The sequence below is a fragment of the Pseudomonas sp. SZ40 genome, from assembly GCF_052958135.1.
Window position 1 is genome coordinate 1 of the sequence record NZ_JBQWIF010000039.1, and the last position, 48,583, is coordinate 48,583.

The window sequence follows — 48,583 nt, forward strand, 5'->3', positions numbered from 1 at the left end:
GACACCGAGTTCGGCCTGGGCGCCGGCGTGTGGACGCGCGACATCAACCGCGCCTACCGCATGGGCCGTGGCATCAAGGCCGGCCGCGTATGGACCAACTGCTACCACCTGTACCCGGCGCACGCTGCCTTTGGCGGCTACAAGAAGTCCGGGGTCGGGCGCGAAACCCACAAGATGATGCTCGACCACTACCAGCAGACCAAGAACCTGCTGATCAGCTACGACATCAATCCGCTGGGCTTCTTTTGATCTGATCTGATCTGATCTGATCTGATCTGATCGTCCAGCGTCCAGCGTCCAGCGTCCAGCGTCCAGCGTCCAGCGCTGGACGCAACCACGAGCAATCGTAACGCGGCTTCGGCCGCGTTTTTGCGTCAGTTGCCGGCGCCGCGCTGCAAGCCGCTTTGCAGGGGAATGTCCCAGGGCGGAATCGGTCCGAAGCGGTTCTTCAGAAACTCCAGCAGCAGCCGGCTGCGAGAGTCGGTATCGCGCTCCAGTCGCAAGGCATAGATGCCGCTCGGTTCCGGGGGCGGCAGGCCGTTCTCGCAAAATAGCGCGACCAGTTCGCCGCGGGCCAGGTATTCGCTGACCAGCCAGGTGGGCAGGTGCGCCACGCCAAGACCGGCGAGCAGACTGAATACCAGTGTCTCGGCATTGTTGGCCGTCATGCGCAGGCGCCGGGGCCGGAACATCGCCAGCTTGCCCTGATGCTCGAAACGCCAGGCATAGGCGGGTGCCAGGCCATCCCAGTCCAGGCCGTCGTGCTCCAGCAGCTCGGCAGGTGTGCGCGGCACCCCATGCCGCTCGAGGTAGGCCGGGCTGGCGCAGACCACGCGGACCATCGGTGCCAGCGGTGTGGCAACCAGGCGTGTGTCTGCCAGCGGTCCGATGCGCAACACCAGATCCACTTCGCCCAGGTGAGCGCCGTGCAGGTCGATGAAGCTGTCGATCAACCGCAGTTGCACGTCCAGGCCCGGATAGGCCGTCAGGAACTCGGCAATGGTCGGGGCCAGATGGCGGCGCCCGAATGGCGCAGGGGCGTCGATACGAATCAGGCCTTCGGGGGCGCTGCTCAGCGATACCGCCTCGGCGCGCGCCAGATGCAGCTCGGCGAGAATTCTTCTGGCTCGTTCGGCGAACGCCAGGCCGGCCGGTGTCGCACGCACTGCGTGGGTGCTGCGGCTGAACAGGTTGCAGTCGAGCGAGCGTTCCAGCGCATCGATACGCCGAGAAACCGCCGAGGGCGTGAGGGGATGCAGCCTGGCAGCGGCGGAGAAACTGCCGCTCTCCAGCACGTCGAGGAACAGGCTGAGTTGGTCGGTCAGGGCATCTGGATTCATCGATTTTCCCGCTTTGCGTAATTCGCACAGCCATTGTGCCGGGCTGTGCGTTACCCCGCCAGTCGCCAGCGAGTAGGATGCGCACACCTCGCCCAAGGACTGCCCCATGGATCTGCTCGCATTCGCTCTGAATATCGTACTCGGCCTGCTGCTGGGCACCATTGGCGGTCTGTTCGGCATTGGTGGTGGGTTGATCGCGATTCCTGTGCTCGGGGTGCTGTTCGGGCTGGATCAGCAACTGGCTCAGGGCACCGCGTTGGTGATGGTGGTGCCCAATGTGCTGCTGGCGCTGTGGCGCTACCATCAGCGCAATCGGATCGACCTGCGCCACGCGTTGGCGCTGGCCCTGAGCAGCTTCGTGTGCGCGCTGTTCGGCGCAGGTTGGGCAGTCAATCTGGACCCCGAGTCGATGCGTATCGCGTTCGTCGCGTTTCTGGTGGCCCTGGCGTTCTACAACCTGCTGCGCATGTTCCTGCGTCCGCCAGCCGCCTCGGGCGAGTTGCGCCACCCCTGGCCGTGGTTGGCGTTGCTGGGCAGTGGTTCCGGCCTGCTGGGCGGGTTGTTCGGCGTAGGCGGGGCGGTTATCGCCACGCCGATTCTCACCAGTGTGTTCGGCACCTCCCAGGTGGTGGCGCAGGGCTTGTCGCTGGCACTGGCTGCGCCGAGTACTGGCGTGACTCTGGTGACCTATGCCCTGCATGATCATGTCGACTGGGTTCTGGCCATTCCGCTGGCCATCGGCGGGCTGCTCAGCATCAGTTGGGGCGTGCGTCTGGCTCATGCCTTGCCCGAGCGTCAATTGCGCGTGCTGTTCACCGCGTTCCTGCTGGTCTGCGCGCTGATGCTCGGCATCAAGGTGTGACTTCGACGCGTTGGCGCCGAGCCGAACGAGCAGCGACATCCATCTGCCGGAACGGCAATCGGCACAGGCTTGCGCTACAATGCGCGCCGAATTTGGCTCGCTCGAGAATTGCCCCATGTCCGTTTGTCAGACCCCGATCATCGTCGCCCTGGATTTTCCGACCCGAGAGGCTGCGTTAGCGCTCGCCGATCAGCTCGATCCCAAGCTGTGTCGGGTCAAGGTGGGCAAGGAGCTGTTCACCAGTTGCGCCTCGGATATCGTCGCTACGCTGCGCGAGCGCGGCTTCGAGGTGTTCCTCGATCTGAAATTCCATGACATCCCCAACACCACGGCCATGGCGGTCAAGGCCGCAGCCGAAATGGGCGTGTGGATGGTCAACGTGCATTGCTCCGGTGGTCTGCGCATGATGAGCGCCTGCCGCGAGACGCTGGATGCGTTCAACGGCCCGGTGCCGCTGCTGATCGGCGTGACCGTGCTGACCAGCATGGAGCGCGAGGACCTGGCCGGCATCGGTCTGGACATCGAGCCCCAGGAGCAGGTGCTGCGTCTGGCTGCGCTGGCGCAGAAGGCCGGTATGGATGGCCTGGTCTGTTCGGCTCTCGAGGCACCTGCACTCAAGGCCGCGCAACCTGGGCTGCAGTTGGTCACGCCGGGTATCCGTCCGGCCGGTAGCGCACAGGACGATCAGCGACGCATTCTGACGCCACGTCAGGCGTTGGACGCTGGTTCGGATTATCTGGTGATCGGTCGCCCGATCAGCCAGGCCGCCGATCCGGCTGCCGCGCTGGCCAAGCTGGTCGCCGAACTGGGCTGACCGGCCCATCCATTCCCGTATGGCGGCAGTCGAGCCGCCGCACCCATTGCGCCGCAGGTAAACCGTCATGCATTCCGTGGAACATTCGCCGCTGGGCAAGAGCAGCGAGTACATCGCCACCTATTCGCCCGAACTGCTGTTTCCCATCCCGCGGGCCGCCAAGTGGGCCGAGCTCGGTCTGAGCGCGCAAACCCTGCCATATCGCGGGGTGGATTACTGGAACTGCTTCGAGCTGTCCTGGCTGCTGCCGTCCGGCAAGCCGGTGGTGGCGATCGGTGAGTTCAGCATTGCCGCCGACTCGCCGAACATCATCGAATCGAAGTCCTTCAAGCTCTACCTCAACTCGCTGAATCAGTCGGTATTCGCCAGTGAGGCCGAATTGGTGGGCGTGCTCGAGAAGGATTTGTCCGCCACGGCTGGCAAGCCCGTGGGTGTTCGGGTGCGCAGCCTCGGCGAAGTGGCGCGGGAAGGTCTCGCGGTGCTGCCGGGAACCTGCATCGACGAGCTGGACATCAGCATCAGCGATTACCAGGCGCCCCGTCCCGAACTGTTGGTCTGCGATGCGTCACGTATCGTCGAAGAGAGCCTGCACAGCCACCTGCTCAAGTCCAACTGCCCGGTAACCGGTCAGCCTGATTGGGGCAGCGTGGTGGTCGAGTACCGCGGCGCCGCGCTTGAGCCAGCGAGCCTGCTGGCGTATCTGGTCAGCTTTCGGCAGCATGCGGATTTTCACGAACAGTGCGTGGAGCGTATCTTTCTGGATCTGCAGCGGTTGCTGCAGCCGGAACATCTGACCGTCTATGCCCGCTACGTGCGCCGTGGCGGCCTGGATATCAATCCCTATCGGACGACCCTGGGGCGACTGCCGGACAATCGGCGCCTGGTCAGGCAGTAGGCAATTAATAAAAAACCAGCCGGAGAGGCTGGTTCTTTATTTGCGGCGTTGGCATCAGATACCCATGTTGGCGAGGCTCTGCATGATGTTGCGCAGGCTTCCAGCCAGGGTCGGATGGCTCACTTCGAAGCGCTCCACGGCCAGATTGACGCTGTCGACCAGCGATGCATCGGGCGTGGTTACCGGCTGGGCAGCCAGCTGCAGTTCGATGTCGCGAGCCAGCAGGGCGAGCGACTCGCGATCTTCCTCGTTTACCGGCGGATTCTGCGCCAGTTGCTTGTGCAGCTCTTCCAGTTGCTGCTGCAGATGGTTCGCAGGCATGGAGATTCTCCCTTTCTTGATAGGCAAGACAATTGACCGTGCGCCATGGCGAAAGGTCATTACTTCGTCTTCAGAATCATCCTGCCTGCACCATTGCGACTGATCCTGCGCGGCCCTAGGGTTTCTCGCCCTTGCTGCGGCGGATCTGCAGGTCGTCCAGGCAGGCGGGCAGGTCGGTCAGCTGGTCGATCACCGAATGAGCGCCCAGGCGGTACAACGCCAGGGTCGCATCTGCGCGCAGGCGATCACGCTGCACGGCTTCGAGCGTTTCCCAGTCGCCGAGGGCATGGCCACCCAGGGATCCGCAGGCGGCCAGGCCGACCGTCCACAGGCCCGCATTGAGGCCCGCCTGCAGCAGGCGAGGTTCACCGCTGACCAGTACGCAACCATCCAGGCGATCGATCTGCAGGCTGCTCAACGCCTGCCAGCAGGCATCAGGGGCAGGCCAGCTGCGCTGCGAGCAGGCTGGAGAGGCGACCAGCCATTCGGGTAGCTGGCTCGTCAGTTTCATCGCGAGGGTTTCGGGAAGTTCGTCCAGCCAGGCGCAGGGCACCCGTTGCTCACGCAGGCTGCGCAGGGTTGCCAGAGCGCCAGGGGTCGGTTCGGCACAGCTCTCCAGCTCCCGCGGGCTGGCGGTTTCGAGCGCACGCGCCGGGCCGCCGGCTTCACGAATCAGCGTCAGGTGGCGAGTGCCGGCCGACGACGCGCTGCGCGCGCCGAAATCGACCAGGCAACCGGACAGGCCGAACAGCACGGCGGTGAAGGAGGGTGTCACTGCGGAGAGCGCTGGCTGGGGCATGCGATGTCGTTCCCTGGCTATTATCGCGCTTACCATGACAAGCCAATGTGACGATGGCGTGACGGCGGTGAGCGGTCCGACGCCCGGTGAACGTCAGTGATGTGAAGTGGCTCAGGGTCGGGTAGGGTGGCCGGGCATCGGTGCTCTGCCTATTGCCCGTCCGCGGCTTTATACTACGCCGCTGCTGCCGGAGAGACCGTGCTCATTAGCCTAGGAGAACAGTAATGCGTTTGATTGGATCGGATTGGATCGGGAGCTTCGGGCGAATGCTGGCCTGTGCCGGCCTGATGGTGCTGCCGCTGGCGAGCCAGGCGGCGACGGAAGACCCCTGGGAGTCGTTCAATCGCCCCGTTTTCCGCTTCAACGATACCGTCGATACCTACGCCCTCAAGCCTCTGGCTCAGGGCTATCAGGCCGTGACACCGCAGTTCCTCGAGACCGGTGTGCACAATGTGTTCCGCAACGTGGGCGATGTCGGCAACCTGGCCAACAACCTGCTGCAGGGCAAGGCTCACGACGCCGGCGTGGATACCAGCCGTCTGCTGTTGAACACCACCATCGGCGCGCTCGGCTTCTTCGACGTGGCCAGCCGCATGGGGTTGCAGCGCAGCGATGAAGACTTCGGCCAGACCCTCGGCGTCTGGGGCGTGGGCAGCGGCCCGTATCTGGTGCTGCCGCTGCTCGGGCCGAGCTCGCTGCGCGACGCGCCGAGCAAGATCCCGGACAGCTTCCTGACCCCGTACCCCTACATGGATCACGTGCCGAGCCGCAACGTCACCCGTGGCATCAACGTGGTCGACACCCGTGCCAGCCTGCTGGATGCCGAGCGCATGATCAGTGGCGACAAGTACATCTTCATCCGTAACGCCTACCTGCAGAACCGTGAGTTCCGTGTGCGTGACGGTGAGGTGGAAGACGATTTCTGATTGAGGCCGAGCCAGGGCAGCAAGGCTCGAGGGCAGAAGGTGCAACGACGCGATGGAGGCGGGCTCCATCGCGTTACAGCGTGTTTCAGTTCATCGATATCACGGCCAGACCGAGAATCTGTCGGCCACCTTCCTGGTCGGTCACCCGCACCACTTCCGCTTCGGTTTCCAGCCCTTTCAGTTCGTCGTGCCCGGAAGGGATCAACACGCGCACCTTGTCTCCAACCTGCACGTGGCACTGCGCCTCGAGCTGCATGCCGGTGCTCGACAGATCGCGGCACAGCGCCGGGATTGCCTGACCGCCATGGTGGAGCGTCACCTGGGTTTCCAGGCGCATGCGAATGTAATCGCGCTTTTCCTCGTAATCACGATCACTTTGGCTCATCAAGCTATCCTCATTGTGGTAGGGCTCTGCTGCGGTTCTTATAACCCTCACTGATTTCAGGTGTAAAGTCGCTCGGTGGCGAACGGCGCCTGTTGAATCGTGTTGAGGATGGGAGTACCGTCTGCGCCTTGACGCGAACCGTGTACCCGCGCAGGTTGTTGGCTGCGTTTACGCTAACCATCCCCGGCGCAGTTTGCCTGGACACCCCATGCACAAAACCAGTGCCACGTTGCTGCTGATCGATGACGACGAAGTCGTCCGCGCCAGTATTGCAGCCTACTTGGAAGACAGCGGCTTCAACATCCTGCTCGCCGGCAACGGCTCGCAAGGTCTCGAAGTGTTCGAGCGCGAACGACCGGATCTGGTCATTTGCGACCTGCGCATGCCCCAGGTCGATGGTCTCGAGCTCATCCGTCGGATCAATGCTCTGGAAATCTCCGCGCCGATCATCGTGGTCTCCGGTGCCGGAGTGATGACCGACGTGGTCGAAGCCTTGCGCCTCGGTGCCGCCGATTACCTGATCAAGCCTCTCGAAGATCTCGCCGTGCTCGAGCACTCGGTACGCCGTGCGCTGGACCGCGTGCATCTGCGCCAGGAGAACGAGCGCTACCGGGAAAAGCTGGAAACCGCCAACCGCGAGCTGCAGGCCAGCCTGCACCTGTTGCAGGAAGACCAGAACGCCGGGCGCCAGGTGCAGATGAACATGCTGCCCGTCACGCCCTGGGAAAACGAAGGGCTGTCGTTCGCTCATCAGATCATTCCCTCGCTCTACCTCTCGGGCGATTTCGTCGATTACTTCCGTGTCGACGAGCGGCGTGTGGCGTTCTATCTGGCGGACGTCTCCGGTCACGGCGCGTCTTCGGCATTCGTCACCGTGCTGCTCAAGTTCATGACCACGCGCCTGCTCTACGAGTCGCGGCGCAACGGCATGCTGCCGGAGTTCAAGCCGTCGGACGTGCTCGGCCACATCAACCGTGGCCTGATCAACTGCAAACTGGGCAAGCACGTGACCATGCTGGGCGGGGTGATCGACGAAGAGCACAATCGCCTGACCTACAGCATCGGCGGCCATCTGCCGCTGCCCGTGATGTACAGCGGCGGCGAAGCCCATTATCTGGAAGGCCGCGGTTTGCCCGTCGGCCTGTTCAAGGAAGCCGATTACACCGATCTGGTGATCGACCTTCCGGAATCGTTCAGCCTGACTCTGTTGTCGGACGGCATTCTCGATTTGCTCGACGGCGACACCCTGCAGGAAAAAGAAGCCTTGCTGCCGAAACTGGTGAGCGAAGCAGGTGGAACCCTGGACGGGTTGCGCAGCGTGTTTGGACTGGCCAATCTGGCGGAGATGCCGGATGATATCGCCTTGCTGGTGTTAAGCAGGAACCTTGCATGAATCCTGGGATAAGCCCCGGTAGAATCCAGTTCGCCGAGCAGGACGGAACCTTCGTCCTGAAGTTCATCGGTGAGGTGCGCCTGACCTTGTGTTCGGCGCTGGATTCCACGATCGAAAAGATTTTCACCGCGCTGAATTTTTCCGCCATCGTCATCGACCTGACGGAAACGCGCAGTATCGACAGCACCACCCTGGGGCTGTTGGCCAAACTATCGATTCTGTCGCGGCAGAAGGTCGGTCTGTTGCCGACGGTGGTGACCACCCACGCCGACATCACCCGTCTGTTGCAGTCGATGGGCTTCGATCAGGTGTTCAACATCATCAACCAGCCCTACGAGTGCCCGGACTGTCTGGCCGACCTGCCGTCGCAGGATCAGTCGGAGGACGTAGTGCGCGCTCGCGTGCTGGAGGCGCACCGGATTCTGATGGGCTTGAACGAATCGAACCGCGCGGCTTTCCATGACCTGGTAAGCGCCCTCGAACAGCATCCCTGATCGCTGACTGCTGCCGATAGCGGGGCGCCGATGGAAGTCGGCGCCCCGTTTTCATTTCAGGCTCAGAGGTTGGCTGTCAGCAGCTTTTCCAGTTTTTCCTGATCACGGGCGAACTGGCGGATGCCTTCCGCGAGTTTCTCGGTGGCCATGGCGTCTTCGTTCATTTCCCAGCGGAACTGGCTCTCGCCGATATGCGCTTCGCTCTGCCCGGAAATTTCCGCGCTGAGCTTGCGCTGCAGCGGGCCATTGTCGTCGGCCAGTTGCTGCAGCAGCTCCGGGCTGATGGTCAGGCGGTCGCAGCCAGCCAGCTGTTCGATCTGGCTGATGTTGCGGAAGCTGGCACCCATGACCACGGTCTTGTGGCCATTGGTCTTGTAGTAGTCGTAGATGCGCGCGACGGACTGCACGCCCGGATCTTCGGCGCCGACGTAATCGCGGCCTTCGGCCTTCTTGTACCAGTCGTAGATACGGCCCACGAAAGGCGAGATCAGGAAGGCGCCGGCATCGGCACAGGCGCGCGCCTGCGCGAAGGAGAAGAGCAGAGTGAGGTTGGTCTGCACGCCAGCCTTTTCCAGCTGCTCGGCAGCGCGGATGCCTTCCCAGGTGGAGGCGATCTTGATCAGGATGCGCTCGCGGGTCACGCCGGCTTCTTCATACAGCTCGACCAGGCGTCGGGCACGGGCCAGGGTCGCCTGGGTGTCGAAGGACAGGCGGGCGTCCACCTCGGTGGAGATGCGCCCCGGAATCACCTGGAGAATTTCCCGCCCAACGGTCACGCCGAAGCGGTCGCTGGCCAGATCGACATCGCCCTTGCTGGCACTGACCGCCTGCTTGAGCAGCTCGGCATAACGCGGCAGGGCGGCAGCCTTGAGCAGCAGGGAAGGGTTGGTGGTGGCGTCCACCGGCTTGAGGCGGGCGATGGCGTCGATGTCACCGGTGTCGGCAACCACGGTAGTGAACTGCTTGAGTTGATCCAGCTTGGAGGTCATGGCGGGGCCTTGTCGATTCGGGGTGCCATGACCTTACCTGAGCATCATGTAGTGCTCAACTGGTGGCACAACAGGTCGCTTTCGGCGACCCGCTAGCGGCCCTGCAGAAGCTCGGCAGCCTGGTCGAAAATGGCCAGCGGCTGATCGCTCTTGTGGATGTCCGCAGAAAGCAACTGGCGGAAGCGGCGAGCCCCCGCAAAACCCTGCGCCAGGCCGAGCATATGGCGGGTGACGTGGTGCATCAGGCCGCCGGCAGCCATGTGCCGTTCGATATAGGGGCGCATGACCTGCATGGCTTCCTGCCGGCTGATCGGTGGCCGTTCGCTGCCGAACAGCTGCCCGTCGACCTCGGCCAGCAGGTAAGGGTTGTGGTACGCCTCGCGGCCGAGCATCACGCCATCGAAGGTCTCGAGGTGCTCCTGGCAGGCCTGCAAGGTCTTGATCCCGCCGTTGAGCACCAGTTCCAGGTCGGGAAAGTCCCGTTTCAGCTGCGCAGCGATGTCGTAGCGCAGCGGCGGCACCTCGCGGTTCTCCTTGGGCGACAGACCGGAAAGGATGGCGATCCGTGCGTGCACCGTGAAACTGCGGCAACCGGCGTCACGCACCTGGCCGATGAAGTCGCAGAGCTGCTCGTAGCTGTCACGCCCGTCGATGCCGATACGGTGCTTGACCGTCACGGGAATGCTCACCGCATCGCGCATCGCCTTGACGCAGTCGGCCACCAGCGTCGGATGGGCCATCAGGCAGGCGCCGATCATGTTGTTCTGCACACGGTCACTGGGGCAGCCGACATTGAGGTTCACTTCGTCGTAGCCCGCCTGCTCGGCGAGCCGCGCACAGGCCGCCAGATCGGCCGGATTGCTGCCGCCCAGCTGCAGCGCGAGCGGATGCTCGGTCTCGTCGTACTGCAGAAACCGGCGAGTATCGCCATGCAGCAACGCGCCAGTGGTGACCATTTCGGTATACAGCAGCGCGTGCTGCGACAACTGGCGCAGAAAGTACCGGCAATGGTGATCCGTCCAGTCCATCATCGGCGCCACGGAGAAGCGGCGGGAGAGGCTGGGTAGCGTGGTTTCTGGCTTTGAGGCTGGTTCTAGAGGCATTAGCTCGAGTCTGTATAGTGCTTGAAAAGGCCATTTTTGAGCGTTTTTCAGCCGGCATTGTTAAGCGCCTGCACCAGTGGCACGCAGCGAGTCAACGAAGGCGCTCAGGCCGGTACAGGGGGCGGATCCGGTACGCCGTAACGGGGAGGCAGTTTATCAAGAAAGCCGGTCTTCGGATCGCAAGGCTGCGGTTCGCGCAGGGATGATACGGAGCCAGGCGGTGCTCGGAGTGCCTGGCGCATTCCATCGTGGAGCGCCTGACGAGGTGCCCGTCGAGGCGATGAAGGTCGTCTTTCTGGACCTCAGCTATTGGCCATCCAGCGCGCCAGACCGTGTCGTCCCCTGACGCCAAGCTTGCTGGCAGCGCGTTTCAGGTAGCTTTCTATCGAGCTGTTCTTGACCTCCAGCCGCCGTGCCAGCTCAGGTACCGTTATCCCTGACAGAAGGCCAACGCAGACTTCCCGCTCGCGGGCAGACAGCGGAACGCCCTGCCACTCGAGTTTTTTGCAGAAGGCGTTGTCCACCGAGCCAGCATGATTGTTTTGCTTGGCGGCAGACTGCCGGACTCGCCCAAGGCTTCGCGAGTGATGCTCGAGAAGAAACAGCAAGGTTTCAGAGAAGGTTTTCAGTGCCGACATTTCTGGCAAGGTGAAGGTACGCAAGCTCGACTGGCGGTAGAAACAGATGATGCGCCGCAGGTTACCGTTGCCTGCTACCAGGTTGCATTGGTGAACGGGGCACAGCGGGTGCAGCTTGCTCGAAGGCAGCCGGCGCTGAATGAGCAATGGATCGTTCATGTGCAGAATGCTGGGCAGCAGGCCCTGATCCAGCGCAGCGCAGCGCGCGCGTTCACGCGCTATCCCTGCAGTGCCCAGAATGCTGATCTCTCGAATCGTGGCACTTGGAATATCCAGGGTCCATTCGCTCAGTTCGAGGCCGTGAATCGGCACCAGATCTTGAATCAGTTCAAACAACTGATCAGCGAAGTTCGGATAACCGGTACTCGATACCACCCGGGCCAACTTACGACAAAAGAGTCGGTCGTTATCCTCTTCGAACTCTACTGCACGGTTCATGGCAATCGGTCGACCCTCCAGAAATTAAGCCCTTGAGACCGGGCCCCCCGGTCTCTCCCCAGGATGTTCAGCCTAGGTTCAGTTTTGTAAATCCTTCAGGCAAACAGTTACAAATGATTACTGTTCCATTTGCCCCGGTTTGAGGGGTCATGCACGGCAAAATCGGCAATGTTTAATGGCACTTAAATTTCTGCCAAGAAGGACCTTGAGCCATGCCCGTTCGTGCCGCCGATCCTCTCCCACTGAGCGCTGCCCAACGAGACATCTGGCTCGACCAGATCACTCACGGCGACTCCCCCCTCTACAACATTGGCGGTTACGTGAAGCTGACCGGGCCCATCGAGGCCTCGAAGCTGCATCAGGCACTGGAACGCCTGGTCAGCGCCCACTCGGCTTTACGCACGGTCATGGTCCCCGGGGAGGGAGACGACGGTCTGCCGATGCAGGTCTTCGCCGCGTCGATGCCCGTTACTCTGCCGCTGCACGACCTGAGCCAGTGCCACGAACCCGTCGCGGCGGCAGAGCGCCTGATCGACGAGCAGATGCAACGTCCCTATCGGCTGTATGACGGCCCGCTGTTCACCTTCTGTCTGATTCGCCTGGCTGACCAGGAGCATTGGCTGGTGACCCAGGCCCACCACCTGATACTCGACGGTTGGGGCTTCGGGCAGATGATCAAGGCGCTGGGCGAGCACTACACCGCGCTGTGCGAAGGTGACCGTATCGAGGACGAGGGCCTGTGCTACGGCCGTTTCGTCGAGGACGACTTGCGTTACCGCCAGTCGGGCCGATTCCTGCAGGACCAGGCCTACTGGCTGGACAAGTATCAGGACCTGCCGGAACCCGTGCTGGCCCCGCGCCAACGGGGTCGTGCGGCGAGCGCCGAGACACCCTCGCACACCTGGGTGCAGGCGCTGCCAGCCGCACTGCATGGGCGTATGCAGGCACTTGCGCAGCGCCACCGCGCCTCGGCCTTTCACGTTCTGCTCGCGGCACTGCATGTGTATTTCACCCGCACCGTACAACGCCCTGAGTGGGTGGTGGGCCTTCCATTGCTCAATCGCACCGGGGCACGCAGCAAGGCCACCCTGGGGCATTTCGCGCAGGTCAGTGCGGTGCGCCTGGCCACTCCTGCGCAACAGGATTTCGCCACCTTGATCAGCGAGGTGCGCGATAGGCTCAAGCGCGATTTTCGCCATCAACGTTTCCCTCTGAGCGAACTCCATCGCACCCTTGGCCTGTCCCGCGAAGAGCGCGCGCAGCTGTTCGAGGTATCGGTTTCCTATGAGCAGGAGGATCACGATTACCGCTATGGCAACGCCCGCGCCAGCACCTTGAAGGTCTCCAACGGACACGAAAGCACCCCTCTGGCGGTGCACCTGCGCAGCAACCGGCACAGTGGCGACACCTGGCTGCACCTGGTCTACAACCGTGCCTGGCTGTTGCACGACGACGCCCAGGCCATTGGTGCGCGCCTGCTGCAGGTGCTGGAGCAGGGGCTGGAAAACCCGGCCCTGGCGATTGCCGATTTCGTGCTGCCTACCCCGGCCGAAAGCCAGCGCATGGCCACCTGGAACGACACCGGCATGGCGGCGGTCGACGAGCCGTTGATTCACCGGCGAATCGAGCACCATGCGCGTCAGCGCCCCGATGCCCTGGCAGCGGTACACCTCGACCAGCACCTGACGTATGCGCAGCTCGACCAGCGCGCCAATGCCCTGGCCGCGCACCTGATCGACTGCGGCGCCGGCCCCGAGACCCGTGTGGCGGTGGTCTGCCAACGCGGCCTGGACACCCTGGCGGGGCTGCTGGCGGTGCTCAAGGCGGGTGCCGCCTATGTACCGGTCGACCCCGCGCATCCTCCTGAGCGTCTGGGCTATCTGCTCACCGACAGTGGCCCAACCCTGGTGTTGACCCAAGCCGCACTGGTCGAACGCTTACCGCCCCTGGCGGTGCCGATCGTCGCGCTGGATGCCGTGGCGTTGCAGGCTCCGGGCCGCATCGCTGAGCCGGCCGGCGGGCTGGGTGGCGACAACCTGGCGTATGTCATCTACACCTCCGGATCGACCGGCCAGCCCAAAGGCGTGATGGTGGAGCACCGCATGCTCGCCAACCTGGTCGACTGGCATTGCGCAGCCTTCGATGTTCGACCGGGCACCCAGACCTCCTGCCTGGCGGGGTTCGGTTTCGACGCCATGGCCTGGGAAGTCTGGCCGACCCTGTGTGCTGGCGGCACCCTGCATCTGGCACCGGTGCAGGAGGGCGGCGACGATGTCGAGGCCTTGCTGGACTGGTGGCGTGCCCAGCCGCTGCACGTCAGCTTCTTGCCCACACCCGTGGCGGAATACGCCTTCGGCCATGCGCAGGAACATCCGACGTTGCGCACCCTGCTGATCGGCGGCGATCGCCTGCGCCAGTTCACCCAGGCGCGTCGCTACGAGGTGATCAACAACTACGGCCCTACCGAAACCACCGTGGTCGCCACCTCCGGTGCGGTGCAGGCCGGGGCGTCTCTGCATATTGGCGGACCGATCGGCAACACCCAGGTCCACGTGCTGGATGCGCATCTGCAGCCGGTGCCCGTCGGTGTGGCCGGTGAGCTGTACATCGGCGGGGCAGGGGTCGCCCGTGGTTACCTGAACCGGCCGCAACTGACCGCCGAACGCTTCATCGCCGACCCCTTCAGCACGGCACCCGGCGCGCGTCTGTACCGCAGCGGTGACCAGGTGCGCTGGCGTGCCGATGGCACCCTGGAATACCTGGGCCGTAACGATGACCAGGTCAAGATCCGCGGCATGCGCATCGAACCGGGCGAGATCGAAGCGGCGCTTGCCAGCTGGCCGGGGGTCAAGGATGCGGTGGTGATGGTGCGTGATGAACACCTGGTGGCCTGGTTCACCGAGTCGGCCCGTGTCGATATCGGCCCGTTACGCGAAGCGCTGCGCGGGCTCTTGCCGGGTTACATGGTGCCCCGCGCCTTCATGCGCCTGGAGCAGTGGCCGCTGACCCGGCATGGCAAACTCGATCGCCGGGCATTGCCCGATCCGGATACCGCCAGCCTCGGCGTCAGCGCCTACGAGGTGCCGCAGGGCGGCGTGGAAACCCGTATGGCGGCGATCTGGGCCGACGTACTGGGCACCGAACGGGTGGGCCGACAGGACAATTTCTTCGAGCTGGGCGGGCATTCGCTGCTGGCCATCGAGCTGGTCAAGCGCCTGCGCGGCGCCGGCCTCGACGCGGATGTGCACACCTTGCTCACCCATCCGACGGTGGCCTTGCTGGCCGGCAGCGAGCGGCGCAGTGCGGTGCTCAGCGTACCGGCCAACCGCATCCCCGCGGGCTGCACGCAGATCACGCCGGAGCTGCTGAGCCTGACCCGGTTGAGCCAGGCCGAGATCGACGGGATCGTTGCCGGGGTGCCGGGCGGCGCTGGCAATATCCAGGATATCTACCCGTTGACGCCCTTGCAGGAGGGCATCGTCTACCATCACCTGAGTGCCGGGCAGGGCGATCCCTACCTGCTGCAGTGGCGCCTGACCTTCGACTCGCTGGCCCGTTTGCAGGCCTGGGCGGCGGCGCTCCAGCAGGTCATCGACCGGCATGACATCCTGCGCACCTCGCTGGTCTGGGAGGGCCTGGAGACCCCGCATCAGGTGGTCTGGCGCGAGGCGCCGCTGTCGGTGCAAGCGATCAGCCTCGACCCTGACGAGACCCAGGCGTCCGTCCTCGAACGCCTGCAGAGCCAGTTCGATGCCCGTCACCATCGCCTGGACCTGGCCCAGGCTCCGCTGATTCGTCTGGTGCATGCCCGGCAGCCGGGCAGCGACGAAATCGTCGCCATCATCCTGTTCCACCACCTGGTGCTGGACAACAGCGCGATGGAAACCGTCAGCCGCGAAATGGCCGCCTTGCTGGAGGGGCGCCAGGCCGAGCTGGCGCCGCCCGTGCCTTACCGCGACTACGTGGCTCAGGTGCGCCTGGCCAGTGACGATGCGCGGCACGCCGCGTTCTTCAGCGACATGCTCGGCGCTGTCGACGAGCCGACGCTGCCCTTCGGCCTGCAGGAAGTCGCCGCGGACGGCAGTGCCATCGAAGAGAGCCGACGTGCGCTGGGCGGCCAACTCGCCCAGCGCCTGCGCGAGCAGGCCAGGCGTGCCGGCGTGAGCGCGGCGAGCCTGCTGCACGTGGCCTGGGCGCGGGTGCTGAGCACGCTGGCCAGGCGCGACGACGTGGTGTTCGGCACCGTGCTGCTGGGGCGCATGGGGGCGGAGGGCTCCGACCGGGCGCTGGGCGTGTTCATCAACACCTTACCGCTGCGCGTCGAAACGGCGCTCGATACACGTAGCGCGGTACGGTCCGTGCACGCTCGGCTGTCGGCACTGATCGCCCACGAGCATGCCTCACTGGTGCTTGCTCAGCGTTGCAGCGGCGTGCCGGCCGGTACGCCGCTGTTCAGCGCCTTGCTCAATTACCGTCACAGCGCGGCGGTGAAACCCCGTGAAGGCAAGGGCCTCTGGCAGGGCGTCAGGGTGCTGGGCGGGGACGTGCGCAGCAACTACCCGCTGACGCTGAGCGTGGACGATCTCGGCGAAGGTTTCGACCTGCACGTGCTGGCCCAGCAAGGCCTGGGCGCTCAGCGCATCGTGGGCTGGGTGGAGCACAGCCTGGAGCAGTTGGTCGAGGCCCTGGCATCGGCTCCGGCGATCGGTCTGCAGCAACTGCCCATGCTGAGCGCCGACGAGCGCCGACGGCTGCTGGATGGCTGGCGTACGACCGCGCAGCCTTTTCCACGGCATGCCGCGGTGCAGGCTCTGGTCGAGGCGCAGGCGGTTCAGCGCCCCGACGCACCCGCGCTCATCCAGGCGGGACAGGTGCTCAGCTACGCCGAGCTGAATGCCCAGGCCAACCGCCTGGCCCACCATCTGATCGACCTCGGTATCGCGCCCGAGCAGCGTGTCGCGCTGTGCTTGCAGCGTGGCGTGCAGCGCGTGGTCGCCATGCTGTCGGTGCTCAAGGCCGGTGCCGCTTACGTGCCGGTGGACCCGGCGTATCCGGCTCAACGGATCGCCTATCTGCTCGCCGACAGCGACCCTCGCGTGGTGCTGACCGAGGCGTCGACCGATGCGCTGGCCGCCGACCGGCCGCGACTGAACATCGATTCGCCCGCTTGGCGGCAGGCCCGCGAGAGTAATCCTCGAGTGCCTGGCCTGGACTCGAACAACCTCGCCTACGTGATCTACACCTCCGGCTCCACCGGCCAGCCGAAGGGCGTGATGGTCGAGCACCACACCTTGGAAAATCTGGTGCACTGGCATGCCCAGGCCTTCGCGTTGACCGCAGGCAGCCACACCAGCAGTGTGGCCGGCTTCGGCTTCGATGCCATGGCCTGGGAGGTCTGGCCAGCCCTGTGCAGCGGTGCGGTGCTTCACCTGCCGCCAGCCCGGGTAGGCAATGAAAATGTCGATGAACTGCTCGACTGGTGGCTGGAGCAGCCGCTGCAGGTCAGCTTCCTGCCAACCCCGGTGGCGGAGCAGGCGTTGCGCCGTACGCGTCAGCACCCGACGCTGCGCACCTTGCTGGTCGGAGGTGATCGCCTGCGTCAGTTCGACCGTGAGCCCGGTTTTGCAGTGGTCAACAACTACGGCCCGACCGAGACCACGGTGGTCGCCACTTCCGGCGTGCTGCTGCCGGGCGGGCCGCTGCATATCGGCCGGGCGATCGCCAACACCTGGGTCTACGTGCTGGACGAGCACCGCCAGCCGGTGCCCGAGGGCGTGGCCGGTGAGTTGTACATCGCAGGCGCGGGTGTTGCGCGCGGCTACCTGAACGCCGCGCAGATGACCGAGGCGCGTTTCCTGGCGGACCCGTTCAGTGCCAGCTCCGGCGGGCGTATGTACCGCAGTGGCGATCTGGTGCGCTGGAATCAGGATGGCACGCTGGACTACCTGGGGCGCAACGACGACCAGGTGAAAATCCGTGGCATGCGTATCGAACCGGGTGAAGTCGAGGCCGCACTGGTGAGCTTGGAGGGTGTGCAGGACGCCGTGGTGCTGGTGCGCGAGCAGCGCCTGTTGGCCTGGTTCACCAGCGCTACCGAAGTCGCCGGCGAGACCCTGCGCGAAGCGCTGAAAGCGCGTTTGCCAGCGCACATGGTGCCGTTGCTGTTCACCCGCCTGGATGCCTTGCCGCTGACCGCGCATGGCAAGCTCGACCGTCGGGCGCTGCCCGATCCGGGCCGTGAAGAACTGGTCAGCCGTGCCTACGAGGCACCGCAGAACGAGGTGGAGGAGCGCATCGCCGAACTCTGGGCGCAGGTCCTGGGTGTGGAGAAGGTCGGTCGGCAAGATAACTTCTTCGAACTCGGCGGCCATTCGCTGCTCGCCGTGACTCTGGTCGAACGCCTGCGTAGCGCCGGCCTGCCCGTCGATGTGCGCGTGCTCCTCGGCCAGCCTACCGTCGCCGCGCTGGCGGCCTCGGTCGGCCGTGGCCGCGAGGTACAGGTGCCGGCCAACCGGGTGCCGAAGGGCTGCACGCGCATCACTCCGGAGCTGCTGAGCCTGACCGAGCTCGACCAGGCGACGCTCGATCGCATCGTCGCCGGCGTGCCTGGTGGTACCGCCAATGTGCAGGAAATCTATCCGTTGGCGCCGCTTCAGGAAGGCATTCTCTATCATCACCTGACGGGCGAGCAGGCCGACCCCTATCTGCTGCACCTGCATATGAACGTCGACAGCCGAGAGCGCCTGGAGACGGTCGTCGATGCCTTGCGCAAGGTGATCGCACGTCACGACAGCCTGCGTACCGCCGTGGTCTGGGACGGCCTGACCACGCCTCAGCAGGTGGTCTGGCGTCACGCCGAACTGCGTGTCGAGGAAGTCGCGTCGCGGGTTCCGGGCAGCCTCGCCGCCCCGGCACGCATGGACCTGACTCAGGCGCCGCTGCTGCGTCTGGAATTCTGCCAGCGGCCAGGTGAGGAGGGGCTGTCGGCCACCCTGTTGTTCCACCACATCGTGCTGGATGCCACCGCCCTGGACGTGATGCGCGACGAGATGCTCGCCCACCTGCGCGGTGATCCGATGCCGACGCAGCCGGCCGTGCCTTATCGCAATTACGTGGCACATGCGCGGCTGGGCATGAGCGAGGCGGAACACGAGGCCTACTTCCGTGAGCAGTTGGGCACCATCGAGGAGCCGACGCTGCCGTTCGAACTGCACGACGTACAGCGTGGCGAGCAGCCTCTGGAGGAAGCCTGGCAGCGCCTGCCCGACGTGCTGGTGCGGCGCCTGCGCAGCCAGGCGCGGCAGTTGGGTGTCAGCCTCGCCAGCCTGTTGCACCTCGCCTGGGCCCGTGTTCTGGGCGCGGCCACTGGCAATGGACAGGTGGTGTTCGGTACGGTGCTGCTCGGGCGCCTGCAGGGCGGTGAGGGCGCTGACCGCGGGCTGGGCATGTTCATCAATACCCTGCCGCTACGCGTCGACCTCGACGGCATCGGCGTGCGCGAAGGCGCGCGTGCCACCCATGCGCGTCTCGCCCGGTTGCAGGCCCATGAGCACGCTTCGTTGGCCCAGGCGCAGCGCTGCAGTGCGGTGTCCGCCCAACTGCCGCTGTTCAGTGCGATCCTCAACTACCGTCATGCGGCCGGCCAGGCCCGCCAGGATGCCCAGCACGACGCGTGGCGTGGTCTGGAAATCCTCGACAGCGACAATCACACCAACTACCCGCTGAGCCTGAATGTCGACGACCTCGGCGAGCGCTTGCGCGTGGGCGTCACCGCCCCGCAAACGGTCGGAGCGCGACGGGTCTGTGACCAGCTGCTCGAAGTGCTGCAAGGGCTGGTCAATGCCCTTGAAAGCCAGCCGGAGCTGTCGCTGCACCGCTTGCAGGTTCTGCCTGCCCAGGAACGCAAACGTTTGCTAGTTGATCTCAACGACTCGGTATTGCCGTTCGATCAGCACAAGACGCTGCATACGCTGTTCGAGGAGCAGGCCCGTCGCACGCCGCACGCGATGGCCGTGCTCAGCGAGCAGGAGCAGGTGAGCTATCGGCAGCTCAACGAGCGCGCCAACCGCCTGGCTCACCATCTTGTCGACCTGGGCGTGCAGCCCGATGACCGCGTGGCGGTGTGCGTGGAACGCGGTGTGTCGCTGGTCGTCGGCCTGCTGGCGATCCTCAAGGCCGGTGGCGCCTATGTACCGCTCGACCCGAGCTATCCTCGCGAGCGCTTGCAGTACATGCTCGAAGACAGCGCGCCCGCTGCGCTGCTGGGCCAGGCAGGCACTCGGCATCTGCTCGAATGTCAGGGCGTGCCGCAGGTAGATATCGATGCCCTCGACGCGCTCGGAGAGCGGCTGCACGATCCGCGGATCGAGGCCCTGCAGCCGGGCAACCTGGCCTACGTTATCTACACCTCCGGCTCCACAGGCCGGCCCAAGGGGGTGATGGTCGAGCATCGCAACGTGGTGAACCTGGTGCACTGGAGCGCCCAGCTGTTCCCGCAGGGGGCGGACAGTCGCGTGTTGCACAAGACACCGATCAGCTTCGATGCCTCGGTCTGGGAGCTGTTCTGGCCGTTGTGCAGCGGGGTGCCGTTGCTGCTGGCCCGCCCGGATGGGCAGCGCGATCCGGCCTATCTGGCGCGGATGATCAGCGAGTGGCGCGTCAGTGTGGTGCAGTTCGTACCCGTGCTTTTGCAGCAGTTCCTCGACCTGCCACAAAGCGCAGCCTGCGACAGCCTCACCGATATCTTCTGCGGCGGCGGCGAGCTGACTCCGGCGCTGGCCAGCTTGCTGCGCCAGCGCCTGCCTCGGGTACGCCTGCACAACGTTTACGGCCCGACGGAAACCACCGTTGACAGCAGCGTCTGGACCCTGGCAGCGGAGCAGCCGGTACCCGGCAGCTTCCTGCCGATCGGCCGACCGGTGGCCAATACCCGTCTGTATGTGCTCGATGCCTGGGACCAGCCGGTGCCCCAGGGCGTGGTCGGCCAGTTGCATATCGGCGGCGCGGGGGTTACCCGTGGCTACTGCAACCTGCCACTGGCTCAGGCCGAGCGCTTCATCGCCAGCCCGTTCGTGCCGGGTGAGCGCCTGTACCGCAGTGGTGACCTGGTACGCCAGCACGCCGACGGCAATCTGGAGTTCCTCGGTCGCAACGACGATCAGGTCAAGCTGCATGGCCTGCGCATCGAGCTGGGCGAGATCCAGGCGGCGCTTGCGCAGTGCCCCGGTGTCGAGCACGCCGTGGTCATGGTGCGCGACGATGGTCCGGGCGGGCAGCGGCTGGTGGCCTACTACACGGGCACGCCAACCCGCGCCGAGGTGCTGCGCGAGGCCCTGCGCAGCCATCTGCCGGACTACATGTTGCCGGCCTTCTACCTGCACCTGCAGAGCCTGCCACTGAGCCCCAACGGCAAACTGGACCGCCAGGCCCTGCCGGCCCCCGGCAGTGAGGCCCTGCCGGCACGTATCCACGAAGCACCGCAAGGCGAGATGGAACAACTGCTGGCCGACCTCTGGCGCGAACTGCTGGGCGTGGAGGCAGTGAGCCGCCATGACAACTTCTTTGAGCTCGGTGGTCACTCGCTGCTGGCCATCAGCCTGACCGCACGCTTGCGGCAGGAAGGTATCGAGGCCGACGTCCGCGCCTTGTTCGAACAACCGACACTGGCCGGTTATGCCGCCATCACAGAGAGCATGGAGATTATCCTGTGAGCATCAACGAGCTTCTGGCGACACTCAAGGCACTGGACATCCAGCTGGCCGTCAAGGATGGGCAACTGGCCGTGCAGGGCAATCGCCGCGCGCTCAGCGACAATGGCCTGGTCGATCACCTGCGCTCGCACAAGACAGCGCTGATTGAGCTGCTCGAACAGGGCCTGTACACCCATGGCAGGCGCGGCATGCCGACGCTGCCTGCCAATGGCATCGCTGTCGGCTGCACACGCATCACCCCCGAGATGCTGACCCTGGTGGACCTCGATCAGGCCGCCATCGAGCGCCTAACCGACCTGATCCCTGGCGGCGCCGCCAACGTGCAGGACATCTACCCCCTGGCGCCCTTGCAGGAGGGCATTCTGTACCACCACGTCAGCGCCAGCGGCCGCGATCCCTATGTGATGCGCGTGGATTTCGCCCTGGCCGACCAGCAGCGTCTGGACGCCTTCGTCCAGGCCTTGCAGGCAGTCATCGATCGGCACGACATTCTGCGCAGCTCGGTGCACTGGCAGGGACTGGAACAGCCGGTGCAGGTGGTCTGGCGCAGCGCCCGGCTGAACATCGACAACCGGGCGGACAGCCCCGACGCCGAACAGCCGGGGCTGGATCTGGGCCAGGCGCCGCTGTTGCGTCTGGTCTGCGGCGGCGCCGACGATGGCCGGGTACGCGCCAGCCTGCTGTATCACCACATCGCTCTGGACCACAGCGCGCTGGAGGTGGTGCGTCAGGAAATCCATGCCTGCCTGCTCGGCCAGGGAGCGACGCTGGGCACGCCGGTGCCGTTTCGCAACTACGTGGGGCAAGCGTTGCTGGGCGTCAGCGAGGCCGAGCACGAGGCGTTCTTCCGCGGCATGCTCGGCGACGTAGTGGAGCCGACCCTGGCCTACGACCTGCAAGACCTCAGTGGGGACGGTGAGCATGCCAGCGAGCACAGCATCACCCTGGACCCGGCTTTTTGCCTGCGCCTGCGCGCACAGGCGCGCACCCTCGGGGTGAGTGTCGCCAGCCTGTTCCACCTCGGTTGGGCACACGTCCTTGCAGGGCTGACCGGTCGTCAGCGGGTGGTCTTCGGTACCGTGCTGATGGGGCGGTTGCTGGGTGCCGAGGCCACCGAGCGAGCCTTGGGCATCTTCATCAACACCCTGCCATTGTGCCTGAGCCTGGAGGCCCAGGAGGTGTCCTCGGCGATACGCACCACGCATCAGCGGCTGACCACACTGATGCGTCACGAGCATGCACCGCTGGCCCTGGCGCAACGTTGCAGCGGCGTGGCTGCGCCGACACCGCTGTTCAATGCACTGCTCAACTACCGCCACAGTTCGCCCGAGCACGGCAGTGGCGAACTGTGGCAAGGCATCGAAGTGCTGCAGGCCAGAGAGCGCAGCAACTACCCCGTGGTCATGAGCGTCGACGACCTGGGCGAGGCGTTTGCATTTACCGCGCAGACGGCAGCGGGTGTCGACCCGCTGCGAACTTGCCGCTACCTGCAGCGGGCCATGGAGCAGATGCTCGATGCGCTGGAGCAGGCGCCAGCCGCTTGTTTCGAGCGGGTCGATATCCTGCCGGACGACGAGCGCATCCAGCTGCTGCAGCACTTCGCCGGCTCGCGCAGCCCCTATGAAAGCCTGCACACGGTGCACTGGCGCATCGAACGCCAGGCGCTTGAACGGCCAGGCGCCGTCGCCGCCGCGGTTGGCGAGCAGGTGCTGAGCTATGCCGAGTTGAACGCTCAGGCCAACGGCCTGGCTCACCGCCTGATCGCGCTCGGCGTGCGCCCGGACGACCGCGTGGCAGTGGTCGCCCGTCGCGGCCTGGACACCCTGGTGGGGCTGCTGGCGGTGCTCAAGGCCGGTGCCGGCTACGTGCCGGTTGACCCGGCGCACCCGGACGAACGCATCGGCTACCTGCTGAGCGACAGCACCCCCGTGGTGGTGCTCAGCCAGCAGGATCTGCTCAAGCGCCTGCCGGGGCTGAGCGTTCCGGTGCTGCTGCTCGACCAGCCGAGCTGGAGCGCCCGCGAGGACAACCCGCAGGTGCCGGGCCTGAGTGCCTGTCACCTGGCCTACGTGATCTACACCTCCGGTTCCACCGGCCAGCCGAAAGGCGTGATGGTCGAGCACCAGAGCCTCAGCAACCTGGTGGACTGGCATTGCCAGGCCTTCGACCTGAAGGCTGGCAGCCACACCGCCAGCGTCGCCGGTTTCGGCTTCGACGCCATGGCCTGGGAAGTCTGGCCAGCGTTCTGCGCCGGGGCGACACTGCACCTGCCGCCAGCGCATATCGGCAACGAACAGCTCGACGCCTTGCTCGACTGGTGGCAGGCGCAGCCGCTGCAGGTGGCCTTCCTGCCCACGCCGGTGGCGGAGTACGCGTTCAGTCGCGAGTTGCGTCACCCGACGCTGCGCACCCTGCTGATCGGCGGTGACCGGCTGCGCCAGTTCCCCCGTGATCCCGGTTTTGCGGTGGTCAACAACTACGGGCCCACCGAGGCCACGGTGGTGGCCAGCTCCGGGCGCCTGTGGCCCGAAGGCCGCCTGGACATCGGCAAACCGATCGCCAACACGCGCCTGTACCTGCTCGACGAGCACCGGCAACTGGTGCCCAGTGGGGTGGCGGGCGAGCTGTACATCGGCGGCGAAGGGGTGGCGCGGGGTTACCTGAACCGCGCGGAGCTTACCGCCGAACGCTTCCTCGATGACCCCTTCGTCTCCCAGCCTGGCGCGCGCATGTACCGCAGCGGTGACCTGGCGCGCTGGAATGCCGACGGCACGCTGGATTACCTGGGGCGCAACGACGATCAGGTGAAGATCCGCGGCATGCGTATCGAGCTGGGCGAGATCGAGAGCCAGCTGGGGCAGGTGGCGGGAGTCGAAGAGGCCCTGGTGCTGGCCCGCGAAGAGGCGCCCGGCCAGCCACGTCTGGTGGCGTATTTCACGGGGTCGCAGACGCTGTCGGCCAGCGGTCTGCGCAGTGCCTTGCTGGCGCGGCTGCCAGGCTACATGGTGCCCGGTGCCTTCGTGCGGCTGGAGGCCTGGCCGCTGACGGCCAATGGCAAGGTCGATCGCCGGGCGCTGCCGGCACCGGATCGCGAGGCGTTGCCGGAGCGCACTTTCGAAGCACCCCAGGGCGAACTGGAAATCACCCTGGCGGCGATCTGGTGCGAGTTGCTGCAGGTCGAGCGGGTAGGGCGGCATGACCATTTCTTCGAACTGGGTGGCCATTCGTTGCTGGCCATGCGCATGGTGGCCCAGGTGGCCCAGCGACTGCAGCGGGTTCTGACCCTGGCCGACCTGTTCGCCGACAGCAGCCTGGCCGCGGTCGCTCAGTGCCTGGAGGGGGCGACCCCCGACCATCTGCCGGCCATCGAGACCGGGGCCCGCAGCGGGCTGCTGCCGTTGTCCGCCGCGCAGCAACGCATCTGGTTCATGGCGCAGATGACGGATGCCAGCAGCGCTTACAACATTCCGCTGGGCCTTGCTCTCAACGGCCCGCTGGACAGCCGCGCGCTGCGCCTCGCTCTGGAGCGTATCGTCGCGCGTCACGAGGCACTGCGCAGTCTGTTCGTCGAGCACGACGGCGAAGCCCGGGTTCAGGTAGCACCCGACAGCGTGCGGCCGGATATCTGCTGGCAGGACATGCGTGATCAGGACATGCAGGCCATACGTGAGGTGATCCGCGACGAAGCCGGGCAACCCTTCGACCTGCAGCATGATCTGCCGATTCGCGGGCGCTTGTTGTGCCTGGAAGAAGACCGCCACATCCTGCTGCTGACCCTGCATCACATCGTCGCCGACGGTTGGTCGCTGGGCGTGCTGACCGCTGAGCTGAGTGCCCTGTACCAGGCGTTCAGCCAGGGCGAGGCCGATCCGCTGCCGGCGCTCGCGCTGCAGTACGGCGATTACGCCCTGTGGCAACGCCAGTGGCTGGACGCACAGAGTCTGAGTGCGCAGGCCGGGTACTGGCAGCGTACCCTCGAGGGTGCGCCCATGCTGTTGACCCTGCCGACCGACCGGCCGCGGCCGGAACGCCAGGATTATCGCGGGGCCACCGTGCCCCTGCAGCTCGATCCCCAGCTGTGCGCCGACCTGCGTGCCTGCAGCCAGCGCCAGGGCGTGACCCCCTTCATGCTGTTCATGGCCGCCTGGGCGGTACTGCTGGCGCGGTTGTCCGGCCAGGGCGAGGTGGTGATCGGTATGCCGGTGGCCAACCGTCGCCGTGCCGAGATCGAAGGGCTGATCGGCCTGTTCGTCAATACCCTGGCCGTGCGCGTGGACACCACCGGTGAGCCGGATGTGGCCACGCTGCTGGGCCGGGTGAAAAACCGCATCATCGAGGCCCAGGCCAATCAGGACCTGCCTTTCGAACAGGTCGTGGAGCACCTGCGGCCCGTGCGCAGCCTGGCCCACAGCCCGCTGTTCCAGGCTTCGCTGGCCTGGGACGGGAGCCATGGCGCGCCGCTGCGCCTGGGTGACCTGCAACTCGAAGCGCTGGGTGAGCAACCGACCTTCGCCAAGTTCGATCTGACCCTGAGCGTCAGCGAAAGCGCCGAGGGCTTCACCTGCATGCTCGACTACGCCACGGCACTGTTCGACCCGGCGACCGTCGAGCGTTACGCCGGTTATCTCAAGCAGGTGCTGCGCGGCATGGCCGACGACGCCCGCGCGCTGCCCGAACGCATCGAGATGCTCGGCGCGCAGGAGCGCCAGCGCCTGCTGTTCGAGCTCGATGCCAGCGAGACCGCCGCGCAGGGGGCAGAGCGCCTGCCGACGCTGTTCGAGGCGCAGGTCGCACGCACCCCGGAGGCCATCGCGCTGGACGTCGATGCCCGGCAACTGAGCTACCGGCAGCTCAATGAACAAGCCAACCGCCTGGCCCATTACCTGATCGAGCAAGGGGTGAGTGCCGACAGCCGCGTGGCGATCTGCGTGGAGCGCGGCGCGCAACTGGTCGTCGGCTTGCTGGCCATTCTCAAGGCCGGTGGCGCTTACGTGCCGCTGGACCCTGGCTATCCGCACGAACGTCTGGCCTACATGCTCGAGGACAGCGATGCCCTGGCGCTGCTGGTCGATGGCACCACCCGTGAACGCTTTGCCGGCGGTACGAAGCCGTTGATCGACCTGGATGCCTGCATCTGGGCGGAACACTCCCTCGCCGACCCGCAGCTGGACACGGCCGGGGCCAGCGACCTGGCCTACGTCATCTACACCTCGGGCTCGACCGGCACGCCCAAGGGCGTGATGGTCGAGCAGCGCAACCTGTGCAACCTGGTGCAGTGGAGTTCGCGGCTATTTCCACCCGTCCCGTCGGGCGCGCTGCTGCACAAGACCCCGGTCAGCTTCGACGCGTCGGTCTGGGAGCTGTTCTGGCCGCTGTGCGCCGGGTTGCGCCTGGTGCTGGCGCGGCCCGGTGGGCAGCGCGATGCCGATTACCTGGTGGAGGTTATTCGCCAGCGGCAGGTCAGCGTCGTGCAGTTCGTACCCGCCTTGTTGCAGCAGTTCCTGGCTGCAGCCGACTGCCACACCTGTACCTCGTTGACCGATATCGTCTGCGGGGGCGGCGAACTGACCGCCGCGCTGGCCGCCCAGGTCCGTCAACGCCTGCCCATGGCGCGCCTGCACAACGTCTACGGACCCACGGAAACCACGGTGGACTGCAGCGTCTGGACCCTGCACCCCGGGCAGCCGGTGCCCGACGAAACGCTGCCGATCGGGCGGCCGATCAGTAACACCCGGCTCTACGTGCTGGACGCCTGGGACCAGCCGGTCCCGCAGGGCGTGGTCGGCCAGTTGCACATCGGCGGTGCCGGCGTGGCGCGTGGCTACCTGAACCTGCCTGCCGTACAGGCCGAACGCTTCATCGCCAGCCCGTTCGTGGCGGGTGACCGCCTTTATCGCAGTGGCGACCTGGTGCGCCAGGGCGCGGACGGCAACCTGCTGTTCGTCGGTCGCAGCGATTTCCAGGTCAAGCTGCATGGTCTGCGCATCGAACTTGGCGAGATCGAGGCCCGCTTGCTCGAACACCCGGCCGTACGCGAAGCGGCGGTGCTGCTGCGTGGCGACCGTCTGGTGGCCTGGTTCAGCTGCGAAGCGGGACCGCGGCCGGGCATCGATGCCTTGCGCAACCATATGCTGGGCGGCCTGCCGGATTACATGGTGCCCGCCGCCTATGTCGCGCTGGACAGCTTGCCGCTGACGCCCAACGGCAAGCTCGACCGCGCGGCCTTGCCAGTACCGGACGACAGCGCCGTGCTCGCGCGCACCTACGAGGCGCCGCAAGGGGACATCGAAACCTGGCTGGCGCGCGTGTGGGCCGAGTTGCTCAACGTGCCGCGTGTCGGGCGGCAGGACAATTTCTTCGAACTGGGCGGGCACTCGCTGCTGGCCGTCAGCCTGGTGGCGCACATGCGCCGCGCCGGGCTCTGCGTCGATGTGGGTGCACTGTTCGCCCAACCGACCCTTGCGGTGCTGGCGCGCAGCGTGGTGCGCCAGGATCGCCAACCGGTACCGGCCAACCGGATCGCGGCGGGTTGTACGCAGATCACCCCCGACCTGCTGTCACTGGTCAGCCTCGCCCCGTCGGACATCGAGCGCATCGTCGCCCGCGTAGCGGGTGGCGCGGCCAATGTCCAGGATATCTACCCGCTGGGGCCGCTGCAGGCCGGCATTCTCTATCACCATCAGTTGGCGGCCGGCGATGCCGATCCCTATCTGCTGGAAGCGCGCTTCGCCTTCGTCGGTGGCGAGCGCCTGGACGCTTTCTGCCAGGCGTTGCAGCGGGTCATCGACCGTCATGACATCCTGCGAAGCGCCTTGCACTGGGAGGCCCTGCAGACCCCTGTGCAAGTGGTCTGGCGCCATGCCAGTCTGCCGATCAGCGAGGTTCCTCTGACCTCACTGGACGACTGCGCAACCCTCGACCTGACCCAGGCACCGCTGCTCCATCTGGCCCACGCCCGGGACCGGGCCAATGGCAAGATCGTCGCCGTGCTGCGTTTTCATCACGCGATCATGGATCACATCGGCCTCGAGGTGCTGGGCCAGGAAGTGCAGGCCATGCTGCTCGGCGAACAGGCGCAGCTCGCCGAGCCGGTTCCCTATCGCAACTACATCGCTCAGGTACTGCAAGGGCCCGACGAGCAGGCCCACGAGGCGTTCTTCCGTGAGCAGTTGGGCGACATCGACGAACCCAGCCTGCCTTATGGCATGACCCCGTCGCGCAGCGTTCAGGCCCCTGGCATGGCGGCCTTGCCGCTCGACCCTGAGCTGGCTCTGCGCCTGCGCGGGCAGGCACGCCAGTTGAACGTCAGTGTCGCGAGCCTGATGCACCTGGCCTGGGCCGAGGTGCTCGGGCAGCTCTCCGGGCGTGAGCAGGTGGTGTTCGGCACCGTGCTGCTTGGCCGAATGCTCGGCGGCGAGGGCGCCGAGCGGGCCATGGGCGTGTTCATCAATACCCTGCCGCTGCGTATCGACCTGGGCAAGTCGAATGCCCACGACGCGGTGCTTGATACCCACCAGCGCCTGAGCGCGCTGCTGGCCCATGAGCAGGCGCAACTGGCGCTGGCCCAGCGCTGCAGTGCGCTGCCTGCGGGCACGCCATTGTTCAGCACGCTGCTGAACTTCCGCCACAGCAGCGCGGCGCAGAGCGACGCGAGCGCGCGGGAAGCGTGGCAGGGCATCGAGGTTCTGCAGGCCGAAGAGCACAGCAACTATCCGTTGACCATGAGCGTCGATGACCATGGCGATGGCTTCACCCTGACCGCTCGAACTCAGGGTGGGCTGGATGCGCAGCGCATCTGCGCGTATCTGCAGCAGTCTCTGGGCGAGCTGGCGAGGACGCTGGAGCAGCATCCGCAGCATGTCCTGGCAGGGGCGATCATTCCGCCGGGCGAGCGTGAGCGCCTGCTGGCGACCTTCAACGACACCTGCCTCGACTACCCGCGCGACCAGCCGGTGCACCAGCTGTTCGAGCAGCGCAGCGCCCTGCATCCGCAAGCCGTGGCGGTGGTGGATGGCAGCCACTCGCTCACCTATGCGCAGTTGAACGCACGTGCCAATGCGCTGGCGCATCATCTGCACGGGCAGGGCATCAGGCCCGGCGACCACGTTGGCATACTGCTGCCGCGCTCCGCCGACCTGGTGATCGCTCAGTTGGCCATCGGCAAGTGCGCGGCGACCTATGTGCCGCTGGACGTCAATGCGCCCGCCGAGCGGCACAGCTACATGCTCGATGATTGCGCCGCCGTGTGCCTGCTGACGCAACGCGCGCTGCCGGTCGCGGCGACGGTCAGGCGTATCGACCTGGACGAGCTGACCCTCGATCCCACCGCGGTACACAACCTCGACCTGCCCCGGGCGGCGGATTCGCCGGCCTATGTGATGTACACCTCGGGTTCCACCGGGCTGCCCAAGGGCGTACGGGTAGGGCACCGGGGCATCGTGCGTCTGGTGGTGAACAATGGCTACGCCGAGTTCGGTGATCGCGACTGCTTCGCCCTGGCGTCCAACCCGGCGTTCGATGCCGCGACCCTGGAGGTATGGGGCGCGCTGCTCAACGGTGGGCAAGTGTTCGTCATCGACCATGCGACCCTGGTCGATCCTCAGCGCTTCGCCACGGCGCTGCGCCAGGGCGGGGTCAGCGTGCTGTTCCTCACCACCGCACTGTTCAACCAGTACGCGCAGCTGCTGCCGCAGGCTCTGGCCGAGCTGCGCGTGTTGTTGTCCGGGGGCGAGCGGGCCAGCCCGGCGACCTTCCGCACTTTGCTGGCCCATGCGCCGAACACCCGTCTGTTCAACGCCTATGGCCCGACCGAAACCACCACCTTCGCGACTGTCCACGAAGTGCGGGCGGTCGACGCAGGCATGGAAGCCCTGCCGATCGGCCGACCGATCGGCAACACGCGCCTCTACGTACTGGACGCGCGGCAGCGCCTGGCGCCACTGGGGGTGGTCGGTGAGCTGTATATCGGTGGCGATGGCGTGGCCATGGGCTACCTGAACCGCGCGAGTCTCACCGAAGAGAAGTTCGTCGCCGACCCGTTCAGCGACCAGCCAGGGGCGATGATGTATCGAACCGGCGACCTGGGGCGCTGGCTGGAGGACGGCCAGCTGGAGTGCCTGGGGCGCAACGACGATCAGGTGAAAATCCGCGGTTTCCGCATCGAGCTGGGCGAGATCGCCAATGCCCTGCAGCGCTTGCCCGGGGTACGCGATGCCGTGGTTCTGGCCCGTGAGGATGAACCGGGGCAGGTGCGTCTGGTGGCGTACTTCACCGCCGGCGGTGCGGGCGAGATCGAGACCGCGCAGCAGATGCGTGCGCAGTTGCAGACCCAGCTGCCGGACTACATGGTGCCGTCTGCATGCGTGGAGCTGAAGACGCTGCCGCTGACCGCCAATGGCAAGCTCGATCAACGGGCGCTGCCCAAGCCCGATCACGCGACCCTGTTCGGGCTCGTCTACGAGGCACCGCAAGGGGACATGGAGCATGCCCTGGCAGCGATCTGGGCCGAGGTGCTGCAGGTCGAGCGAGTCGGGCGCCACGACCACTTCTTCGAACTGGGTGGGCACTCGCTGCTGGCGATGCGCATGGTTTCCCAGGTGCGTCAGCAACTGGGCCTGGAGCTGCCGCTGGGCGAGCTGTTCGCCCTGGGCGAACTGGCGGCGGTGGCGGCTGCGCTGTCGAACCAGCAGGTGCTCGAGGTCGAGGTCATCCGTGCGCTGCCACGGGGCCAGCGAGCTGCGCTGTCGTTCGCGCAGCAGCGCCTGTGGTTCCTGACCCAGATGGAAGGCGGCAACCAGGCCTATAACATTCCCATGGCTCTGGAGCTGCGTGGGCCACTCGACGTGACGGCGCTGCAGCGCAGCCTGGAGCGGATCGTCGAGCGGCATGAAACCCTGCGCAGTCGTTTCGTGCCCAGCGATCAGGGCGCCGAAGTGGTTTTCGTGGCCAGTGCGGCGCAACTGCCGCAGGAAGACCTGCGTGACAGGCCGCATGCGCTGCACGGACGGCTCGCAGTGCTGGCCGTCGAACCCTTCGACCTGAGTCATGAGCCTGCGCTGCGTTCGCGCCTGCTGTGTCTGGGCGAGGACCACCACGTGCTGTCGCTGACCCTGCACCATATCGTTGCCGACGGTTGGTCGATGGGCGTTCTGACCCGTGAGCTGCTGGCCCTGTACCCGGCGATGCAGCGTGGCGAGGCCGACCCGCTGTCACCAGTGGCGATCCAGTACGCCGATTTCGCAGCCTGGCAACAGAGCTGGCTGAGCGGCGAACGCCTGCAGCGCCAGGCCGCCTACTGGCGCCAGGCACTGGATGGCGCGCCCACGCTGCTGAGCCTGCCCACCGACCGGCCCCGCCCGGCGCAGCAGGATTTCGCAGGTGCAAGCCTGGCGCTGCGCTTGGACGCCGCGCTGACCGCCAACCTGCGTGCCCTGGCGCAGCGTCAGGGTGTCACGCTGTACATGACCCTGATGGCGGCCTGGGCCGCCTTGCTGGCGCGCTTGTCGGGCCAGGCCGATGTGGTGGTCGGCAGCCCGATCGCCGGGCGCAGCCGGGTCGAGCTCGAGCCGCTGATCGGCCTGTTCGTCAACACCCTGGCGATTCGCCTCGACCTGTCTGCGGCGCCCACCGGCGAAGCCCTGCTGGCCCAGGTGCGCAGCCGTGTGCTGGAAGCGCAGGATCATCAGGACCTGCCGTTCGAACAGGTGGTCGAGAGCGTGGCACCGGCACGCAGCTTGGCGCATTCGCCGTTGTTCCAGACCACCCTCAACTGGCTGGCCGGGGAAAGCACGCTGCCAGCGCTGGATGGCCTGACGCTGTCGGTGGTGGAGCAGAGCAGCCAGGTGGCCAAGTTCGACCTGTCCCTGAACCTGGGCGAGTACGGCGATGTGCTGGTCGGCACCCTGGACTACGCCACCGCGCTGTTCGACGAGGCCAGTGTTCGCCGTTACGGCCGGTATTTCGAGGCCTTGTTGCAGGCGTTGGTCAGCGACGAGCAATGCGTTATCGACGCGGTGCCGCTGGTGAGCGGGGACGAGCGTGAAACCTTGCTCGACACCTTCAATGCCAGCGCCATGGCGTTCGCGCCGGCGCAGACCCTGCATGGGCGGATCGAGGCCCAGGCCGTTGGCGCTGCCGAGGCCATCGCCGCCCGCATGGGGGATGAAGCGCTGAGCTATGCCGAGTTGAACGCTCAGGCCAACGGCCTGGCTCACCGCCTGATCGCGCTCGGCGTGCGCCCGGACGACCGCGTGGCAGTGGTCGCCCGTCGCGGCCTGGACACCCTGGTGGGGCTGCTGGCGGTGCTCAAGGCCGGTGCCGGCTACGTGCCGGTTGACCCGGCGCACCCGGACGAACGCATCGCCTACCTGCTGAGCGACAGCACCCCCGTGGTGGTGCTCAGCCAGCAGGGTCTGATCGAGCGTCTGCCAGCACTGGAGACTCCTGTCGTACTGCTCGACCAGCCGAGCTGGAGCGCCCGCGAGGACAACCCGCAGGTGCCGGGCCTGAATGCCCGTCACCTGGCCTACGTGATCTATACCTCCGGCTCCACCGGCCAGCCTAAAGGGGTGATGGTCGAGCACCAGAGCCTCAACAACCTGGTGGACTGGCATTGCCAGGCCTTCGACCTGAAGGTTGGCAGCCACACCGCCAGCGTCGCCGGCTTCGGCTTCGACGCCATGGCCTGGGAGGTCTGGCCAGCGCTGTGCGCGGGGGCGACCCTGCACCTGCCGCCAGCGCACATCGGCAACGAACAGCTCGATGCCTTGCTCGACTGGTGGCAGGCGCAGCCGCTGCAGGTGGCCTTCCTGCCCACCCCGGTGGCGGAGTACGCGTTCAGTCGCGAGTTGCGTCACCCGACGCTGCGCACCCTGCTGATCGGCGGTGACCGGCTGCGCCAGTTCCCCCGTGACCCCGGCTTTGCGGTGATCAACAACTACGGGCCCACCGAGGCCACGGTGGTGGCCAGCTCCGGGCGCCTGTGGCCCGAAGGCCGCCTGGACATCGGCAAACCGATCGCCAACACGCGCCTGTACCTGCTCGATGAGCACCGGCAACTGGTGCCTAGTGGGGTGGCGGGCGAGCTGTACATCGGCGGCGAAGGGGTGGCGCGGGGTTATCTGAACCGCGCGGAGCTGACCGCCGAACGCTTCCTCGACGACCCCTTCGTCGCCCAGCCTGGCGCGCGCATGTACCGCAGCGGTGACCTGGCGCGCTGGAATGCCGACGGTACGCTGGATTACCTGGGTCGCAACGATGACCAGGTGAAGATCCGCGGCATGCGTATCGAACTGGGCGAGATCGAGAGCCAGCTGGGGCAGGTGGCGGGAGTCGAAGAGGCCCTGGTGCTGGCCCGCGAAGAGGCGCCCGGCCAGCCACGTCTGGTGGCGTATTTCACGGGGTCGCAGACGCTGTCGGCCAGCGGTCTGCGCAGTGCCTTGCTGGCGCGGCTGCCAGGCTACATGGTGCCGGGTGCCTTCGTGCGCCTGGACGCCTGGCCGCTGACGGCCAATGGCAAGGTCGATCGCCGGGCGCTGCCGGCACCGGATCGCGAGGCGTTGCCAGAGCGCGCTTTCGAAGTACCCCAGGGCGAACTGGAAACCACCCTGGCGGCGATCTGGTGCGAGTTGCTGCAGGTCGAGCGGGTAGGGCGGCATGACCATTTCTTCGAACTGGGTGGCCATTCGATGCTGGCGGTGACGCTGATCGCCCGCCTGCGTACCCTGGGCCTGGCAGCGAACGTACGGGCGTTGTTCGCTCAGCCGACCCTGGCGGCCCTGGCCACGAACCTTGGCCAGAGCGCCGAACAGGCCACGTTGCCGGAAAACCGTATCCTTGCCGGTTGCCAGCGCATCACGCCTGACATGCTGACCCTGGTGAAGCTGGAACAGCCGAGCATCGAGCGGATCGTCGCCGCCATTCCTGGCGGTGCAGGCAATGTGCAGGACATCTATCCGCTAGGGCCCTTGCAGGCTGGCATCTTCTACCACTACCTGTCGCGACCCGACGACGACCCCTATCGCTTGCAGGCGCGCTTCGCATTTGCCGACCGTTCGCGCTTGCAGGCCTTCTGCCAAGCGCTGCGACAGGTCATTGCCCGCCACGACGCGCTGCGTACCTCGCTGTTCTGGGAGGGGCTCGAGGCGCCAGTGCAGGTGGTCTGGCGGCATGCCGAACTGGCACCGCAGGAAGTGGCGCCGACTGAGCTGGACGACCTCGAAGCGCTGGCCCTCGAGCGGGCTCCGCTGCTTGGGCTGGCCTATGCCGAAGACCCGGACAACGGGCGCATTCTCGCTGTGCTGTCGTTCCATCACCTGATCATGGATCACCTCGGCCTGGAGGTGCTGGGCCAGGAGCTGCACGCCTTGCTGCTGGATCAGGGCGCTTCTCTGGCTGACCCGGTGCCTTATCGCAACTATATCGCCCAGACCCTGGCCGGGGCGGGGCAGCCAGCCCACGAGGCGTTCTTCCGCGAGCAACTGGGCGACATCGACGAACCGACCCTGCCTTACGGGGCTGCGGCGCTGCACAGCAGTCGTGCGCTGGGCGAGGCCCGTCAGCGTCTCGATGCGGCGCTGTGCAAGCGCATCCGCGAGCAGGTGCGCGCCTCGGGCGTGAGCCCGGCGAGCTTGATGCACCTGGCCTGGGCGCAGGTACTGGGGCAGTTGTCCGGGCGTGACACGGTGGTATTCGGCACCGTGCTGCTGGGCCGCCTGCAAGGCGGCGAGGGCATCGAACGCACCCTGGGCGTGTTCATCAATACCCTGCCGCTACGCATCGACCTGGCCGGGCAATCCGTGCAAGAGGCGCTCGTGCAGACCCATCGGCGTCTCACCGGCCTGCTGGACCACGAACATGCCCCGCTGGCACTGGCACAACGGGCCAGTGCCCTGCCAGCCGGTGCGCCACTGTTCAACGCCTTGCTCAACTACCGGCACAGCGCGCGGCAGGAGGGCGCAGGCGAGGCCTGGCAGGGTATCGAGCTGCTCCACGCAACGGAGCGCAGCAGTTACCCGCTGACCCTCAGCGTCGACGACCTGGGCGAGGCCTTCGAGGTGACCGCACTGACTGCCAATGGTATCGATGCGCGGCGGGTATGCCGTTATCTGGTTTGCGCCGTGCAGCAACTGTCACTGGCCCTGGAGCAGGGCGCCACGCAGGCTCTGCACAGCCTCAGCATATTGCCCGAGAGCGAGCGCAACGAATTGCTGGAGGTCTTCAATGAACCGGGGGCGCTGTCGGCCAAGCCCTGGACCGTCCACCAACGCATCGAACGCCAGGCGCTTGAGCGGCCAAGCGCCGTCGCCGCCGCGGTTGGTGAGCAGGCGCTGAGCTATGCCGAGTTGAACGCTCAGGCCAACGGCCTGGCCCATCGCCTGATCGCGCTCGGCGTGCGCCCGGACGACCGCGTGGCATTGGTCGCCCGTCGCGGCCTGGACACCCTGGTGGGGCTGTTGGCGGTGCTCAAGGCCGGTGCCGGATACGTGCCGGTGGACCCGGCGCACCCGGACGAACGCATCGCCTACCTGTTGAGCGACAGCGCCCCCGTGGTGGTGCTCAGCCAGCAGGGTCTGCTCGAGCGTCTGCCAGCACTGGAGACTCCTGTCGTACTGCTCGACCAGCCGAGCTGGAGCGCCCGCGAGGACAACCCGCAGGTGCCGGGCCTGAATGCCCGTCACCTGGCCTACGTGATCTACACCTCCGGCTCCACCGGGCAGCCGAAAGGCGTGATGGTCGAGCACCAGAGCCTCAACAACTTGGTGGACTGGCATTGCCAGACCTTCGACCTGAAGGCTGGCAGCCACACCGCCAGCGTCGCCGGCTTCGGCTTCGACGCCATGGCCTGGGAAGTCTGGCCAGCGTTCTGCGCCGGGGCGACCCTGCACCTGCCGCCAGCGCACATCGGCAACGAACAGCTCGACGCCTTGCTCGACTGGTGGCAGGCGCAGCCACTGCAGGTGGCCTTCCTGCCCACCCCGGTGGCCGAGTACGCATTCAGTCGCGAGCTGCGTCACCCGACGCTGCGCACCCTGCTGATCGGCGGTGACCGGCTGCGCCAGTTCCCCCGTGACCCCGGTTTTGCGGTGGTCAACAACTACGGGCCCACCGAGGCCACTGTGGTGGCCAGCTCCGGAGTGATGGCGCCTGGTGGCGTGCTGCACATCGGCAAGCCTGTGTTCCATGCGCGCCTGTATGTGCTCGATGCGCGTTGTCAGCCTGTCCCGGTCGGCGTTCCGGGCGAGCTGTACATCGGCGGTGCGGGGGTGGCGCGGGGTTACCTGAACCGCGCGGAACTGACCGCCGAGCGCTTCCTCGCCGACCCCTTCGTCACGCAGCCTGACGCGCGGATGTACCGCAGCGGCGACCTGGTGCGCTGGCTGGATGACGGCACCCTGGATTATCTGGGACGCAACGACGATCAGGTGAAGATCCGTGGCGTGCGTATCGAGCTGGGCGAAATCGAGCAGCACCTGGCGCAGTGCCCCGGTATCGGTGAGGCCGTAGTCGTGACCCAGCAGATGGAGGACGACGCGGTGCGCCTGGTCGCCTACTTCACCCGTCGTGACCCGGCGCTGGAGGGCTCGGCGATTCGCAGCCACCTGTTGGAGCGCCTGCCGGAATACATGGTGCCAGCGTTCTACATGGGCCTGGACGCCATGCCGCTGACCCAGAACGGCAAGGTCGACCGTCGCGCACTGCCCGAGTTGGCTGCGGACAACGCGACAACCGGTGGCTACGAGGCACCGGGCAGCGCACTCGAACAGCGTCTGGCCGAGCTCTGGACGCAAGTGCTGGAGGTCGGCCCGGTCGGTCGTCGCGACAACTTCTTCGAACTGGGCGGGCACTCGCTGTCGGCCATCCGTCTGGTCAGCCTGATGCAGGACGCTGGGCTGCCAGTGACCCTGGCCGAGTTGTTCCAGCGGCCTGATATCGCGGCGCTGGCCGAACTGCTGCAACAGCGCCCGGCCGCGGTGTCGGTGCGTGAGCTGATCGAGGTACGGGCTGGCGGTGACGAGCCGGCGCTGTTCCTGTGCCACGACTTCACCGGCTTGGACGCCTATTTTCCGGTGCTGGGTCAGCATCTGGGCGGTGAGTTTCCTATCTACGGCCTGCCGGGCATCGCCCTGGGCGCCCCGCAGCTGAACACCATCGAATGCCTGGCCGCGCGGTTCATCGAGTTGATGCGTAGCGTGCAGCCCAGGGGCCCGTATCGCGTCGCCGGCTGGTCGTTCGGTGGCGTGCTGGCCTACGAGGTCGCCAGCCAACTGGCTGGCATGGACGAAGAGGTCGGTTTCGTTGGCCTGATCGACAGCTACATTCCGCGCCTGACCGATCAGGGCAAGGCGCGCTGGCAGGGGCCGGATGCGCTCCAGCGCCATCTGCTCGCCCATTGCCAGGCGCACTGGCAGGCCCATGGCGAGACGGGGGCCGCTGCCCAGGTACGCCTGGCGGCCTGGCAGGCCAGAGCGGTGCTGCCTGCTTTCGATGAGCTGCTGCAGGCGTGTCGCCACGAGCAATTGCTCTACGACGAGCTGGCTCAGGCCAGCGACCGGGATCTGCGGCATTTCCTGGCGCGCGAAGTGGCCCACGGACATGCCCTGGCCCATTACCAACTGCAACCACTCGCTCTGCCCGTACACCTGTTCTGTGCCGAGCAGCGCGAACAGGCTCCGGCGCAGGCCAGCGCCTGCAACGGCTGGGAAACGGTACTGCCTGCGCCGTACCTTCAGCGTTTGAGCGTGCCGGGGGATCACATGAGCCTGATGCGTGCGCCCCACGTCGCAGTGCTCGCCCAGGTGCTGGGCGACGCGCTGCGCGGCGCATCGCAGCAACGGCCCGATAGCGAGCCCCATGCGACGCTGTTGGCGATCCAGAGTGGCAAGGCCGAACGCACCCCGCTGTTCTGCGTGCCCGGCGCCGGTGAAAGCGTGACCAGCTTCATCGGCCTGGCCGAGGCACTGGGCGGCGACTGGCCGATCCATGGCCTGCAAGCGCGAGGACTGGACGGACGCAGCCTGCCGCACAGCCGGGTGGAAGCTGCAGCTCGCCATTACCTGGCGGCGCTGGAGGCCCACTACCCGCAGGGGCCGCTGCATCTGGTGGGGCACTCGTTCGGCGGTTGGGTCGCCCATGCCCTGGCCTGCCAGTTGGAGGCCAAGGGCCGGCAGGTCAGTTCGCTGACGCTGATCGACAGCGAAGCGCCGGACGACGATGCCCGCTACAGCAAGGCCTACACCAGCACGGCGGTACTGGAACGCCTGATCGAAGCGTTGCAGCTGTCCAGCGGCAAGTCCCTGGGCCTCTGTACGCAGGCGTTCGCCAGCCATGACGACAGCACGCAGATGCGTCTACTGGAGGAGGCCATGGTCGGGGTCGGTCTGTTGCCGTCCCGATTCGCTGCCCAGGCTCTGCAGGGCATCGTGCGTACCTTCGGCAGTGCCCTGCGTAGCGCCTATCGGCCACAGCCTGGCGGTTACGGCGGCGCGGTGAACCTGGTTCTGGTGGCCGACCCGAGCCTCGATGCGCTGGCGAATCGCCTCGCGCAGGCGGGCGCCGCAGCCGCCTGGGGGCAGTTGCTGCCACAGCTGAGCCTGTGGCACGGCCCGGGTGACCATTTCAGCATCCTCAAGGCCCCGGATGCTTACAGCCTCGCCGCCTGGTGGTACGAGATGCAAGCCAGCGGTATCGAGGAGGCCCTGTCATGACCGGGTGAGTCCGGGCTGGGCAAATGAGCGGACGGCCTGCCCATGCCCTGCGCCGAATCCAGCGCAGGGCGAGGGTGGCCGCTATCGAGAATCTGACGTCGCCCGCGCCTGTTCGGGCGATGTCCTCACATGGCTGTGAAGGAATCATGAGCAAATCGAGAATGCGTCGTATGGGGTGGCTGGGGGCATTGCTGCTGGCAGGGTGCGTTGGGCTGTACGCCATCGGCTCACCTGCCAAGCCGCCGAGTTACATCAGTGCCGAGGTGAGCCGTGGCGATATCGAGGATGCCGTGCTGGCCACCGGAACACTGGAGGGCGTCAGGCAGGTGGATGTGGGCGCCCAGGTTTCCGGGCAGTTGATGTCGCTCAAGGTGAAACTGGGCGACAAGGTGCAAAAGGGCCAGTGGCTGGCCCAGATAGACCCGCTGGTCTTGCGCAATACCCTGCGTCAGGCTGAGGTCGACGAGGAGCAACTGCAGGCCGAACGGCGTTCGACCCTGGCGCAGGTGAAACAGGCCAAGCGACTGTACGAGCGCTATCGGCAACTGCAGGCTGACCAGGCCGTGTCGCGCCAGGATTTCGAGAAGGCCGAGTCCGATTACGACGTGCTCGAGGCCAACCTCGGATCGCTCGACGCGAAGATCAAGAGCGCGCAGGTGCAGATCGATACCGCCAAGGTGAACCTCGGCTACGCGCGCATCGTCGCGCCCATCGATGGCGAGGTGGTGGGCATCGTGACTCAGGAAGGTCAGACGGTGATCGCCCAGCAAATGGTGCCGGTGCTGCTCAAGCTCGCTAACCTGGACAACATGACCATCAAGGCCCAGGTATCGGAAGCCGATGTCATCCACATCAACCCGGGGCAGCCGTTGTATTTCACCATCCTGGGCGAAGACAAGCGCTATTACGCCACCTTGCGCGGCACCGAACCGGCTCCCCAGGACTACCTGGAAACCGAGAACAACACCTCGGCGCGAAAGAACGCGGCGGTTTTCTACAACGCGCTGTTCGACGTTCCCAACCCCGATCAGCGTCTGCGTATCGGCATGACCGCCCAGGTGCGCATCGTCCTCGACACCTCCAGCAATGCCTTGAACGTGCCGGTCGCGGCGCTCGGAGCCGGCAACGGAGACGGTACCCACACCGTCCGGGTGCTGGATGCCCAGGGCTTCGCGCAGCCACGCCAGGTCACCATCGGCATCAACAACAAGGTCCAGGTCGAGATACTGAGTGGGCTCCAGGAGGGCGAGCGCGTGGTGATCGCCGATCCACAGGCGATCGTGGCCGGGAGCTGAGCATGAACCAGAAGGTCGATCTGCTGCCGCTCGAAAACCCTCCGGTGGACGCCGGCGTACCGCTGCTGCGGCTCAGGAACCTGAGTCGACGCTTCATGGCCGGTGACCGTGAATTCAGCGCGCTGCGCGGCATCGATCTGGATATTCATGCCGGTGAACTGGTGGCGATCATCGGTGCCTCCGGCTCGGGCAAGTCGACCCTGATGAACATTCTCGGTTGCCTGGACCACGCCAGCGCAGGCAGCTATCAGGTCAAGGGGCAGGAGACGCGCTCGCTCGACGATGACGCCCTGGCGGCACTGCGCCGTGACCACTTCGGCTTCATCTTTCAGCGCTACCACCTGCTGCCCCATCTGGATGCGGTTCGCAACGTGGAAATCCCGGCCGTCTATGCCGGTACGCCGCAGGTGGCACGGGACCAGCGCGCCGAGGCGCTGCTGACCCGGCTCGGGCTGGGTGGCCATCTGGAGCACCGGCCGAGCCAGCTTTCCGGCGGCCAGCAACAACGGGTGAGCATCGCCAGAGCGCTGATGAACGGCGGTCAGGTGATACTCGCCGATGAGCCCACCGGTGCGCTGGACAGCGCCAGCGGGCGCGAGGTGATGAGCATCCTGCGCGAGCTGCACGCTGCCGGGCACACGGTGATACTGGTCACCCACGACCCGAAGATCGCCGAGCACGCCGAGCGGGTGATCGAGGTCAGTGACGGGCAGATCGTCAGCGACCGGCGCCATGCTCCCGGCGTTCGCGAGGCGCCGCTGCAGCAGATCCAGGCAGCGCCCCGGCGCGGCTGGGTCGCGAGCCTGGGGCTGTTTCGCGAAGCCTTCGCCATGGCCTGGATAGCGCTGATCTCGCATCGCATGCGCACCTTGCTGACCATGCTGGGGATCATCATCGGCATCACCTCCGTGGTGTCGATCTCTGCCATCGGTGAAGGCGCCAAGCGCTACGTGCTGAAGGACATCCAGGCCATCGGCAGCAACACCATCGATATCTATGCGGGCAGCAACTTCGGCGATAGCCGGGCCAAGTCGATCGAGACGCTGCTGCCCGCCGACGTCACGGCGCTCAATCAACTGTATTACGTCGACAGCGCTACACCGGTGGTGGGCCGCAGCATGCTGTTGCGTTACCGCAATCTGGACGTCGACGCCCAGCTCAATGGAGTCAGCAGCCGCTACTTCCAGGTGCGCAACCTGCGGCTCGCCGCCGGCATCAGCTTCAGCGACGAGGATGCCCGGCGCCAGGCTCAGGTCGTGGTGCTCGACCACAACACCGCACAGCGTCTGTTCGGCGCCGATGTGAACCCACTCGGCCAGGTGATTCTGGTCGGCCAACTGCCGTGCACGGTGATCGGTGTCACCGCCGACCACAAGAACCTGTTCATCGCCGGCAACACCCTCAATTTCTGGATGCCCTACGAGACGGCTGCCGGGCGCGTACTGGGCCAGCGGCATCTGGACAGTATCAGTGTACGGGTCAAGGACGGCATGCCCAGCAAGGCAGTGGAGGAACGCATCAACGCGCTGATGCTGCAGCGCCACGGCACCAAGGACTTCTTCACCAATAACCTGGACAGCGTGATGCAGACCGTGGACAAGACCAGCCGCTCGCTGACCCTGCTGCTGTCGTTGATCGCGGTGATCTCGCTCGTGGTCGGCGGCATCGGCGTGATGAACATCATGCTGGTTTCGGTGACCGAGCGTACCCGGGAGATCGGCATCCGCATGGCCGTGGGGGCGAGGCAGTCGGACATTCGTCAGCAGTTTCTGGTGGAGGCGATCATGGTCTGCCTGATCGGCGGGGTCATAGGCATCGCCTTGTCCTACGGGATCGGCTATCTGTTCACGCTGTTCTTCAGGCAATGGGAAATGGTGTTTTCCCCCCTGTCAGTGATAACGGCGTTCGCCTGCTCGACGCTGATCGGCGTGCTGTTCGGTTTCGTGCCGGCACGCAATGCCTCCAGGCTCGATCCGATCAACGCCCTGGCCCGTGACTGATGCCGTTGGCCAGCGCAGGCAAGGGCATCAATTGGCCGATGCCATGTCCTCGGGCGAGTCGTACAGCCAGCGCATCAGGGCATTTCGGCCGCTTATTCCCAACTTGGCCGTGGCCCTGCGCATGTAGCTGCCGACGGTATTGACCGTGAGTGTCAGTTGCTCGGCCTGTTGCGGCACGGTATGACCGGCAAGCAGGCCAAGACAAACCTGCTGCTCGCGCTCGGAAAGCTTCATGCCGGTTTCACGCAGGCGCTCTCGAAAGCGGTATTCGATGCTCGTTGAAACGTCGACGCGGCGTCGGTGGGCTTGCAGGTGCTGTTCGAGCAACGAAAAAAGCAGCGGCGCCAGGTGCTTCAACTGAGTGCTCTCCTGCTCGCTGAACATTGGCGCCTTGCGCAACAGCACGATGCGATGCCGGAAGTTCTCGGTGGTTTCTTCCAGGCAGAGCTTAGAGGCGTCATCGGCCGCCGATTCACCGCAATTGGAGGTGATTACATCGTCCAGCGACTGCGCCGACTCGATGGCCGAGGGGAGGGTGGCCTCCGACTGGAAGTGAATCGCATCCACGCTGAGCTTCGCCGCAATCAGGCCGTGAAGGGCAATGGTGAACTGATTGCTGCCAATGGTGGCAATGGTTCTGCCGATTTGCGGAAGTAGCGAATGAGGCATTGGGTATCACCCATAACGTTAGAACGCATATTTACTTTTAGATGATTAAATGACTGTACGGTCACATTTTTTTGCGACGTATTTGGCAGGATGGAGCCCTGAAGAAATCACTGCGGGAAACAGGGGGCTGCGTGCAGATGCGCCTTGGTGAGGATAGCGGCCCATGTGTGACCGAATCATGTTACGCGGCACCTGGGGGGCCGAAGATCTCTATCTTTATGAGAAGCAGATATCACGATGCTGGGCAAACGAGGACATGAAACATTTAGCGCGTCTTCGAATGTAAGCAAGGCTGCCGGTGTGAGACCTAGGCGATCGCGCAAGAACAGGTACAAACGTGGTTTACGAGCTATGAATGAGCATTTTGCGTTTGTTTTCAGCGCTGCGATGGCAGCGTAGGTAGTTTTCATAGGCGCCCTTTGTACTGGCACATGCCGGTACTCCCTGTGTAGGATGGCGCTCGGGTGTTAGCCGCATGGTGCGGTGAGACAGGTTCAGTTGCGTTGGTCGGGCCGCCGCGCGGAGCCCGTTCGCCCATGAAATCGCGCCCGTCTCGTCAGGATCTTCCCCGTGCCCAGCATTTGGCTGAGTGCGTCTTCGCTTTCATTCGCCGTCTTCTCCATCGTGAAGCCTTCAGTGGCGTGGTGTTGTTGCTTGCCACCGCTGCCGCGCTGATCTGGGCCAATTCGCCCTATGCCGACAGCTATCACGCGCTCTGGCACGCTCCGGTGTCGTTTGGCTTCGGCAGCTTCGGCTTTTCTCAGTCCCTGCATTTCTGGATCAACGACGGCCTGATGACCCTGTTCTTTCTGGTCGTCGGCATGGAGATTCGCCGTGAGATGCATGACGGCGCGCTCGCCGACCTGCGTCAGGCGTCGTTGCCGATCGCTGCAGCCTGCGGTGGCGTGATAATGCCAGCGCTGATCTATGCCAGCCTCAATCATCAGGGCGCCGGGCTGCATGGCTGGGCGATTCCGGCGGCGACCGACATCGCGTTCGCCGTGGGGCTGCTGGCCTTGCTGGGCAAGGGCATTCCTTCCGGCGTGCGCATCTTCCTGCTGACCCTGGCGGTGATCGACGATGTCATCGCGGTGATCCTGATCGCGCTGTTCTATTCGGATGGGCTCGACTACAGCGGCTTCGCCCTGGCCGGTGTCGGCGGCTTGGCGGTGCTGGGGTTGCAGCGCATCGGCATCGGCTCGGCCTACGCCTATGTGCTGCCCGGCGCGCTGATGTGGGGCGGCTTGCTGATGACCGGGGCGCACCCCACCCTGGCCGGGGTAATTCTCGGCCTGATGACGCCGGTGATCTGCCTGCCGACCCGGGAGCTGCCCCGCGATGCGGTGGGCCGTATCGCCCGTGAGCTGGAAGACGACAGCGGCACCGCCGTGGCCTCCAACGAAGCGGCGCAGTCGTTGCGTGAACTGCGCCTGGCCCAGCGTGAGTTGCTGCCGCCAGTGGTGCGCGTGCAACTGGCGCTGCATCCCTGGGTCACCTTCGGTCTGATGCCGCTGTTCGCCCTGGCCAATGCCGGTGTGAGCCTGGGCGGCGTCGACCTGTCCGAAAGCACATCGCACTGGGTGATGATGGGCGTGGCCATCGCGCTGCTGGCGGGCAAGCCCATTGGCGTGATCAGCGTCAGCTGGCTGATGGTCAAGCTCGGCATATGCCGCCTGCCAGCCGATGTGTCCTGGCGCGGCGTAACGCTGATCGGGCTGCTGGCCGGGATCGGCTTCACCATGTCGATCTTCATCGCCAACCTGGCGTTCAGCGATGCCAATCTGCTGGGTGCTGCCAAGCTCGGTGTGCTGCTGGGCTCGCTGGCGTCGGCGCTGGTCGGTCTGGCCTGGGGCGTGCTCTACGTAAGGGGCTTGCGCAGCGCTCGGCCAGGCAGCGAGGGTTAGTCGGCGAAAGGGATCTGCGGCGTGTCCGGGTCCAGTTGCTGACGACGGAACTGCCCAGGTGGCAAGCCGTGGATCTGCCGGAAGCGCCGCGAAAAGTACGCCTCGTCGGCGAAGCCGCATAGCCGCGCCACTTCGCCCACCGGCTTGCTGCCGTTGAGCAGGTGGTTGCGGGCGGCGTGCATGCGCCGCTCCAGCACCATGTCGCTGAAGGTCTTGCCGACTTCCTTGCGCAGCCAGTGGGTCAGGTAGCTGGGTGACAGATACGTGGCCGCAGCGACCTTCTTCAGATTCAGGTCCGGGTCGGCGATGTTGCGCCGCAGGTATTCGGACATCCGCCCCAGCGCATCACGACGGCTCGCCTGGGCTGCGTTGCTTTCCGCCAGTTGCTTGAGCGGCTCGGCGTAGAGCATGCACACCAGGCCGATCAGTTGCAGCATCAAGCCCTTGAGGATTTCCCGCACGCCAAACTGGCGGCTGACGTCCAGTTCGCGCATCTGTGCGATCAGTGCGCAGACTCGTGCGAAATGCTCGTCGTCGAGGGTGAAATCCAGGTATTCCTGAAAGCGGAAGGGCGACAGCTCCGGTGCGAGCAGAATGGACACGTCTTCCAGGTCCATCGGGTCGCATTGCAGATGGGGCAGCAGGAAGGTCTGCGAGAAGTTGATGACCATGAAGCTGCTTTCCGGTGGATGGGGAATCACGTGCACCCGATGGGGCAGGATGAACGCCAGGGTGTTGCGCGGAAAAGGCCGCTCGACGTTGCCGATGTGCTGAACGGTGTCGCCACCAAGGTTGATCTGGATCTGGAAGTATTCGTGACGATGCGGCGCCGTCTCTGCACGACGGCCCTTCTTATCGCGGATATAGAAATCCGTCAGCTCGCTGCGCTGCTGCATCAAGTAGGTAGGAACGCGACTCAGTGAAGACATCTACAGCTCTCGGGTTAAGAATGTTTCGCAACATATTGGCCGTTGACGGAGGGCTCTGGCAAGCGGTTGTACGATGATTGGCCCGTCTGGGTGCGATAGTTGCCGAGGCTGGCCGTTACGTTCTGTCCAAATCACGGACGCTGCTCAAAACATCGGATGACCCCTCTAGAACAGTACTTTCAGGGTTTTGTCGTGTGTTTATAACTCCCTGTCGGGCAGCAGGATTTTTTGGACTGGTTCAATTCGGGAGTAGGGCACAGCAAAAAACGATCTAATGGGAATATTGATTTACGAGAGTTGTACGATCACCTTGTGGGCATGCACAGCGACATCTCATCCAAAAACAATCTCAGGTGCAGCCCATGACTCTTCGCCTCGTTTCATTGCCAACCGCCAACTCGCCCCCACGCCGACCACCCCGCACGCCATTCAGGCGCGCCGGCTGATTCTGCACGGCGTCTGCCACGCCGCGTCATAACGCCCGAACTCCAACGATAACGCCCACCCCCGGAAACCGAGGGTGCGGGACGTCTTCGCCCGAAGAATCTCGATAATTCCAATCACAAGAGGTCACCCATGTCGAGTCTCCCTAACTCCCAGGCTGCAGCAGCCGAGCACACGGGCGCTGCCGAGGCAGTCTCGGCGCAGAGCCTGCCGACCCGTCGACGCTGGTTCATGCTGTCACTGCTGCTGATCGCCACCATCATCAACTACGTCGATCGGGTGAACATCTCCATCGCCGCGCCGTTCATGGCCGAGGACCTGGGTCTGGACAAGATTCAGATGGGCCTGATCTTCTCGGCCTTCGCCTGGACCTACGCCCTGGCACTGGTGCCTGCCGGCTTCGTCGCCGACCGTTTCGGCTCGCGGCTTACCTATGGCGTGTCGCTGATCGGCTGGTCCGCGGTCACCGTGTGCCAGGGGCTGGTCAGCAGCTTCGGCGCCTTGTTCGGGCTGCGACTCGCCGTGGGCGCCATGGAGGCGCCGGCATTTCCGGCCAATAGCCGCGCGGTGACGGTCTGGTTCCCGGCCCGTGAGCGTGGGGTGGCCAGCAGCATCTACGTCTGTGGTCAGTACCTGGGCACCGCGCTGTTCACCGGTGCGCTGCTGTGGCTGGCGACCACCTATGACTGGCGGCACATCTTCTACACCACCGGCGCGGCAGGGATTCTCTTCGGGGTGATCTGGCTGTATCTGTACCGGGATCCGATGAACTGCAAGAAGGTCAGCAAGGAGGAGCTGAAATACATCGAGGAGGGCGGTGCACTGGCCAAGAGCAGCCAGCAGCGCACCAAATTCAACTGGCGTCAGGTCGCTGAGCTGTTCCGCTACCGCCAGGTCTGGGCGATCTGCATCGGCAAGTTCGCCAGTACCTCGGCGCTGTATTTCTTCCTGACCTGGTTTCCGACCTATCTGATCGAGGAGCGCCACCTGACCATCATCAAGGTCGGCATCTTCGCGGTCATGCCGTTCATTGGCGCCACGATTGGCATCCTGCTGGCGGGCATCGTCTCCGACACGCTGATCCGTCGTGGCTACTCGCTGTCCTTCGCGCGCAAATTGCCGCTGGTGGTCGGCTCGATGCTCGGCATGTCCATCGTGCTGGTCAACTTCACCGACTCCAACGTGCTGTGCATCGCCATTCTCACCCTGGCGTTCTTCGCCCAGGGCATCGCGTCTTCGTCATGGGCGGCGGTGTCCGAGGTGGCGCCCAAGGAGCTGATCGGCCTGACCGGTGGCGTCACCAGCCTGGCGGCCAACATCGGCGGCATCGTCACGCCCATCGTGATCGGCGCCATCGTGCAGTCCACCGGCTCTTTCGCCATGGCCTTCTGGTTCATCGGCGGCGTCGCACTGATGGGCACGCTGTCCTACTCACTGTTGCTGGGGCGTTTGTACCGCATCCAGTTGCAGACACGCTGACGCTGCGGCGTCGGCGCTCCAGCGTGCCGACGCCAGCCGTTGAATTGACCGGTTTTGTCCAATACGAAGCGGCTTTCGTCCAACTATCAACGAGCGTACGGCCTTAGGCTGAACGCTCTATACAGGAACCCAACAACAATGACTTCCATCTCCTATGTCTTCACGCCCGAGCCCCAGGTCGACCTGCCGGTAGCCGGCAGCGATCAGCGCTTTCCCGTTGGCCGCGTATTCTGCGTTGGCCGCAACTATCCCTGGCCGGGCGCCGGCAGCGAAAAGCCCGACGCGCCGGTGTTCTTCATGAAACCTGCCAGCGCCGTGGTCGAGGCGGTGGGCGAGGTGATCTATCCACCGATGACGGACGAGTTCTGCCATGAAATCGAATTCGTGGTGGCGATCGGCAAGGGCGGCGCCAGCATCGCCGAAGCCGACGCGCTTGAACATGTCTGGGGCTACGCAGCCGGTCTCGATCTGACCCGCCGTGATATCCAGATGCGGGTCAAGAGTGCCGGCATGGCCTGGGAAATGGCCAAGGTCTTCGAGGGGGCTGCGCCGATCACCGCGGTGGTGCCGGTCGCCAGGGCCGGGCATCCGGATCACGGCGCGGTGTGGTTGAGCGTCAATGGCCAGGAGCGCCAGCGCAGCAGCCTGGAAGAGCAGATATTCACGGTCGGTGAAGTGATCAGCCTGCTATCGCGTTTGGTGCCGCTGCGCCCTGGTGATCTCATCATGACCGGCACGCCACACGGTGTCGCCGCCCTCAATCCGGGGGACGTGATCAATGCGGGTATCGGCGGCGTCGCCGAACTGGAAATGCGCGTTGGCGAGCGCCCCTAGTATTTTCGAGCAAGGGCTGCATTGTTGAAGCGGGCGTTCGATTTGGTGGGCTAAAGCCCACCCTACGCTTGGATGCACGGCTGTAGGGTGGGCTTCAGCCCACCAATTGGAGCCCCACTGAAACCCCGAAAAAAGTCGCCCTGGTAACTTCTAGCAAGGGCTGCATTGGTAACGCGGGCGTTCGATTTGGTGGGCTAAAGCCCACCCTACGCTTGGA

At 65.4% G+C, this 48,583-nt stretch carries 23 protein-coding genes; 14 read left to right on the forward strand and 9 right to left on the reverse strand.

The genetic code is table 11. The features are described 5' to 3' along the window. A partial coding sequence (locus ACT9T4_RS22460) for an aldehyde dehydrogenase family protein (RefSeq protein WP_499119017.1) occupies positions 1-249 on the forward strand: 249 nt, incomplete at its 5' end. A 125-nt stretch (positions 250-374) separates the two neighbouring features. Here ACT9T4_RS22460 and ACT9T4_RS22465 read toward each other — a convergent pair. After that, positions 375-1,340 (reverse strand): LysR family transcriptional regulator, encoded by a 966-nt coding sequence (locus ACT9T4_RS22465; protein ID WP_179538394.1) that lies wholly within the window; start codon positions 1,338-1,340, stop codon positions 375-377. A 106-nt stretch (positions 1,341-1,446) separates the two neighbouring features. Between ACT9T4_RS22465 and ACT9T4_RS22470 the strand changes: the two genes are divergently transcribed. From ACT9T4_RS22470 to queF, 3 genes are all read left to right on the forward strand, one after another. Further along, entirely contained in the window at positions 1,447-2,202 is a 756-nt protein-coding gene (locus ACT9T4_RS22470) for a sulfite exporter TauE/SafE family protein (RefSeq protein ID WP_179538393.1), read from the forward strand. Between the two features lie 115 nt (positions 2,203-2,317). Then, positions 2,318-3,016 carry an orotidine-5'-phosphate decarboxylase gene (gene pyrF / locus ACT9T4_RS22475; protein ID WP_179538392.1) on the forward strand — a complete coding sequence of 233 codons (699 nt, stop codon included), beginning with the start codon at positions 2,318-2,320 and terminating at the stop codon, positions 3,014-3,016. 67 nt (positions 3,017-3,083) lie between these two features. Continuing rightward, positions 3,084-3,911: an NADPH-dependent 7-cyano-7-deazaguanine reductase QueF gene (gene queF / locus ACT9T4_RS22480; RefSeq protein ID WP_499119020.1), complete on the forward strand. Its 828-nt coding sequence runs from the start codon at positions 3,084-3,086 to the stop codon at positions 3,909-3,911. Positions 3,912-3,965: 54 nt separating this feature from the next. Here queF and ACT9T4_RS22485 read toward each other — a convergent pair whose 3' ends face one another. Together ACT9T4_RS22485 and pcrP are read right to left on the reverse strand one after the other, a co-directional pair. Beyond that, the gene (locus ACT9T4_RS22485; RefSeq protein WP_042554129.1) at positions 3,966-4,232 is read right to left on the reverse strand and encodes a DUF4404 family protein; all 267 of its coding nucleotides are present in this window, start codon (positions 4,230-4,232) and stop codon (positions 3,966-3,968) included. Positions 4,233-4,347: 115 nt separating this feature from the next. Then, entirely contained in the window at positions 4,348-5,031 is a 684-nt protein-coding gene (gene pcrP, locus ACT9T4_RS22490) for an HAD superfamily inactivated hydrolase PcrP (RefSeq protein ID WP_042554130.1), read from the reverse strand. A gap of 224 nt (positions 5,032-5,255) precedes the next feature. On the opposite strand from pcrP, the gene ACT9T4_RS22495 reads away from it, so the two are divergent. Then, entirely contained in the window at positions 5,256-5,957 is a 702-nt protein-coding gene (locus ACT9T4_RS22495) for an MlaA family lipoprotein (RefSeq protein ID WP_042554131.1), read from the forward strand. Between the two features lie 85 nt (positions 5,958-6,042). Here the strand turns inward: ACT9T4_RS22495 and ACT9T4_RS22500 are convergent, their stop codons facing one another. Beyond that, a complete protein-coding gene (locus ACT9T4_RS22500; RefSeq protein ID WP_042554132.1) occupies positions 6,043-6,342 on the reverse strand; it encodes a PilZ domain-containing protein in 300 nt (99 codons plus the stop codon). A 208-nt stretch (positions 6,343-6,550) separates the two neighbouring features. Here ACT9T4_RS22500 and rssB point away from each other — a divergent pair, with 208 nt between their 5' ends. Continuing rightward, positions 6,551-7,735, forward strand: coding sequence for a two-component system response regulator RssB (rssB, locus tag ACT9T4_RS22505; RefSeq protein ID WP_042554133.1), 1,185 nt, complete (start codon positions 6,551-6,553; stop codon positions 7,733-7,735). Positions 7,736-7,743: 8 nt separating this feature from the next. Continuing rightward, complete coding sequence (gene rssC / locus ACT9T4_RS22510) at positions 7,744-8,229, forward strand: anti-sigma factor antagonist RssC (RefSeq protein ID WP_042554198.1); 486 nt, start codon at positions 7,744-7,746, stop codon at positions 8,227-8,229. 62 nt (positions 8,230-8,291) lie between these two features. Here the strand turns inward: rssC and tal are convergent, their stop codons facing one another. The 3 genes from tal to ACT9T4_RS22525 all read right to left on the reverse strand — a co-directional run bounded on the left by tal (position 8,292) and on the right by ACT9T4_RS22525 (position 11,397). Further along, on the reverse strand, positions 8,292-9,218 hold the full coding sequence (tal, locus tag ACT9T4_RS22515; protein ID WP_042554134.1) for a transaldolase: 927 nt from the start codon (positions 9,216-9,218) through the stop codon (positions 8,292-8,294). Between the two features lie 92 nt (positions 9,219-9,310). Continuing rightward, positions 9,311-10,321, reverse strand: coding sequence for a tRNA dihydrouridine(20/20a) synthase DusA (dusA, locus tag ACT9T4_RS22520; protein WP_499119024.1), 1,011 nt, complete (start codon positions 10,319-10,321; stop codon positions 9,311-9,313). Between the two features lie 302 nt (positions 10,322-10,623). Then, on the reverse strand, positions 10,624-11,397 hold the full coding sequence (locus ACT9T4_RS22525; RefSeq protein WP_179538259.1) for a helix-turn-helix transcriptional regulator: 774 nt from the start codon (positions 11,395-11,397) through the stop codon (positions 10,624-10,626). A gap of 212 nt (positions 11,398-11,609) precedes the next feature. On the opposite strand from ACT9T4_RS22525, the gene ACT9T4_RS22530 reads away from it, so the two are divergent. The 4 genes from ACT9T4_RS22530 to ACT9T4_RS22545 all read left to right on the forward strand — a co-directional run bounded on the left by ACT9T4_RS22530 (position 11,610) and on the right by ACT9T4_RS22545 (position 42,107). Further along, positions 11,610-21,107 (forward strand): non-ribosomal peptide synthetase, encoded by a 9,498-nt coding sequence (locus ACT9T4_RS22530; RefSeq protein WP_499119026.1) that lies wholly within the window; start codon positions 11,610-11,612, stop codon positions 21,105-21,107. Continuing rightward, positions 21,104-38,812, forward strand: coding sequence for an amino acid adenylation domain-containing protein (locus ACT9T4_RS22535; RefSeq protein ID WP_499119028.1), 17,709 nt, complete (start codon positions 21,104-21,106; stop codon positions 38,810-38,812). The genes ACT9T4_RS22530 and ACT9T4_RS22535 overlap by 4 nt, the downstream gene beginning before the upstream one ends. 146 nt (positions 38,813-38,958) lie before the next feature. After that, complete coding sequence (macA, locus tag ACT9T4_RS22540) at positions 38,959-40,107, forward strand: macrolide transporter subunit MacA (protein WP_499119030.1); 1,149 nt, start codon at positions 38,959-38,961, stop codon at positions 40,105-40,107. Positions 40,108-40,109: 2 nt separating this feature from the next. Further along, positions 40,110-42,107 (forward strand): MacB family efflux pump subunit, encoded by a 1,998-nt coding sequence (locus ACT9T4_RS22545; protein ID WP_499119032.1) that lies wholly within the window; start codon positions 40,110-40,112, stop codon positions 42,105-42,107. Between the two features lie 27 nt (positions 42,108-42,134). Here ACT9T4_RS22545 and ACT9T4_RS22550 read toward each other — a convergent pair whose 3' ends face one another. Further along, complete coding sequence (locus ACT9T4_RS22550) at positions 42,135-42,776, reverse strand: helix-turn-helix transcriptional regulator (protein WP_179538254.1); 642 nt, start codon at positions 42,774-42,776, stop codon at positions 42,135-42,137. Positions 42,777-43,312: 536 nt separating this feature from the next. Here ACT9T4_RS22550 and nhaA point away from each other — a divergent pair. After that, a complete protein-coding gene (nhaA, locus tag ACT9T4_RS22555) occupies positions 43,313-44,680 on the forward strand; it encodes a Na+/H+ antiporter NhaA (RefSeq protein ID WP_499119034.1) in 1,368 nt (455 codons plus the stop codon). On the opposite strand, the gene ACT9T4_RS22560 is transcribed toward nhaA, so the two are convergent. After that, on the reverse strand, positions 44,677-45,609 hold the full coding sequence (locus tag ACT9T4_RS22560; protein WP_042556435.1) for a helix-turn-helix transcriptional regulator: 933 nt from the start codon (positions 45,607-45,609) through the stop codon (positions 44,677-44,679). The two genes, nhaA and ACT9T4_RS22560, sit on opposite strands and share 4 nt — an antisense overlap. 576 nt (positions 45,610-46,185) lie before the next feature. Here ACT9T4_RS22560 and ACT9T4_RS22565 point away from each other — a divergent pair. Together ACT9T4_RS22565 and ACT9T4_RS22570 are read left to right on the forward strand one after the other, a co-directional pair. Next, complete coding sequence (locus tag ACT9T4_RS22565; protein WP_499119036.1) at positions 46,186-47,532, forward strand: MFS transporter; 1,347 nt, start codon at positions 46,186-46,188, stop codon at positions 47,530-47,532. Positions 47,533-47,670: 138 nt separating this feature from the next. Continuing rightward, positions 47,671-48,366, forward strand: coding sequence for a fumarylacetoacetate hydrolase family protein (locus tag ACT9T4_RS22570; RefSeq protein WP_499119038.1), 696 nt, complete (start codon positions 47,671-47,673; stop codon positions 48,364-48,366). Positions 48,367-48,583: the final 217 nt, after the last annotated feature.

Bases quoted from the DNA above. Each gene is read 5' to 3' on its own strand.
- rssB (WP_042554133.1), top strand. From the start codon at position 6,551: ATGCACAAAACCAGTGCCACGTTGCTGCTGATCGATGACGACGAAGTC.
- ACT9T4_RS22500 (WP_042554132.1), bottom strand. From the start codon at position 6,342: ATGAGCCAAAGTGATCGTGATTACGAGGAAAAGCGCGATTACATTCGC.
- ACT9T4_RS22560 (WP_042556435.1), bottom strand. From the start codon at position 45,609: ATGTCTTCACTGAGTCGCGTTCCTACCTACTTGATGCAGCAGCGCAGC.
- macA (WP_499119030.1), top strand. From the start codon at position 38,959: ATGAGCAAATCGAGAATGCGTCGTATGGGGTGGCTGGGGGCATTGCTG.
- ACT9T4_RS22570 (WP_499119038.1), top strand. From the start codon at position 47,671: ATGACTTCCATCTCCTATGTCTTCACGCCCGAGCCCCAGGTCGACCTG.
- tal (WP_042554134.1), bottom strand. From the start codon at position 9,218: ATGACCTCCAAGCTGGATCAACTCAAGCAGTTCACTACCGTGGTTGCC.
- ACT9T4_RS22470 (WP_179538393.1), top strand. From the start codon at position 1,447: ATGGATCTGCTCGCATTCGCTCTGAATATCGTACTCGGCCTGCTGCTG.
- ACT9T4_RS22545 (WP_499119032.1), top strand. From the start codon at position 40,110: ATGAACCAGAAGGTCGATCTGCTGCCGCTCGAAAACCCTCCGGTGGAC.
- pyrF (WP_179538392.1), top strand. From the start codon at position 2,318: ATGTCCGTTTGTCAGACCCCGATCATCGTCGCCCTGGATTTTCCGACC.
- queF (WP_499119020.1), top strand. From the start codon at position 3,084: ATGCATTCCGTGGAACATTCGCCGCTGGGCAAGAGCAGCGAGTACATC.
- dusA (WP_499119024.1), bottom strand. From the start codon at position 10,321: ATGCCTCTAGAACCAGCCTCAAAGCCAGAAACCACGCTACCCAGCCTC.
- ACT9T4_RS22495 (WP_042554131.1), top strand. From the start codon at position 5,256: ATGCGTTTGATTGGATCGGATTGGATCGGGAGCTTCGGGCGAATGCTG.
- ACT9T4_RS22530 (WP_499119026.1), top strand. From the start codon at position 11,610: ATGCCCGTTCGTGCCGCCGATCCTCTCCCACTGAGCGCTGCCCAACGA.
- ACT9T4_RS22465 (WP_179538394.1), bottom strand. From the start codon at position 1,340: ATGAATCCAGATGCCCTGACCGACCAACTCAGCCTGTTCCTCGACGTG.
- pcrP (WP_042554130.1), bottom strand. From the start codon at position 5,031: ATGCCCCAGCCAGCGCTCTCCGCAGTGACACCCTCCTTCACCGCCGTG.
- nhaA (WP_499119034.1), top strand. From the start codon at position 43,313: ATGAAATCGCGCCCGTCTCGTCAGGATCTTCCCCGTGCCCAGCATTTG.
- ACT9T4_RS22485 (WP_042554129.1), bottom strand. From the start codon at position 4,232: ATGCCTGCGAACCATCTGCAGCAGCAACTGGAAGAGCTGCACAAGCAA.
- ACT9T4_RS22565 (WP_499119036.1), top strand. From the start codon at position 46,186: ATGTCGAGTCTCCCTAACTCCCAGGCTGCAGCAGCCGAGCACACGGGC.
- ACT9T4_RS22550 (WP_179538254.1), bottom strand. From the start codon at position 42,776: ATGCCTCATTCGCTACTTCCGCAAATCGGCAGAACCATTGCCACCATT.
- ACT9T4_RS22525 (WP_179538259.1), bottom strand. From the start codon at position 11,397: ATGAACCGTGCAGTAGAGTTCGAAGAGGATAACGACCGACTCTTTTGT.